The 55961-nt window shown below is 62.5% G+C and carries 54 protein-coding genes and 1 tRNA gene (1 of these 55 only partly in view); 22 read left to right on the top strand and 33 right to left on the bottom strand.

The window, feature by feature from the left end:
- The 10 genes from alr to V6765_RS12140 all read right to left on the bottom strand — a co-directional run.
- Nucleotides 1-775 carry the 5' portion of an alanine racemase gene (gene alr / locus V6765_RS12185; protein ID WP_448429105.1) on the bottom strand. The gene continues 392 nt to the left of window position 1, outside the view, so the window shows 775 of its 1167 coding nt (coding positions 1-775); its start codon is at nt 773-775; its stop codon lies beyond the left edge, outside the window.
- 62 nt (nt 776-837) lie between these two features.
- Nucleotides 838-2319 carry a replicative DNA helicase gene (locus tag V6765_RS12180; RefSeq protein WP_448429103.1) on the bottom strand — a complete coding sequence of 494 codons (1482 nt, stop codon included), beginning with the start codon at nt 2317-2319 and terminating at the stop codon, nt 838-840.
- A gap of 483 nt (nt 2320-2802) precedes the next feature.
- Nucleotides 2803-3429, bottom strand: a complete 627-nt coding sequence (rplI, locus tag V6765_RS12175; protein ID WP_448429101.1) for a 50S ribosomal protein L9 — start codon at nt 3427-3429, stop codon at nt 2803-2805.
- Nucleotides 3420-4412, bottom strand: a complete 993-nt coding sequence (locus V6765_RS12170) for a DUF2232 domain-containing protein (RefSeq protein ID WP_448429099.1) — start codon at nt 4410-4412, stop codon at nt 3420-3422. The genes rplI and V6765_RS12170 overlap by 10 nt, the downstream gene beginning before the upstream one ends.
- Before the next feature lie 355 nt (nt 4413-4767).
- The gene (rpsR, locus tag V6765_RS12165; RefSeq protein ID WP_018062978.1) at nt 4768-5016 is read right to left on the bottom strand and encodes a 30S ribosomal protein S18; all 249 of its coding nucleotides are present in this window, start codon (nt 5014-5016) and stop codon (nt 4768-4770) included.
- Nucleotides 5017-5039: 23 nt separating this feature from the next.
- On the bottom strand, nt 5040-5453 hold the full coding sequence (rpsF, locus tag V6765_RS12160; RefSeq protein WP_230721273.1) for a 30S ribosomal protein S6: 414 nt from the start codon (nt 5451-5453) through the stop codon (nt 5040-5042).
- A 330-nt stretch (nt 5454-5783) separates the two neighbouring features.
- A complete protein-coding gene (locus V6765_RS12155; RefSeq protein WP_448429097.1) occupies nt 5784-6842 on the bottom strand; it encodes a hypothetical protein in 1059 nt (352 codons plus the stop codon).
- Nucleotides 6843-7749: 907 nt separating this feature from the next.
- Complete coding sequence (locus tag V6765_RS12150; protein ID WP_448429095.1) at nt 7750-8505, bottom strand: siderophore-interacting protein; 756 nt, start codon at nt 8503-8505, stop codon at nt 7750-7752.
- A 69-nt stretch (nt 8506-8574) separates the two neighbouring features.
- Complete coding sequence (locus V6765_RS12145; protein WP_448429093.1) at nt 8575-9495, bottom strand: calcium/sodium antiporter; 921 nt, start codon at nt 9493-9495, stop codon at nt 8575-8577.
- Between the two features lie 317 nt (nt 9496-9812).
- Nucleotides 9813-10859 (bottom strand): aldo/keto reductase, encoded by a 1047-nt coding sequence (locus V6765_RS12140; protein ID WP_448429091.1) that lies wholly within the window; start codon nt 10857-10859, stop codon nt 9813-9815.
- Nucleotides 10860-11079: 220 nt separating this feature from the next.
- On the opposite strand from V6765_RS12140, the gene fabD reads away from it, so the two are divergent.
- The 4 genes from fabD to fabF all read left to right on the top strand — a co-directional run bounded on the left by fabD (nt 11080) and on the right by fabF (nt 14816).
- Nucleotides 11080-12024 (top strand): ACP S-malonyltransferase, encoded by a 945-nt coding sequence (gene fabD / locus V6765_RS12135; RefSeq protein ID WP_448429089.1) that lies wholly within the window; start codon nt 11080-11082, stop codon nt 12022-12024.
- 49 nt (nt 12025-12073) lie between these two features.
- Nucleotides 12074-12811, top strand: coding sequence for a 3-oxoacyl-[acyl-carrier-protein] reductase (gene fabG / locus V6765_RS12130; protein WP_448429087.1), 738 nt, complete (start codon nt 12074-12076; stop codon nt 12809-12811).
- 278 nt (nt 12812-13089) lie between these two features.
- Nucleotides 13090-13326 (top strand): acyl carrier protein, encoded by a 237-nt coding sequence (locus V6765_RS12125; RefSeq protein WP_018062986.1) that lies wholly within the window; start codon nt 13090-13092, stop codon nt 13324-13326.
- A gap of 227 nt (nt 13327-13553) precedes the next feature.
- A complete protein-coding gene (gene fabF / locus V6765_RS12120) occupies nt 13554-14816 on the top strand; it encodes a beta-ketoacyl-ACP synthase II (protein WP_448429084.1) in 1263 nt (420 codons plus the stop codon).
- Nucleotides 14817-14872: 56 nt separating this feature from the next.
- Here fabF and V6765_RS12115 read toward each other — a convergent pair whose 3' ends face one another.
- A complete protein-coding gene (locus tag V6765_RS12115; protein ID WP_448429082.1) occupies nt 14873-15037 on the bottom strand; it encodes a hypothetical protein in 165 nt (54 codons plus the stop codon).
- On the opposite strand from V6765_RS12115, the gene mltG reads away from it, so the two are divergent.
- From mltG to gmk, 3 genes are all read left to right on the top strand, one after another.
- Entirely contained in the window at nt 15036-16187 is a 1152-nt protein-coding gene (mltG, locus tag V6765_RS12110; RefSeq protein ID WP_448429080.1) for an endolytic transglycosylase MltG, read from the top strand. The two genes, V6765_RS12115 and mltG, sit on opposite strands and share 2 nt — an antisense overlap.
- Before the next feature lie 84 nt (nt 16188-16271).
- Nucleotides 16272-17159, top strand: a complete 888-nt coding sequence (locus V6765_RS12105; RefSeq protein WP_448429078.1) for a YicC/YloC family endoribonuclease — start codon at nt 16272-16274, stop codon at nt 17157-17159.
- A gap of 2 nt (nt 17160-17161) precedes the next feature.
- A complete protein-coding gene (gmk, locus tag V6765_RS12100; RefSeq protein WP_448429076.1) occupies nt 17162-17800 on the top strand; it encodes a guanylate kinase in 639 nt (212 codons plus the stop codon).
- Nucleotides 17801-17847: 47 nt separating this feature from the next.
- Here the strand turns inward: gmk and V6765_RS12095 are convergent, their stop codons facing one another.
- On the bottom strand, nt 17848-18453 hold the full coding sequence (locus tag V6765_RS12095; RefSeq protein WP_448429074.1) for an alpha/beta hydrolase: 606 nt from the start codon (nt 18451-18453) through the stop codon (nt 17848-17850).
- Between the two features lie 144 nt (nt 18454-18597).
- On the bottom strand, nt 18598-19530 hold the full coding sequence (locus V6765_RS12090; RefSeq protein WP_448429072.1) for a ring-cleaving dioxygenase: 933 nt from the start codon (nt 19528-19530) through the stop codon (nt 18598-18600).
- A gap of 130 nt (nt 19531-19660) precedes the next feature.
- Between V6765_RS12090 and V6765_RS12085 the strand changes: the two genes are divergently transcribed.
- The 3 genes from V6765_RS12085 (at nt 19661) to V6765_RS12075 (ending at nt 23853) form a co-directional block, all read left to right on the top strand.
- Entirely contained in the window at nt 19661-20560 is a 900-nt protein-coding gene (locus V6765_RS12085) for a LysR family transcriptional regulator (RefSeq protein WP_448429070.1), read from the top strand.
- Nucleotides 20561-20680: 120 nt separating this feature from the next.
- A complete protein-coding gene (locus V6765_RS12080; protein WP_448429068.1) occupies nt 20681-21562 on the top strand; it encodes a DMT family transporter in 882 nt (293 codons plus the stop codon).
- 95 nt (nt 21563-21657) lie between these two features.
- Nucleotides 21658-23853 carry an esterase-like activity of phytase family protein gene (locus V6765_RS12075; RefSeq protein ID WP_448429066.1) on the top strand — a complete coding sequence of 732 codons (2196 nt, stop codon included), beginning with the start codon at nt 21658-21660 and terminating at the stop codon, nt 23851-23853.
- Nucleotides 23854-24011: 158 nt separating this feature from the next.
- On the opposite strand, the gene fghA is transcribed toward V6765_RS12075, so the two are convergent.
- From fghA to V6765_RS12055, 4 genes are read right to left on the bottom strand one after another with little or no spacing between them, the layout of a single operon-like run.
- Complete coding sequence (gene fghA / locus V6765_RS12070; protein ID WP_448429064.1) at nt 24012-24842, bottom strand: S-formylglutathione hydrolase; 831 nt, start codon at nt 24840-24842, stop codon at nt 24012-24014.
- Nucleotides 24843-24855: 13 nt separating this feature from the next.
- Nucleotides 24856-25305, bottom strand: coding sequence for a YaiI/YqxD family protein (locus tag V6765_RS12065; protein WP_448429062.1), 450 nt, complete (start codon nt 25303-25305; stop codon nt 24856-24858).
- Nucleotides 25302-25766, bottom strand: a complete 465-nt coding sequence (locus tag V6765_RS12060) for a GNAT family N-acetyltransferase (protein ID WP_448429060.1) — start codon at nt 25764-25766, stop codon at nt 25302-25304. Before V6765_RS12060 ends, V6765_RS12065 begins: the two co-directional genes overlap by 4 nt.
- Nucleotides 25766-26893: an S-(hydroxymethyl)glutathione dehydrogenase/class III alcohol dehydrogenase gene (locus tag V6765_RS12055; protein ID WP_448429058.1), complete on the bottom strand. Its 1128-nt coding sequence runs from the start codon at nt 26891-26893 to the stop codon at nt 25766-25768. The genes V6765_RS12060 and V6765_RS12055 overlap by 1 nt, the downstream gene beginning before the upstream one ends.
- Nucleotides 26894-27085: 192 nt before the next feature.
- Here V6765_RS12055 and V6765_RS12050 point away from each other — a divergent pair, with 192 nt between their 5' ends.
- Nucleotides 27086-27463 (top strand): helix-turn-helix domain-containing protein, encoded by a 378-nt coding sequence (locus V6765_RS12050; RefSeq protein WP_448429056.1) that lies wholly within the window; start codon nt 27086-27088, stop codon nt 27461-27463.
- A 5-nt stretch (nt 27464-27468) separates the two neighbouring features.
- Here the strand turns inward: V6765_RS12050 and lipB are convergent, their stop codons facing one another.
- The gene (gene lipB, locus V6765_RS12045) at nt 27469-28185 is read right to left on the bottom strand and encodes a lipoyl(octanoyl) transferase LipB (RefSeq protein ID WP_448429054.1); all 717 of its coding nucleotides are present in this window, start codon (nt 28183-28185) and stop codon (nt 27469-27471) included.
- Between the two features lie 194 nt (nt 28186-28379).
- Here lipB and V6765_RS12040 point away from each other — a divergent pair.
- Nucleotides 28380-28464, top strand: a tRNA-Leu gene (locus V6765_RS12040).
- 217 nt (nt 28465-28681) lie between these two features.
- On the opposite strand, the gene V6765_RS12035 is transcribed toward V6765_RS12040, so the two are convergent.
- The 10 genes from V6765_RS12035 to V6765_RS11990 form a co-directional block, all read right to left on the bottom strand.
- Complete coding sequence (locus V6765_RS12035) at nt 28682-31411, bottom strand: DUF2339 domain-containing protein (RefSeq protein ID WP_448429052.1); 2730 nt, start codon at nt 31409-31411, stop codon at nt 28682-28684.
- A 252-nt stretch (nt 31412-31663) separates the two neighbouring features.
- Nucleotides 31664-32575 (bottom strand): ABC transporter permease, encoded by a 912-nt coding sequence (locus tag V6765_RS12030; RefSeq protein ID WP_448429050.1) that lies wholly within the window; start codon nt 32573-32575, stop codon nt 31664-31666.
- Nucleotides 32572-33666, bottom strand: coding sequence for an ABC transporter permease (locus V6765_RS12025; protein WP_448429048.1), 1095 nt, complete (start codon nt 33664-33666; stop codon nt 32572-32574). Before V6765_RS12025 ends, V6765_RS12030 begins: the two co-directional genes overlap by 4 nt.
- Entirely contained in the window at nt 33663-35174 is a 1512-nt protein-coding gene (locus V6765_RS12020) for an ABC transporter ATP-binding protein (RefSeq protein WP_448429046.1), read from the bottom strand. Before V6765_RS12020 ends, V6765_RS12025 begins: the two co-directional genes overlap by 4 nt.
- Nucleotides 35175-35187: 13 nt before the next feature.
- On the bottom strand, nt 35188-36285 hold the full coding sequence (locus tag V6765_RS12015; protein ID WP_448429044.1) for a BMP family ABC transporter substrate-binding protein: 1098 nt from the start codon (nt 36283-36285) through the stop codon (nt 35188-35190).
- 26 nt (nt 36286-36311) lie between these two features.
- A complete protein-coding gene (locus V6765_RS12010) occupies nt 36312-37691 on the bottom strand; it encodes an amidohydrolase (RefSeq protein WP_448429042.1) in 1380 nt (459 codons plus the stop codon).
- The gene (locus tag V6765_RS12005; protein ID WP_448429040.1) at nt 37692-38354 is read right to left on the bottom strand and encodes a glutathione S-transferase family protein; all 663 of its coding nucleotides are present in this window, start codon (nt 38352-38354) and stop codon (nt 37692-37694) included.
- The gene (locus V6765_RS12000) at nt 38351-39184 is read right to left on the bottom strand and encodes an aromatic ring-hydroxylating dioxygenase subunit alpha (protein ID WP_448429038.1); all 834 of its coding nucleotides are present in this window, start codon (nt 39182-39184) and stop codon (nt 38351-38353) included. Before V6765_RS12000 ends, V6765_RS12005 begins: the two co-directional genes overlap by 4 nt.
- Nucleotides 39181-39828 carry a Rieske 2Fe-2S domain-containing protein gene (locus V6765_RS11995; RefSeq protein WP_448429036.1) on the bottom strand — a complete coding sequence of 216 codons (648 nt, stop codon included), beginning with the start codon at nt 39826-39828 and terminating at the stop codon, nt 39181-39183. Before V6765_RS11995 ends, V6765_RS12000 begins: the two co-directional genes overlap by 4 nt.
- A gap of 166 nt (nt 39829-39994) precedes the next feature.
- Entirely contained in the window at nt 39995-40276 is a 282-nt protein-coding gene (locus V6765_RS11990) for an acylphosphatase (protein ID WP_448429034.1), read from the bottom strand.
- 165 nt (nt 40277-40441) lie between these two features.
- Between V6765_RS11990 and V6765_RS11985 the strand changes: the two genes are divergently transcribed.
- The 5 genes from V6765_RS11985 to V6765_RS11965 all read left to right on the top strand — a co-directional run bounded on the left by V6765_RS11985 (nt 40442) and on the right by V6765_RS11965 (nt 44977).
- Nucleotides 40442-40957 (top strand): dihydrofolate reductase, encoded by a 516-nt coding sequence (locus tag V6765_RS11985; RefSeq protein WP_448429032.1) that lies wholly within the window; start codon nt 40442-40444, stop codon nt 40955-40957.
- A gap of 144 nt (nt 40958-41101) precedes the next feature.
- Nucleotides 41102-42247, top strand: a complete 1146-nt coding sequence (gene hflK, locus V6765_RS11980) for an FtsH protease activity modulator HflK (protein WP_448429030.1) — start codon at nt 41102-41104, stop codon at nt 42245-42247.
- On the top strand, nt 42247-43194 hold the full coding sequence (hflC, locus tag V6765_RS11975; protein WP_448429028.1) for a protease modulator HflC: 948 nt from the start codon (nt 42247-42249) through the stop codon (nt 43192-43194). Before hflK ends, hflC begins: the two co-directional genes overlap by 1 nt.
- A gap of 9 nt (nt 43195-43203) precedes the next feature.
- Entirely contained in the window at nt 43204-43389 is a 186-nt protein-coding gene (locus V6765_RS11970) for a DUF2065 domain-containing protein (protein ID WP_448429853.1), read from the top strand.
- Nucleotides 43390-43477: 88 nt separating this feature from the next.
- Nucleotides 43478-44977 carry a Do family serine endopeptidase gene (locus V6765_RS11965; RefSeq protein WP_448429026.1) on the top strand — a complete coding sequence of 500 codons (1500 nt, stop codon included), beginning with the start codon at nt 43478-43480 and terminating at the stop codon, nt 44975-44977.
- 3 nt (nt 44978-44980) lie between these two features.
- Here V6765_RS11965 and V6765_RS11960 read toward each other — a convergent pair whose 3' ends face one another.
- Nucleotides 44981-45535, bottom strand: coding sequence for a GNAT family N-acetyltransferase (locus V6765_RS11960; protein ID WP_448429024.1), 555 nt, complete (start codon nt 45533-45535; stop codon nt 44981-44983).
- Nucleotides 45522-46418 (bottom strand): phosphoserine phosphatase SerB, encoded by an 897-nt coding sequence (serB, locus tag V6765_RS11955; protein ID WP_448429022.1) that lies wholly within the window; start codon nt 46416-46418, stop codon nt 45522-45524. The genes V6765_RS11960 and serB overlap by 14 nt, the downstream gene beginning before the upstream one ends.
- Here serB and miaA point away from each other — a divergent pair.
- The 4 genes from miaA (at nt 46417) to V6765_RS11935 (ending at nt 51253) form a co-directional block, all read left to right on the top strand.
- Nucleotides 46417-47322 (top strand): tRNA (adenosine(37)-N6)-dimethylallyltransferase MiaA, encoded by a 906-nt coding sequence (gene miaA, locus V6765_RS11950; RefSeq protein ID WP_448429020.1) that lies wholly within the window; start codon nt 46417-46419, stop codon nt 47320-47322. The genes serB and miaA overlap by 2 nt on opposite strands.
- Nucleotides 47323-47590: 268 nt before the next feature.
- On the top strand, nt 47591-49363 hold the full coding sequence (locus V6765_RS11945) for an acetolactate synthase 3 large subunit (RefSeq protein WP_448429018.1): 1773 nt from the start codon (nt 47591-47593) through the stop codon (nt 49361-49363).
- A gap of 17 nt (nt 49364-49380) precedes the next feature.
- On the top strand, nt 49381-49953 hold the full coding sequence (gene ilvN / locus V6765_RS11940; RefSeq protein WP_448429016.1) for an acetolactate synthase small subunit: 573 nt from the start codon (nt 49381-49383) through the stop codon (nt 49951-49953).
- A 349-nt stretch (nt 49954-50302) separates the two neighbouring features.
- On the top strand, nt 50303-51253 hold the full coding sequence (locus tag V6765_RS11935; protein WP_448429014.1) for a mitochondrial fission ELM1 family protein: 951 nt from the start codon (nt 50303-50305) through the stop codon (nt 51251-51253).
- A 248-nt stretch (nt 51254-51501) separates the two neighbouring features.
- Here the strand turns inward: V6765_RS11935 and V6765_RS11930 are convergent, their stop codons facing one another.
- Complete coding sequence (locus V6765_RS11930; RefSeq protein WP_448429012.1) at nt 51502-52164, bottom strand: 2OG-Fe(II) oxygenase; 663 nt, start codon at nt 52162-52164, stop codon at nt 51502-51504.
- Nucleotides 52165-52242: 78 nt separating this feature from the next.
- On the bottom strand, nt 52243-54999 hold the full coding sequence (gene uvrB, locus V6765_RS11925; protein ID WP_448429010.1) for an excinuclease ABC subunit UvrB: 2757 nt from the start codon (nt 54997-54999) through the stop codon (nt 52243-52245).
- A 175-nt stretch (nt 55000-55174) separates the two neighbouring features.
- On the opposite strand from uvrB, the gene V6765_RS11920 reads away from it, so the two are divergent.
- Nucleotides 55175-55528 carry a DMT family protein gene (locus V6765_RS11920; RefSeq protein WP_448429008.1) on the top strand — a complete coding sequence of 118 codons (354 nt, stop codon included), beginning with the start codon at nt 55175-55177 and terminating at the stop codon, nt 55526-55528.
- A 3-nt stretch (nt 55529-55531) separates the two neighbouring features.
- Here the strand turns inward: V6765_RS11920 and V6765_RS11915 are convergent, their stop codons facing one another.
- A complete protein-coding gene (locus V6765_RS11915; RefSeq protein ID WP_448429006.1) occupies nt 55532-55921 on the bottom strand; it encodes an acyl-CoA thioesterase in 390 nt (129 codons plus the stop codon).
- Nucleotides 55922-55961: the final 40 nt, after the last annotated feature.

Here is a 55961-nt window from a genome sequence, read left to right as displayed (position 1 = left end):
GCGTCTGAATGATTCGGGCTTCCGCCGTGGCCGCCGGTTGCAGCCGCTTTGAAGCGCCCGGCGCCGAATCACCGCCATAAAGCGCGATGCCCGGCCGGGTCAGGTCGAAATGATAATCTTCGCCCAGCAGGATGCCGGCGGAGGCGGAGAGGCTCGCCTCGATCCCCTCGAAGGCGTTTGCGACATCGCGGAATCGCGCCAGTTGCTCGCGGTTCATCGGGGAAGCCGCATCATCGCCGCAGGCAAGGTGAGAAAGCACGAGAACCGGCGAAAAACTTGCCGGCCGCGCGCCGTCGGCGGCAAGCCGCAGCGCCTCGTCATGGGAGAGGCCGAGCCGGTTGAAGCCGGTGTCGACCTGCAGCGCGCAGGGGTAATCGCCATAATCCGCGATCGCGGCGAAGAAGAAGGCAAGCTGCTCCTCGCTCGCCACCACCGGCACGAGGCCGTTTTCGAAGAACACCGCCTCCGTGCCGGGCCACATGCCGGAGAGCACGAAGATGCGGGCATCCGGCGCAAAACGTCGCAGCGTCGCGCCTTCTTCCGGAACGGCCACGAAGAAATCGGCCGCGCCCGCCTCGTAAAGCGCCTCGCCGACATCCTCGATGCCGAGCCCGTAGCCATCCGCCTTGACGACCGCGCCGGTGCGGGCCTTGCCCGAGAGCGCGCGCATGGTCCGCCAGTTGCTGACGATCGCCGAGAGATCGACCGTCAACCGGGCAGGGGCGGCATCGAAACCGATTTCGGTCTCCATGAATTCATTCGAATATTCAGTCATGAAACTGCCGTTCGTTGCGTTGTTACGGCATGTATAGCGCGATTTCCGCGTTCGAGACAGAATTATTCGTCAAAACTTGAATAGGACGGGTCCGCCAGATCGGCAAAGCGCGTATAGGCCGCCTGGAAGGCGAGGTTGGCCGTGCCGGTGGGGCCGTGACGCTGCTTGGCGATGATCACGTCGGCGGTGCCCTTGACCTTGTCGTATTTCATCTTCCACTCGTCATAGGCGGGATCATCCGGGTCGCGCGGCTCGAGATTCTGGACGTAATATTCCTCGCGGTACACGAACAGCACCACGTCGGCGTCCTGCTCGATCGAGCCCGATTCGCGAAGGTCGGAGAGCTGCGGGCGCTTGTCCTCGCGGTTTTCCACCTGACGGGAAAGCTGGGAGAGCGCGATGATCGGCACGTTGAGTTCCTTGCCCAGGGCCTTCAGGCCGGTGGTGATTTCCGTCACCTCCTGCACGCGGTTCTCGCCGGATTTCTTGGAGCCGGTCATGAGCTGCACATAGTCGACCACCAGAAGGTCGAGCCCGCGCTGGCGCTTCAGCCGCCTTGCGCGCGCGGAAAGCTGGGCGATCGAGATGCCGCCGGTCTGGTCGATATAGAGCGGCACCTTCTGCATCGTCTGCGAGCAGGCGACCAGCTTGTCGAAATCGGCCTCGGTGATATCGCCGCGGCGGATTTTCGACGAGGAAACCTCGGTCTGCTCGGAAATGATACGGGTGGCGAGCTGCTCGCCGGACATTTCCAGTGAATAGAACGCGACGACGCCGCCCTGTTTCGCCTCGATGGTGCCGTCGGGCAGCACTTCGGGCTCATAGGACGAGGCGACGTTCCAGGCGATGTTGGTGGCAAGCGAGGTCTTGCCCATACCGGGACGGCCGGCAAGGATGATCAGGTCGGAGCGCTGCAGCCCGCCCATCTTGGCATCCAGCGTGGCAAGGCCAGTGGAGATGCCGGAAAGATGCCCGTCGCTTTCAAAAGCCTTGCCTGCCATGTCGATGGCAATCGACACCGCGTTCTCGAAGGTCTGGAACCCGCCCTCGTAGCGGCCGGTTTCGGCGAGCGCGAACAGCTTGCGCTCGGTCTCCTCGATCTGTTCCGACGGCGGCATGTCGATCGGCGCTTCATAGGCGGTGTTGACCACGTCCTCGCCGATCTCGATCAACTGGCGGCGGATCGCGAGATCATAGATCGTGCGGCCATAATCCTCGGCATTGATGATGGTTACGGCTTCCGCCGCAAGCCGCGCCAGATACTGCGCCACCGTCAGGTCGCCGACTTTCACATTGGCGGGCAGGTGGGTCTTGAGCGTGATCGTGTTGGCGATCTTGTCCATGCGGATCGTGTCGCCGGCAAGCTCGTAGATCTTGCGGTGGAGCGGCTCGTAGAAATGCTCGGGCTTCAGAAAGTCCGAAACCCGGTAGAAGGCCGAGTTGTTGACCAGGATCGCGCCCAGAAGCGCCTGTTCGACTTCCAGATTGTTCGGCGCTTCGCGTTGCGGTGCGGCGGCTTGGAAGGATGGCGCAAGATCGTTCATGGTGGCTTTCCGGAGGTTCCCGACTGGTTTGGCGAAGCATAGATGATCGTCACTGAGTCGCGTAGACATTCCCGCGATCGCATCGAACGCTCCCCAGTCTACTCGCTTTCCACAGGTCGAAAAAATAACGTGCCCGGTGGCAGGTACTGAGTCGCATTAACGCCTTGACATGATGACGCCGATTATACATCGCGCGCGTCTGAAGCCAAATGCAGTGCATGGGTGCAGTCCACGGCGCTCATGTGGTCACGAGGAAGTGCCGCGCGGTCAATCTCCCCCTTGAGGGGGAGATGCCCGGCAGGGCAGAGAGGGGTGAACCCTTTCCGCACGCACAGTGTATGCGGCTTATGCCCTATACCCCTCTCTGTCGCGTTCGCGACATCTCCCCCTCAAGGGGGGAGATTGGAGCCGTGGGGCTATGCCGAAAGAAAATGCCCGGCCTCGCGAGAGGCCGGGCACTTGAATACGGCAAGGCAAAAAGCCTTACTTGTCTTCGTCTTCGCCGGCTTCCTCGGAGGCTTCCGGGGCTTCTTCGGCTTCGTCGTCCAGATCGTAATCGGCATCCGGGTTGAAGAAGTCTTCCGGGCGCAGCGCGTCCTCGTCGACGCCGTAGATCGCGTCGGCGGAGGTGAGGTCTTCACCCTTGGCCTGGCGCTCGGCTTCTTCCTTGGTGCGGGCGACGTTCAGCTCGATGGTGATCTCGACTTCGGCGTGCAGGTGCAGCGCGACATTGTGCAGGCCGACGGTCTTGATCGGGGCATGCAGCTCAACCTGGTTGCGGCCGACATTGAAGCCCTCTTCGGCGAGGATTTCGACGACGTCACGAGCGGCGACCGAACCGTAGAGCTGGCCGGTTTCGCCGGCGGCGCGCACGGCGATGAAGGACTTGCCTTCCAGCACGTCGGCAACCTTCTGGGCTTCGTTCTTGCGCTCGAGGTTGCGGGCTTCGAGCACCGCGCGCTCGGCCTCGAAACGGGCCTTGTTGGCGGCGTTGGCGCGCAGCGCACGGCCGGTCGGCAGCAGGTAGTTACGCGCATAGCCATCGCGAACCTTTACGGTTTCGCCCATCTGGCCAAGCTTGGCGATGCGTTCAAGCAGGATTACGTCCATGGTTCATTCCTTTCATCATCATCATTGTTGTTGGTGGGCGCGCCCGGTGAAAGAGCGATCGCCCGACGCGTGTCGAGAAGGCCCATGACGACAAACACCAGGGCCGGGAAGGTAAAGATCAGCGAGAGGTAGGAGAGAATGATCACCGGCACGGCCCAGCTCTTGCCGCGGGCGGCAAGATGCATGCGGGCAAGGCCGGCAAGCAGAAACCCGCCGCCAAAGGCGCCGAGGCAGGCGGCGCCAATCAGACCGATCGGGCCGCCGAAGAAGAACGTCACCACCAGCGCGGCCAGGAAAACGAAGATCGCGTTGGTGTTCATGCGCAGCGCCACGGCCACATCCTCGCGCGGGCGGTTGGACAGGCCCGATGCGATGGCGATGCGGCTGGCGAAATGGAAGGCGACGAACAGCAGGATCACCGAGGTCGCGCCCTGCACCATCGGCAGGAGCACGGCAAACATCGCCTTGTACTGCGCGATCAGCGCCGGTTCGAGGGCAAGTTCGGGGTTCTCGGAGTTCAGCGCGTCGATGACGGCGTCGATCACCTGGCCGGTGGTGTCGGGGCCGTAGCCCGCGACCGTGCCGACCACGATCAGCGCCAGCGTCACGGCGGCGCAGAGATGCATCATGATGTCGGCCAGCGGATACCAGGCCATCTGGCCGTCCGGACCGCCGATCTCGGTGGCCGGGCGCGCCAGATTGCCGAGATGGCTGAGCCAGCCGGCGGGGATCAGCGTGACGGCGAGCGTATAGAGCGCGAAGAAGGGCGAGGCGAGCGCAAGCCCCAGCGCGCCGGCAACCACGATGCCGACGATGGCGGGCAAAAGCCCATAGCCGAGGCCGGCAATCAGGATGGGAAGGGCGGAGGCGGCGGCAAGCAGCGTCGAAAACAGCACGGTAACGCCGGCGGCATAGGCAAGCGCAAAGGCTGCCACGCCGGAAAGCGCACCGATCAGCAATGTTCTTGCGTTAAGCGTCTTCATCTCGCTGTCCTGCCGTTCAAGCAGTTAGGGAAAGCAATGTTTCCCAACCTGGGTTATGTTCTCGGCTGCTGCGCGCCCACCGCGCCGGAGCCGTTTTGGAGGATTTTCGTCCTCCAGTAGCGCCGCTCTCCAACAATCTCTCCCCCTGAGGGAGAGATGTCGCGAAAGCGACAGAGAGGGGTGAACCCTCTCCGCATATTCAGAATTTCGGTTCTCGCGCTGCACCCCTCTCTGCCCTGCCGGGCATCTCCCCCTCAAGGGGGGAGATCGACCTTACGGCAGCGCCGCCCGCGAAAGGGCATGAAGGCGCGTTACGCGAGACAGAGCAGGCGGGTCGCCCCGCCCACCAAAAACCTTACGAAACGACGTAGGGCAGAAGGCCGAGGAAGCGGGCGCGCTTGATGGCGCGGGCCAGTTCACGCTGCTTCTTCTGGCTGACGGCGGTGATGCGCGAAGGCACGATCTTGCCGCGCTCGGAAATGTAGCGCTGCAGCAGACGCACGTCCTTGTAGTCGATCTTCGGCGCGTTGGCGCCTGAGAACGGGCAGGTCTTGCGACGGCGGTTGAACGGGCGACGCGTCGGGATAGAAGCGATGGCTACCATTGTGATTATCCTTTATCTCAAGATCAGAAGCGCGGGCGGCGTTCGCCGCGGTCGCCGCCACGGTTGTCACGGCCGCCGTCGCGTCCGCCATCACGGCGGGGACGGTCGTCGCGGTCGCGCTTCTGCATCATGGCCGACGGACCTTCCTCATGCGCTTCGACCTTGATGGTCATGTAGCGCAGGATGTCTTCATTGATGCGCATCTGGCGTTCCATCTCGTGGATCGCGGCAGCAGGGGCATCGATGTCCATCAGCGCGTAATGCGCCTTGCGGTTCTTCTTGATGCGGTAGGTGAGGGACTTCAGGCCCCAGTTCTCGATACGGCCGACCTTGCCGCCGTTTTCCTCGATCAGTCCCTTGTACTGCTCGACGATGGCGTCAACCTGCTGGGCCGTGATGTCCTGGCGGGCCAGGAACACGTGTTCGTAAAGTGCCATTGATATTTGCCTTTCTTGCGTTTCCAGGACCCGGACTTCGGCGGCTAAGCCTCAACGACTGCTCCTGAGGGGAAACCCCGGCAAGAAAAGCGTTAGACGAGACGGTCGAGAGCGGCGACACGGGAGGCAGGCGCTTTTACCGCGCCAGGCATTTCCGCCACAGCGAAAACAGCCCTCCGTTCAGCCACCAGCCTGAAGACCGGACCTTTGGATGAGCGGCTTATACGGATTTTCGGGCGGAATGCAAGGGGTGGGGGATGATTGGACAACCGCTGGACATCCAAAGACAGTCGGTTTTACGGTGTAATTGAAAAATGGCGTTGCTTCGGATCAGCCCGAAATATCGACTTCCATTTTCGAGAGCAGCCACCCGAAAGGAAAGTGGTGATCTACTCCGCAGTTGCGGCAAGTCATCCTCTCGGAGATAAAAAAACGAGCTGCATTTCGCTTCTGCACACGTAATTGCTCGCCACAATGTGGGCAATTCATGAATTGCCCAAAATTAGAGTTAACGAAATTTACCATATTCGGGCGCCCAGGCAAAAAGATAGCCTCAAATGCGCCTATTGAGGTAACGATCATCCATTGGGTATATTTTTCGCTCACTGATGCCATGCGTTCATATAGCGTTATCTGCATCGTGTGAATAAATAAGAGTATTGTCGATATTTGTTGATATGTTTCGCCAGTGAATACGTCGTTGTCGAGTGGGTTTTTAAAAATAAAATTGATGTTATAGTTCTCAGTTTGATTTCTTTTATATTCTGTAACAAAATGTGTCGCCTTGTCGAAAATCTGCGACATTCCAGAATCGTTTTTAAAATTGAAAAGTGTGTCGTATATATAATCTGGAGTTGTGAAGCTTGAGACCCTAATTTTTTCTAAAGCTTGCGAAATAAGTCGTCTCTTTCCAGATTCATCTAAATCTTTCCTATTTAGCAATGATTTTGAGTCATTTTTCAACGTCTGGAAAAATAATTTTTCGTCTGCGCACATGAAAGATAAAAGAAGTAATCCCTCTTTTAGAGGTTTTCGCAGAAGGGAGTATGCAACTGTGAATTTCCTTTTTTCGAATGACTTTAGAGATTCGTAAATGAAGTGAAGCATATCTGCAAAAAGAGAATTGCAGATATGGTTTATTACGACTCTTCTTTCGATTTCCTCTCTTCCTGAATCAGAAAGATAATCGAGAATATTTTCATATTCTAAAATTTTTTCCTTCTCTTCTGGGCTAATATTAAAGGATACGTCGGCAGCTTTCTCCGTTTCCATTCTAATGAGTAGCCCGGCCATCAAGTCGTGCAGGTGGAAACAAAACTCATGCTGCGCGCGATACCTTTGAGGTATATTTTTCAGACGGTCCTCACCGATAATTCCGATCTCGTCCAATCCTCACCTACCCCATCGTTTCCAGATTCATAAAGATAGTAGTTTACTAGAGTTTTTAGTTTATGGCAGTATCACGATAAATTTTCTGTGTGCATAATTTTGGGCAGATTACGCCCTTACATAAAAGCCATATATATCCTACACTTTTGATCAGTTGGAGACCTTCTTCGGCGGTGTAGTTATCGATTGCGACCTGGAGAATTACTAGCCCAGTATCTAGCGACTCTCCATCCTGCGGAAACTGTCAGTGCCACCGGCAGCGCTAGGTAGCTGAAGAGAATTATGGCGAGCGGTCCTATGGCGGTCGCAGGGTAGTCGCCTCCGCAGGGAGTGCCGGACAACACGGCGTTGAGCCATGCTTCCCGTGTCAGCGCCAGTAGCGCCAACGATGTCGCGGTCGCGATCGAGCAGGAGAGCCGGGACGCGCGGCCTGTGTAAAAACCCCATGCCATGAGGCCGATTGCGCCAAGCAGAAGCGGCGCGGAAAGGATGGCTCCTGTCATGAAGGGGTCAACCGAGCCTTGCGTACATGTGCCGGTGAAACCAAGGAGCTGCAAGGGAAAGGCAGGCGTCATCGCGACGGTGGCGGCCATGACCCATGCCTTGCCGTAGGCGAGCAGGAGCGATACGACAAGCGGCAAGATTACGAGGACGGCAAGGATTGTCTTTATCGTAACCACAACCGCCCCTCAATACCGGCAAACGTCCCGTTCCGTGCCTCCGTTGGCTACGCCCTGGCTCGTAGGACCACAATGCAAATGCATTTACCACTTATGGGGCCCCGTTCCAAAGAAATGCGTGGCGTCGACTTCGCCGCACGTCGAAAGTACCGAATGCAGGCGAGTATCGACGCTACGACCGCGATGACGGCGGCGGGGTCATGCCACCAGCCCCGCGAACGCCCCTCTCACCCCGCCGCCGTCTCTGCATCAGCCCGTTTCACCACCCGGTGCTGATCCTCACCAAGCCCCTGTTTCCAGTAGCTGGAAATATAGAGCTGATCCGGACCAAGACCGCGTTCCTGCCTGAGATACGCCCGCACACGCCGCATGGTTTCGAATTCGGCGGCGCACCAGGCGTAGACGCGGCCGTTGCGCCAGGGGAGGGCGCGGACGAAGGTTTCGAATTTTTGCGGGTGATGGCCGGGTTCGGGGTTGATGAGCCAGTGCAGGGTGACGCCTTCGGGGTGGGGGAGGTCCTGGCGGTCCGCTTCGCTCTGGATCTCGATCACCGCGTCGCCCACGGCATCATCGGGCAGGGCCTCCAGATTGACGGCGATGGCGGGGAGCGCGGTCATGTCGCCGGCGATGAGATACCAGTCGGCGCCGGGCGCAAGCGGCTTGGCCGGGCCCGGTCCGCCGACGGTGATCGTCTCGCCGGGCTGAACGGACTGCGCCCATGACACCGCCGGTCCGCCGCTGCCGTGATCGCCGTGGAGCGCGAAATCGATGTCGAGGGCATCCGCCGTCTGGCAGCGGATCGTGTAGGTGCGCACCATCGGCTTTTCATCGGGGCCGGGCAGCATCAGCTTCACATAGCCGCCGTCCTGGCGAGGGGGAAACTGCGCCATGGCGGGGCCGCCAATGGTTACGCGTCGCATATTCGGGGTGATTTGCGCCGTGGAGAGGACCTCGAAGCGCTTCGGTTCCGGTCGTTTGTTCATCGCTTTAATATGACTATTATTATCATGTTTAGCAAGGCGCGACATGAAGGCTGGGCGCGCTACACAAGGCTACACAAGCGCCCAGATATACCCCGCATAGGCCGCCAGCATCGCAGCGCCCGTCGCCCGGTGGAATTTCGGGGCGAAGAACAGCATCAGCGCGAAGAACACGGTCGCGGCCAGCATCACCGGCACGTCGAAGGTGGCGAAGCCTTCCGGGACGGGGAGCGGCGCGATCACGGCGGTGGCGCCGATGATGCAGAGTATGTTGAAGATGCAGGAGCCGGTGACATTGCCGATCGCGACATCGGAATGGCGCTTGAGGGCGGCCACGACGGCGGTGGCGAGTTCCGGCAGGCTGGTGCCGAGCGCCACGACCGTGAGCCCCACCACCGCGTCGGAAATGCCGAAATGGGCGGCAAGCTCGGTCGCGCCGCGGATCAGGAGTTCCGCGCCGATGATCAGCAGGATGAGCCCGGCGACGATCAGCACCGCCATCTTCCAGACCGGCATCGCGCCATCGGCCGGCAGCTCGGGCTTGGTCTCGGTCGCGACGGCGAAGCGGTAGGTCCGGTAGAGGAACAGCGCGAGCAGCGCCAGAAGCACGAGGCCGGCCGTCCGCCCGATCACGTCAAACTGCACGAGGAAGAGGAGGAGGATGGAGGCGCTCGTCATGGCGATGGCATCGCGGCGCACATCCCGGTTCCAGCCGGAAATCGGGAAGATCACGGCTGCCGCGCCGACGATCAGCAATATATTGGCGATGTTGGAGCCGACCACATTGCCAAGCGCGATGCCCGGCGCGCCGGTGAGCGCGGCGCGGATGGAAACCAGAAGCTCGGGCAGCGAGGTGCCGAAGCCGACGATGATCAGCGAGGCCACCAGCGGCGATATCCCCATCCGCCGCGCGGTCGCAACCGCGCCTGAAACCAGCCATTCCGCTCCGAAGTAAAGCCCGACAAGTCCGAGCGCGATATAAAGAAAATCCAATGCAAGTCCCCGTGTTAGCCGGCCGTCTCCGGCGTTTGAGGTCGATATGGGGACTTATGCGCAAGAGACAATGAGGCGGGACGGAAATTGGTTTGAGGAAAGCGCCGGGACCGGGGTGAAAGTGCTGCGCACGGCGTCGCAGCCCAAATCTCCCCCCTTGAGGGGGAGATGTCGCGAAAGCGACAGAGAGGGGTAAAGGGCGTAAGCCCTAAAAGCCGCAAGCTCCGAACCTATCGAGAGTGTTCACCCCTCTCTGCCCCTGTCGGGGCATCTCCCCCTCAAGGGGGGAGATTGTTTGGGGGCTCTGCGGCTGGGCCTCAGATCGGCGCCGGGAAAGCCCGGTGCACCCTTGCGATATCGCCGAGAATGTCGTCGGTCATGGCCACGTCTGCTGCGGCGATGTTGGTCTTGAGCTGGTCCATCGAGGTCGCGCCGATGATGGCGGCGGTCACGAAGGGGCGCGACAGCACGAAGCCGATCGCCATCTGCGCCGGGTCCAGCCCGTGGGTTTCGGCAAGCTTGCAATAGGCGTCCACCGCCGGTTCCTGATGCTCCTGCAGGCGGCCGCCGAGATCGGCAGACGAGACCGCCGCGCGCGAGCCTTCGGGCCGCTTTCCGTTGCGGTATTTGCCGGTGAGAAGCCCGGCAGAAAGCGGCGAGAATGCCAGCAGGCCGACATCCTCGTGAAAGGCGAGCTCCGCCATATCGAGATCGTGGTGGCGGTAGAGAAGGTTGTATTCGTTCTGCACGGTGGCGATGCGCACGCGATCCTTCGTCTCGGCGCGTTCGAGATATTTCATCGTGCCCCAGCAGGTCTCGTTGGAAAGGCCGACCGCGCGGGTCTTGCCGGCCTTTACCAGTTGGTCGAGCGTGTCCAGCGTCTCGGCGATATCGACGCGGGCCTGATGCCGGTCCTGCCCGAAGGGGTTGTAGGACCATGAATTGCGGAAGTGGAAGTGGTCGCGGTTCGGCCAGTGCACCTGATAGAGATCGATATAATCGGTCTTCAGCCGCTTCAGGCTGTCGTCGAGCGCGGTGCGGATACCCTGCGGCGTCATCGGGCTGCCGTTCCTCACCCATGGCCTGCCGGGGCCGGCCACCTTGCTGGCCAGCACGATGTCGTCGCGCTTGCCGCGCGCCTTTAGCCATTCGCCGATATACTCTTCCGTCCGGCCATAGGTTTCCGGGCCGATCGGGGTTACCGGATACATCTCTGCCGTGTCGAAGAAGTTGACGCCGTTTTCCACGGCATAGTCCATCTGGGCGGCGGCCTCTTCCAGCGTGTTCTGCGTGCCCCAGGTCATGGTGCCGAGGCATATTTGCGAAACCTCGATGCCGGTGCGGCCCAAACTTTTGATTTTCATGAATTTACCTTGAGAAAAGACTTGCGTGATTGGTGACGCGACTTTAGCGCGAAGCGCCGCGGGCGCAAGCGCATCAAGGCTTTTTTCCGCGCCGGTCCCGCAGCGGCGCATCCGGCGCGCCCTTGACTTGGGCGAGCGAAACGTCAATTGGAGAACGAAAACCGACGCGAACCATAGATGGCGCGCGCGGGGAGGTTTCACGGCAAAGAGGCTGATCGAGATGAGCGTTGCATTCACCTTTCCCGGACAGGGAAGCCAGACCGTCGGCATGGGCAAGGCGCTGGCGGACGAATTCACGGCCGCAAGGCTGGTGTTCGAGGAAGTCGATGACGCGCTCGGCGAAAAGCTCTCCGCCACGATCTGGGAAGGCCCTGAGGATCAGCTCCAGCTCACCGCCAACGCCCAGCCGGCGCTGATGGCGGTCTCGCTTGCAACCGTCAGGGTGCTGGAAGCCGAAGGCCTCGATCTGGCCAAGGACATTTCCTATGTCGCCGGCCATTCGCTCGGCGAATATTCGGCGCTCTGCGCTGCCGGCACTTTCTCGCTGGCCGATACCGCGCGGCTCCTGCGTATTCGCGGCAACGCCATGCAGCGCGCGGTGCCCGTCGGCAAGGGCGCGATGGCGGCGATCATCGGGCTTGAGTTCGAAGATGTCGAGGCGCTCTGCGAAAAGGCGTCCGCCACCGGCGTCTGCCAGATTGCCAACGACAATGGCGGCGGCCAGGTGGTGATTTCCGGCGAAAAGGCGGCTGTCGAAAAGGCCGTCGAGATCGCGACGGAGAAGGGCGCCAAGCGCGCGCTGATGCTTCCGGTCTCTGCACCCTTCCATTGCGCGCTGATGGCGCCCGCCGCCGATGCCATGGAAGAGGCGCTGGCGGAGGTGCGTCGCGGCGAGCCGGTTGTGCCGGTCATCGCAAATGTCCGCGCTGCTCCCGTTTCCGATCCTGACGAGATCACGAAGCTGCTGGTCGAGCAGGTCACGGGCCGGGTGCGCTGGCGCGAAACGGTAAGCTGGTTTGCGGCAAATGAAATCGAAACGCTCTACGAAGTCGGCGCCGGCAAGGTGCTGACCGGTCTTGCGCGTCGCATCGAACGCTCGCTGAACGGTGTAGCCATCGGCGCGCCGGGCGACATCGACGCGGCGCTGAAGGCGATCAAGGGCTGAAACCGAAACAGCCCGGCACTGACGGGCAAACATCTGACGAGGTTATGACATGTTGGATCTGACTGGCCGAAAGGCGCTCGTTACCGGCGCCAGCGGCGGCATTGGCGAGGCGATTGCCCGCATGCTCCACGCTCAGGGCGCAACCGTGGCGCTGCACGGAACGCGCGCGGAAAAGCTCGAGGCGCTCTCCGGCGAGCTTGGCGAACGCACCCATGTGTTCCCCGCCAATCTTTCGGATCGCGAAGCCGTCAAGGCGCTCGGCGAGAAGGCCGAGGCGGAGCTTGAGGGCATCGATATCCTGGTCAACAATGCCGGCATCACCAAGGACGGCCTGTTCGTGCGCATGAGCGACGCGGACTGGGAAAGCGTGCTGGAGGTCAATCTCACCGCAGCCTTCGTGCTGACGCGCACCATCATGCATCCGATGATGCGCCGCCGCTTCGGCCGGGTCATCAACATCACCTCGATCGTCGGCGTCACAGGCAATCCGGGACAGGCCAATTATTGCGCCGCCAAGGCCGGCATGATCGGCTTTTCGAAATCGCTGGCGCAGGAAGTCGCGCCGCGCAACGTCACGGTCAACTGCGTGGCCCCCGGCTTCATCGAAACCGCGATGACCGACAAGCTGAACGACAAGCAGAAAGAGGCGATCCTCGGCGCGGTGCCCATGAAGCGGATGGGCAGCGGGGATGACATTGCCGCAGCCGTTACCTATCTTGCCTCCAACGAGGCTGGCTACGTGACGGGCCAGACCTTGCATATCAATGGCGGCATGGCCATGATCTGACATCGCGGTCCGCTCCACGCGGGCCGTCGAAAATGCTGGAGAGACCGGCAACGCGGTGTTTTTTGGGCTTTGCGCTCAGAACAAAGCATGGTAAGCGGGCCGGGACTGCCAAGAATGGTCCAGCGAACGAAGCCCGGTCGATCGGCCGGGATTTCGGTTTAAGTGGGCTTTGGTTCACATATCCGCCGCGGCATTTTCCATGTTGGAAGGCCGGCGGCTTTCACATAGCGGATGTCAGAGGCATCCGGTAGAACTTGAGACAGGTCGAGGAAACCGACATGAGCGATATCGCAGAACGCGTTAAGAAAATTGTAGTTGACCACCTGGGCGTGGATGCCGACAAGGTTGTCGAAAGCGCCAGCTTCATCGACGATCTCGGCGCCGACTCGCTCGATACCGTCGAGCTGGTCATGGCCTTCGAAGAAGAGTTCGGTGTGGAAATCCCCGACGATGCCGCTGATTCGATCCTCACGGTCGGCGATGCCATCAAGTTCATCGAAAAGGCCCAGGCCTGATCGATTGAAAATTCAGGGCGGCGTTCGGGTCATACCTGCAACCCGCCTCGAACGGCCCGATCAGTCGGGCCATTTTTTTGTCCGGCGTTCCGGGACGGGGGCGCTTCAAGGACGGTTTTGCGCTCGTGACGAGAGCGTTTATAGTCGGACGAATGCCGATTCCGCTCGGCGCCGGCCGAAGCCGGTCACGAAGACAAGAAACTTGAGAGAATGGGGGCGATCCACCAATGAGGCGTGTCGTAATCACCGGTCTGGGCATGGTAACGCCGCTTGGCTGCGGAACCGAGGCAACCTGGTCGCGTCTGCTTGACGGCGTCAGCGGCGCAGGCAAGGTCACCGCGTTCGAGACGGAAGATCTCGCAGCCCGGATCGCATGCTCGATCCCGCTTGGCGACGGCAGCGATGGAACCTTCAATGCCGATCAGTGGCTGGAACCGAAGGAACAGCGCAAGGTCGATCCGTTCATCACCTATGCGATCGCGGCAGCCGACATGGCGCTGGCCGATGCCGACTGGCACCCCGAAAGCGACGACGACCAGATTGCCACCGGCGTGCTGATCGGCTCCGGCATCGGCGGGCTCGAAGGTATCGTTGAAGCCGGCTACACGCTGCGCGATCGCGGTCCCCGCCGCGTTTCCCCGTTCTTCATTCCCGGCCGTCTGATCAATCTCGCTTCCGGCCAGGTCTCGATCCGCCACAAGCTGCGCGGCCCCAATCATTCCGTGGTCACGGCTTGCTCGACGGGCGCGCATGCCATCGGCGACGCCAGCCGCATCATCGGCTTCGGCGATGCCGACGTGATGGTCGCCGGCGGGACGGAATCGCCGATCTGCCGCATCGCGCTCGCCGGTTTTGCCGCCTGCAAGGCGCTCTCCACCAATTTCAACGACGATCCGCAGCGCGCCTCGCGCCCCTATGATGTCGATCGCGACGGGTTCGTGATGGGCGAGGGCTCCGGCATCGTGGTGCTGGAGGAACTTGAACACGCCAAGGCCCGCGGCGCCAAGATCTATGCCGAGGTTGTCGGCTATGGCATGAGCGGCGATGCCTTCCACATCACCGCGCCGAGCGAGGACGGCGAGGGCGCTTTCCGTTGCATGACCTCCGCGCTGAAGCGCGCCGGCATCGCGCCGTCGGAAATCGATTACATCAACGCCCACGGCACGTCGACCATGGCCGATACGATCGAGCTCGGCGCCGTCGAGCGGCTGCTGGGCGATGCCGCCGGCAAGGTGTCGATGTCCTCCACCAAGTCCGCGACCGGCCACCTTCTGGGTGCGGCCGGCGCGATCGAGGCGATCTTCTCGACGCTCGCGATCCGCGACAATGTCGCGCCGCCGACGCTCAACCTCGACAATCCCGAGCGCGAAACGGCGATCGATCTGGTGCCGAAGGCGGCTCGCAAGCGCAATATCGATGTTGCGCTGTCGAACTCCTTCGGCTTCGGCGGCACCAATGCTTCGCTGGTGCTGCGGCGCTACGCGGATTGAGCCGACCGCCATTGTGGACATGGAAAAGAAACGGCTGACATTTTGCAGCCGTTTTTTTATTGAAGAGCAGGCTTTGGCAGCCGTTGATGACGAATCAGCGCCGCCATCCGGCTAAGCTTCGACTGGCCGTTTTCATCCGGTTCGCCGGCAATGTCGGACATTGATAACAACACCGGCAATTCATTTGGGTCAGGCGGCTTTCCGAAGTCGTCGAGGAACATGCGAAAAGGGGGTCCGGTGAGCGGCTCGGATCAGGACAGTGAGCGCGGTTCGGCGCCGGAACGCAGACCGGCGGCGGTTAAATCGGCCAAGCAGGCGCTGAGGCCTGAGCGTGTACCCCAACCAAGCGCGCGTTCGAAGAAGGCCAAGAGCCCGGTCGTCATCCTGCTTAATTTCATGATGACGCTGCTGGTGCTGTGCTGCCTCGGCGCAATCGCGATCTATTACTACGCCATGTCGAGCTATCGCGATCCCGGTCCGCTGGCCGCCGACACGGAATTCACGGTGAAGAGCGGCGCGGGTCTGGCGATGATCGCGCGTGACCTGGAGCGCGCGGGCGTGATCTCGGATTCCCGGATTTTCCGCTATGTGACCGCGGCGCGCATGCGTGACGGCGAGACCCTGAAGGCCGGCGATTACGAGATCGAGGCGGGCGCTTCGATGCAGGAGGTCGCCGATCTTTTCGAATCCGGCAAGTCGATCCTGTTCAGCATCTCCTTTCCCGAGGGGCTGACGGTGCGCGAAGTCTTCGACAAGCTTGCCGCCGACCCGAACCTTTCCGGCGACCTGCCGGAAGAATTGCCGCCGGAAGGCAGTCTGATGCCGCAAACCTTCTCCTTTGCGCGCGGAACGCCGCGCATCGAGATCGTCGAAAAGATGCGGGCGGGTCAGGAGGCGCTGGTCGATGAAATCTGGCTGCAGCGCGCCAGGGACCTGCCGATCGAGAACAAGGAGGAATTCCTCACCCTGGCCTCGATCGTGGAAAAGGAAACCGGCGTGGCGGAAGAGCGGCCGCTGGTGGCGGCGGTGTTCCTCAATCGTCTCAAGCGCGGCATGCGCCTCCAGTCCGATCCGACCGTGATCTACGGCATCTTCGGCGGCGAGGGAAAGCCTTCCGATCGCCCGATCTACCGCTCCGATCTCGACAAGGAAACGCCGTACAATACCTATCGCATCAACGGTCTGCCGCCGGGGCCGATCGCCAATCCGGGACGCGATGCGCTGGAGGCTGTGGCCAACCCCGCCGAGACCGATGCGCTGTATTTCGTTGCCGATGGCAGCGGCGGTCACGCCTTCGCCGAGACGCTGGATGAGCACAACGCCAATGTGCGGGCATGGCGCAAGGTCGAGGCCGAGCGTTCCGCCAACTAAAAACCGTGCGTTTGCCTGTCTATTGCGTTCCGACGTTGCGTCAAATCCTGTAGTGTGCCGCCACGCGAGCGTTAGCGAGGGACCATGACACACCAATCGATGACAGGTTTTGCCCGCAGTCAGGGGCAGTTTGACCGCTATCGCTGGACCTGGGAGCTGCGTTCGGTCAACGGCAAGGGCCTCGATCTGCGTCTCAGGCTGCCGCAGGGTTTTGACCATCTCGAAAGCGCTGTCAGAAAACTTGCCGCCGCAAGGATGACGCGCGGCAATGTGCAGGTCGCGCTCAACCTCAGCGTATCGGACAGCAAGCTCGAACTGGCCGTCAATGACAGCGCGCTCGAGGCCGTGCTCGATCTCAAGACCCGGCTTGCTTCCAGACTGGATGATTCGCGCCTGTCGCTCGAAGGATTGCTGGCGATTCGCGGCATCGCCGAACTGCGCGAGGCGGAGGAGGGCGGCGAGACCCTTCAAAAACGCGAAGCCTTGATCCTGCGCGATCTGGAACTCGCGATCGATCGGCTCGCTTCGATGCGGGCGGAGGAGGGCGAGAAGATCGTCGCCGTGCTGCAAGGGCAGGTCGACGCGATCGAGGCGCTGACGGACGATATCGAGGCGGACCCCTCGCGCCAGCCCGCCATGATCGCGGCGAAACTCTCCGAACAAGTGCAGCGGCTTCTTGAGGCGGCTCCCTCGCTTGAAAGCGACCGGCTCTATGCCGAGGCGGTGCTGCTTGCCACCAAATCCGATATCCGCGAGGAAATCGACCGGCTGCGCGCCCATGTGACGGCCGCCCGCGCGCTGCTGGCCGAGCCCGGGCCGTGCGGGCGACGGCTCGACTTCCTCGCGCAGGAATTCAACCGCGAGACCAATACGATCTGTTCGAAGTCCAATTCGGTGGGGGTGACGGCCGCCGGGCTTGAATTGAAAACGGTCGTCGATCAATTTCGCGAGCAATTGCAAAATCTGGAGTGAGCATGGACGTGAGCGAAACGGTGAGACGACGGGGCGTGATGCTGGTGCTGGCGGCGCCCTCCGGCGCCGGCAAATCGACGATTGCACGGCGGCTTCTGGCCGAGGACCCGATGATCGATCTGTCGATCAGCGCCACCACGCGGCAGATCCGCCCGAGCGAGCGCGAGGGCGTGCATTATTTCTTCATGGACCCGGACGGCTTCATGAAGAAGCGCGACGAGGGCGCGTTTCTGGAGTGGGCGGAAGTGCACGGCAATTACTACGCCACGCCGAAGGCCGCCGTCGAACAATCGCTTGCCGCCGGTCGCGACGTGCTGTTCGATATCGACGTGCAGGGCGCCGAGCAGTTGAAGCAGGCCATGCCCGGCGATGTCGTCGGCATCTTCGTGCTGCCGCCGTCGATGGAGGCGCTGAGGGCGCGGCTTCTGGCGCGCGCAGAAGACAGCAAGGCCGCCATGGAAGTGCGCCTCAAGAACGCCACCGGCGAAATCTCGCACTGGCGGGACTACGAATATGTCGTCATCAACGACGATCTCGACGATGCCTACGACCTCGTCCGCTCGATCCTGCGCGCCGAACGCGCCAAACGCGAACGCGAAACGGCAATCCCGCGTCACGTCGAAAGCCTGCTGGGCCAATAGGGCCTGCCGCATCCGGCGCGTTGCCGGATGCGACCAGATCGCCTTCGTCAGGTCTTGAGGAAGGCGGCGACGTCGTCGATCTCCTCCGGGCGGATTTCGTGGCCGCCGGGATGGAAGAGTGAGCCAACTGCAGCTTTCTGCGCTTCGAAATAGCCGATCAGGGCCTGGGTCAGCGATGGCGGGCAGATCGGGTCGCGCTCGCCCGCCGTCACCAGGATTTGCTTGCCGGCGAGGTCGGTATTGTCCCTGGGTGTCCAAGGGATCAGCGGGTGGAGCAGCGCTGCGCGGTCGAAGAGCTCCGGTCTTCCGAGAAGCACCGCGGCGAGAATATTGGCGCCGTTGGAATAGCCGATGCCATAGACAGGCCGGCCGGGATTGGCCGCCCTGTGCATCTCGATGAAGCGGGTCATCTTCTCCGTGCGGCGGGCGAGATCGTCCATGTCGTAGACGCCTTCACCGGTGCGCCGGAAAAAGCGCAGGGCGCCATGCTCCGATACATCGCCACGCGGTGACACGATGGCCGCGTTTGGCAGAATCTGGTCCAGCAGCGGCACGAACTGGTTTTCGTTGCCGCCCGTCCCATGAAAGCTGAATACGAGCGGTTTTCCGGCCGCGCCCTCACGCGTGAAGGCCTGATACGTGTCGTTTGTCATGATCTGTTGCTCCAGCCGGCAGCTATCCGCCGGCGTCAGTCGGACCCGGCTTTGCCGGGGTCCAGGGAAATGGGGACAATACCAAGGACTGAGAATCAGAACCCGCCCGTCCGGAGGCAATGCTCCGGACGGGCAGGGGCTGGATCAATCCTTGATCGGCGTCAGGATTTCCTCGATCTTGGCGCGATGCTGCTCATACTGTGGCGGCAGTTTCAGCGCCTCGCCGAGATGGGCCGTGTCCTCGTCGGCGTCGAAGCCCGGTTCGTTGGTGGCGATTTCGAACAGTACGCCGCCGGGCGTGCGGAAATAGATCGCCCAGAAATAGTTCCGGTCGATCACCGGGGTGACCTGATAGCCGGTGTCCATCAACGCCTTGCGGACGTCGAGCTGGGCGGCGCGATCTTCAACCGCGAACGCGATGTGATGAACGGAGCCTGCGCCCTGACGGGCGGCGTTGGCCGAAGGCAGGGTCTGGATGTCGATGACATCGGCGCCATTGCCGTTGCCGATCGCAAAACGAGTCCAGTCATCCTTGCTGTCGACCTTTTCATAGCCCATGAAGCCGAGCAGTTCCGCCGTCGCGCCGCTGTCCGCCAGCCGCAGGCTTGCGCCATGGAAGCCACGGATCGCCTCTGCCTCGGCGATATCGCCCTTGAGCCACCCGGCGCGGTCGTCATTGTCGACTTCAACCAGCGCAAAGGCATCCCGGTCGGGACCCGAGAAATGCAGCCGCTTTTCGCCGAAGACTTCGCTTTCCGCGATATCCTTGATGCCGAGTGTCTGCAGGCGTTCCTTCCAGAAAGCGATCGAGCCCTTCGGAACGGCAAACAGTGTTTCGCCGACTTCGCCCGCGCCCGGCCTGCCGGCTGCAATGTGCGGGAAGGGAAAATAGGTCATCACCGAACCGGGCGTGCCGACTTCATCGCCGTAATAGAGATGATAGACATCCGGGGCGTCGAAGTTCACGGTCTTCTTGACGCGGCGAAGACCGAGCGTGCCGGTGAAGAAGTCGTTATTGGCCTGTGCATCCGCCGCCATCGAGGTGATGTGATGCAAGCCCTTGATCTGCTGTAACATCAAACTGTTCCTTGCCTTACCGGGCGACTGTGTCGCGCCTCGTTTCTGGACACAAGATGGGTCCTGAAACGCGAAACGATAAGTGGAATAAAATTTACAATATTATTGCAAAATACGTAATAATTGTCTCATGAAGGATCTGAACGACATCCGCGTTTTCCTGAGCGTCGCAGAGCTCGGGAGCTTTGCCGCAGCGGCGCGCACACTTGCGATGACCGCGCCGAGCGTGACGCGGGCCGTTGGCGCGCTGGAGGAACGGCTCGGCGTACAGCTTTTCGTGCGCACCACCCGCCAGGTTTCGCTCACCTCGGCGGGAGCGATCTATGCGGCGCGGATGCGGCCGTTGCTGAATGCCTTCGACGATGCCAGCGAGGAGGTGCGCGCGCGGGAAAGCGCCGTCAGCGGCCACATCCGGCTGAATGCGCCGCTCTCGCTTGGCCAGCAGATATTGCCGGACGTGCTGTCCGGCTTCCGTTCGGAGCATCCCGCGATCAGCCTTTCGGTGACGCTGGAGGACAGCTTCGTCGATATCGTCGGCGCACCCTACGATCTGGCGATCCGCATTTCCGGCCCGCCGGACGACAAGTCGACGATCTGGCGCAAGCTGTGCCCGGTCCGGCGGGTGCTGGTGGCCTCGCCCGGCTTTCTCGCCGCCAACGGAACGCCGCAAACGCCCGACGATCTTGCCGCCGCAGCCTGCCTCGCCTTCGACGCCGAGGCGACGGGTGAAACCTGGGAGCTGACGAGCGCCGGCAAAAGTCGGCGGGTGAGGGCGGGGACGAAACTCGCCGGCAATAACGGCGAACTGCTGGCAAGGCTCGCCGAAAATGGCGAGGGGGTCGCGTTGCTTCCGCACTTCATCGTCGAGGAGGCGCTGGGGCAGGGGCGGCTGACGCAGGTGCTTTCCGACTGGACGCCGCCGGAACTGTGGCTGACGCTCTACTATCCGCCCTATGAACGCCTGCCGATCCGGGTGGCCCGGTTTTCCGATTTCTTCGAAGCCTATGTCACCCGCGTGCGACCGCTGTGAATGCAGCGGAGCCTCTTCCTCAACCCGTTTGTCGTGTTACGCGAAGCAGCTTGCCGAGGGGCGACAAGTTCTTTACCTGTGACGTGAGTTACTGCATGTGCTGAAGGGGCTACCGCGCGTATGGCTAAGGCAATCTATCGCTCTCCGGCTCTGACCGGGGCCTTCTGGATGGTGATGGCCGGCGTGGTCTACGCGGCCGGCAATGTGGCGCTTCAGCAGGTGACGATGAATATGGGGTTTGCGCCATCGTCGGTCGCCTTCTGGCAATATGGCATCGCGCTGGTCTTTGCCGTGCCCTATCTCTGGCGCACCGGGCTTTCGGTGATGAAGACCAGCCATCCGTGGCAGCATATCTTTCGCGTCGCGCTCTCCGCGCTTGGCGTGCAGGCCTGGGCGATCGGCCTTGCCTCGGTTCCGATCAGCCAGGCGATCGCGCTGGTCATGACCTCGCCCTTCTTCATCATCGTCGGCGCGAAGCTGTTCCTCGGCGAGACGGTCGGCCCGTCGCGCTGGATTGCGACGGCGGTCGGTTTCACCGGCGCGCTGCTGATCCTGCAGCCCTGGTCGGAAAGCTTCACCTGGGCGGCGCTGTTGCCGGTCGCCTCCGCGCTTCTGTGGGGCGGAACCTCGCTGATCACCAAGCGGCTGACCGCCCATGAACGGCCCGAATCGATCACCGTCTGGCTCCTGATGCTGCTGACGCCGATCAATGCGCTGGTCGCCATCGGTGGCGGCTTTGCCGTGCCGACCGGCGATATCATCTGGATCATGCTGGCGCTCGGCCTGCTGACGGCGCTGGCGCAATATTTCCTGACGCTTGCCTATTCGAGCGCCGATGCGGCCTATGTCCAGCCATTTGACGATCTGAAACTGCCGCTCAACGTGCTCGGCGGCTGGCTGGTGTTCGGCTATGCGCCCGATACGCTATTCTGGATCGGCGGCGTGATGATCCTCTGCGCCTCGCTTTCGATCATGCTGATCGAGCGGCGAAGGGAGAAGTAGGCGGGGTTGTCACCGTCCTGTCATCGCCGCGTAATCCTGCTGTCACACCGCGCGCGCAGAACCCTCCGGACATCATCACCTTGGAGGGTATATTCATGCGATTCCGTCTCACCGGCGCGGCCTTGAGCGCAGCACTTCTGGCTTCCGCCGCTTTCCCCGCCGCCGCCGAGCCCGTCTTCAACCGCATTGCGGTCTTCTCCGTCGCCGAAAACCTGCCCGCCGACATGGACCCCGCGACCGAGACCTCGGCCGAAATCATCGCGGCCAGCGAAGATGGCAACACGCTGATCTATTCCGACAGCCCGCTGGGTGCCATCGGCTTCGTCGACATCACCGACATGAAGGCCCCGGCAGCGCTCGGCATCACCAAGCTTGAGGGCGAGCCGACCTCGGTTGCCGTTTCCGGCCCCAAGGCGCTGGTCGGCGTCAATACGTCGGAAAGCTATACCGATCCGTCCGGCTTCCTCGGCGTTGTCGATATCGCCTCGCGTACGCTGGAAAGCCAGTGCGATCTCGGCGGCCAGCCTGATTCTGTCGCCGTTTCGCCGGATGGCTCGATCGTTGCCATCGCGATCGAAAACGAGCGCGACGAAGAGCTGAACGACGGCGAAATCCCGCAGATGCCGGCCGGCGATCTGGTGATAATTTCGCTCAATGACGGCGTTGCCGATTGCGCCACGGTCAAGCACGTTGCCCTGACCGGTTTCTCCGAGATGGTCGCGCCTACCGATCCGGAGCCGGAATTCGTCGATATCAACGGCGACAATGAAATCGTGGTGACGCTGCAGGAAAACAACGGCATCGCCATCATCGACGGCAATACCGGCGAAGTGAAGAACCACTTTTCCGCAGGCTCCGTCGATATCAGCGGCGTTGATATCGAAAAGGACGGCAAGCTCGATTTCACCGGTTCGCTTTCCGGCATCGCGCGCGAGCCCGACACCGTCAAATGGCTCGACAATGACCGCTTCGCCATCGCCAATGAGGGCGATTACAAGGGCGGCTCGCGCGGCTTCTCAATCTTCTCCGATGCCGGCGAACTGCTCTATGATTCCGGTAATTCGTTCGAGCGCGCCGTGGCCTCGATTGGCCATTTCCCGGACAAGCGCGCGGGCAAGAAGGGCGTCGAGCCCGAGGGCATGATCAAGGGCACCTTCGGCGACACCAATTATCTGTTCGTGCTCTCCGAGCGCGCCTCCGTCGTCGGCGTCTATGACGACAGCGCCGCCGATGCACCCGAACTCGTGCAGCTCCTGCCGTCCGGTCTTTCACCGGAAAGCGGCGTTGCCATTCCGGCCCGCAACCTGCTGGTCACCGCCAACGAGACCGACCTCGGCCCCGATGGCGGCGTGCGCGCCCACGTCATGCTCTACGCTTACGAAGACGCCGAGCCGAACTATCCGCAGATCCTCTCCGATGTCTCGCGCGATGAACTGATCGGCTTCGGCGCGCTTTCGGGCCTCGCCGCCGATCCGAGCGATGCTTCGAAGCTCTACGCCGTCAATGACAGTTTCTATTCCGCCCAGCCGTCGATCTTCATCATCGACGCCGCGCAGAAGCCGGCGATGATCACCGATGTCATCCGCGTCACCCGCGATGGCGCGCCGGCTGAAAAGCTCGACCTTGAGGGCGTTGCGACCGATGGCCAGGGCGGCTTCTGGCTCGCCTCGGAAGGCAATCCCGACAAGGAAGTGCCGCATGCCGTCTACCATGTAGATGGCACCGGCGCGATCACCGAGACGATCGAGCTTCCCGAGGAATTGCTCGCCAACCAGACCCGCTTCGGCATGGAAGGCATCACCACGGTCGGCGAGGGCGATGACCTGACGCTGTGGATGGCGGTGCAGCGCGAATGGGAAGATGACGAGAAGGGCTTCGTCAAGCTGCTCGCCTACAAACCTGCCACTAAGGAGTGGGGCGCGGTCGCCTATCCGCTGGAAACGCCGGAACAAGGCTGGATCGGTCTTTCCGAGATCACGGCGAACGGCGACAGCGTCTACATCATCGAGCGCGACAACCAGATCGGCGAGGCCGCAAAGCTGAAGAAGCTCTACAAGGTCGCCCTTTCCGACATGCAGCCGGCCCCGATCGGCTCGGATCTGCCGGTCGTCAACAAGGAAGAGGCCGCCGATCTTCTGCCGCTGATGAAGTCCGCCGCCAACGGTTTCGTCGTCGACAAGATCGAAGGCTTCACCATCGCCGCCGACGGCACGGCCTACGCGGTCACCGACAATGACGGGGTGGACGACTCCTCCGGCGAGACGCTGTTCTTCACGGTATCGCTGAACTGATCGTTACCGTATTCGAAAACAAGGAGGCCGGGCGTTACTGCCCGGCCTCTTTGCGCTGATAACGTTCAACGATCGCATGCGAAGACGTCGCATTCCCCTGAGGCTCGCGAAGCTTTCCGGACGAGCCGACCATGGTCAGCTTGCTGCCGGCAGGTCTCTTACACCCGTTCGGCGTGCCAGCGCAGGTGATCGTCCATGAAGGTCGAGATGAAGTAGTAGGAGTGGTCGTAGCGCTCGTGCATGCGCAGCGTGAGTTCGATATCCGTGCCCTTGACGGCCTCCTCGAACATCCACGGCTTCAGCCCGTCCTCCAGGAAATTGTCGGCCGTGCCCTGGTCGATCAGGAAGGCGGGAAAGCGTGCGCCATCCTCCACCAGCGCGCAGGCATCGTGCTTGCGCCAGACGGACTGGTCGGTCCCGAGATACTTCGTGAACGCGCCTTGCGCCCAGGCTGACGTCGAGGGCGAGACGATCGGCGCGAAGGCGGAGCAGCTCTTGTAGCGGCCGGGATTTTTCAGCGCCAGCGTCATCGCGCCGTGGCCGCCCATGGAGTGGCCGAAAATGCCCTGACGGTCCATGTCGACGCGGAAGCTCTTGGCGATCAGCGCCGGCAGTTCCTCGGTGATGTAGCTTTCCATCCTGTAGTGTTTCGACCACGGCTCCTCGGTGGCATCGATATAAAAGCCAGCGCCCTTGCCGATCTGCCAGTCCGTCAGCGCGTCGGCGACATCCGTGCCGCGCGGGCTGGTGTCCGGGCAGACGATGATCAGGCCAAGCTCGGCGGCCATGCGCCGGTACTCGCCCTTTTCCATGACATTGGCATGGGTGCAGGTGAGGCCGGAGAGATACCACAGCACGGGGCATGGCCGCTCGACGGCCTGCGGCGGAAGGAAGACCGCGAAGGTCATCTCGCATCCGCAGGCTTCCGATTCGTGCGAGAAGACGCCCTGCATGCCGCCGAAGGCGGTGTTTTCGGAAATAATGTTCATCGTGATTCCTTCGTCATTCACCGGAGGACTTCGCCTTGCGGCAAAGCTGTTCCATGGTTTGCAGAAAGGCCGAGCGGTCGCGGGGCGAGAACGGCGCATTGTAGCCCTTGCTCTCGCCGGTCTCGCGCAGGTGCTGGCCGAGATCGCGCATGGCGCGGGCCATGCCGATATTCTTTTCGTCGAAGACCCGGCCCGTGGGCCCCGTGACCAGCGCGCCGGCGGCCACGCAGCGCTCGGCAAGCGGCACGTCGGCGGTCACCACGATATCGCCGGGGCCGGCGCGCTCCGCAATCCAGTCATCGGCGGCATCGAACGCGCCGGAGACGATGACGTTTTTTATCATCGGATCGCGCGACGGGCGAAGGCCGGTATTGGCGACAAAGGTCACGGGCAGGCCGTGCCGCTCCGCCACCTTGACCACCTCCGGCTTCACCGGACAGGCATCGGCGTCGACATAGATCATGAGGCGCGCCTTGCGGCAGCGCGAACCATGTCCACATGCGGAATGCCGTCTTCGAGGTATTCCGCCGAGGTGACGCTGAAGCCGAGAGCGCCATAGAAACGCTGCAGATGGGCCTGCGCGGAAATCGCGATCGCCGCGCCCGGCGCGCGTTTTTCGCAGGCGGCAATTGCCTCCCGCATCACGCGCTCGCCAAGACGCTGGCCGCGATAATCGGGCGCGACGACGACGCGGCCGATTCGCGCTTTACTCGTCGTCGCGTCGGCTGCGAAGATGCGGGCATAGGCGGCCAGCCGGCCGTCTTCCAGAAGGCGCAGATGCAGCGCCTCAGGGTCCTTGCCGTCGATTTCGGGGTAGGGGCAGTTTTGCTCGACCACGAAGACGTCAATCCTCAGCCGGAACAGTTCATGCAACTCGCCCGGCGTGAGCGCATCCAGCCGGGCGATGTCGACGGTCAATGCCATCAGTAGAGGACGACCGAGCGGATGCTCTCACCGCTGTGCATCATGTCGAAGCCCTTGTTGATGTCTTCAAGCTTCAGTAGATGGGTGATCATCGGGTCGATCTCGATCTTGCCGTCCATGTACCAGTCGACGATCTTCGGCACGTCGGTGCGCCCGCGCGCGCCGCCGAATGCCGTGCCCATCCACGAGCGGCCGGTCACGAGCTGGAACGGACGGGTGGAGATTTCCTGACCCGCGCCGGCGACGCCGATGACGACCGACTTGCCCCAGCCGCGATGGGAGCTTTCCAGCGCCTGACGCATGACGGTGGTATTGCCGGTGCAATCAAACGTGTAATCCGCGCCGCCGATCGTGTCCGCGCCGCGCTTCGTCAGGTTGATAAGGTAGGGAACGAGGTCCTCGCCGATCTCCTTGGGATTGACGAAATGGGTCATGCCGAAGCGCTCGCCCCATTCCTTCTTGTCATTGTTGAGGTCGACGCCGATGATCATGTCCGCGCCGGCGAGCCTGAGACCCTGGATGACGTTGAGGCCGATGCCGCCGAGACCGAAGACGATCGCGGTCGCGCCGATTTCCACCTTGGCCGTGTTGATCACCGCGCCGACGCCGGTGGTCACGCCGCAGCCGATGTAGCAGACCTTGTCGAACGGCGCGTCCGGGTTGATCTTGGCGACCGCGATTTCCGGCAGCACCGTGAAATTGGCGAAGGTCGAGCAGCCCATATAGTGGTAGAGCGGCTTGCCATCGAGCGAGAAACGCGAGGTGCCGTCAGGCATCAACCCTTGACCCTGGGTCGAGCGGATGGCGGTGCACAGGTTCGTCTTGCGCGACAGGCAGGAGGGGCATTCGCGGCACTCGGGCGTGTAGAGCGGGATCACGTGATCGCCCTTCTTCACCGAGGTCACGCCCGGGCCGACATCGACCACCACGCCCGCGCCTTCATGGCCGAGGATCGCCGGGAAAATGCCTTCCGGGTCCGCGCCCGACAGCGTGAAATCGTCGGTATGGCAAATGCCCGTGGCCTTGACCTCGATCAGCACTTCGCCCGCTTTCGGGCCCTCGAGCTGAACATTCATGATTTCCAGCGGCTTTCCCGCTTCAACAGCCACTGCGGCGCGTACATCCATCGGCGTTACTCCCGGATTCTCTTGTTTTCGTGAACCGAGTTTCGCATGCGCGCTCTATCATCGGCAAGTATGCAAGCGACCAATTTCAGTTGATTTGCGGAAAGCGGCGGGTGTGGGTGGCGGTTTTGCCCGCGATTGGCTATGAAGGGTCAAGACCGGGCAAACCGGCGCGGTTTTCGGGAAGGAAGCGCAATGGACGAGAAATTCTACGCCGACGACACCCTCGGCGGCAGGCTGCTTGCCGCGCGCGAAAGCGCAGGATTGAGCCTCGATACCGCTGCCGCGCGGCTTGGCGTTGCGCCACTGACGCTCAGGAACTGGGAATGCGACCGCGCCGAGCCGACCGTCGAGCGCCTGGTGAAGATCGCCGCGATCCTCGGCGTGCGCCCCTTCTGGCTGATTTCCGGCGACTGGGAAGACGATTGCGGCGAGGCCGGGATGAAACACACCGACATGGTGATGGGAATCAACCGCGTGGGAAAGACCGGCCGCCGCGACGGCGATGCCAAAGGCACCGCATCGCGCGCGCGTCTTTCAGGCTTTGCGACCGGCAACAGGACGCTGCAATAACGCGGTCAGTCCTCGATTTCCGTTTCTCCGAATACATCCTCGAAGGCTTTGCGCAGAGCGATGTCGACATCGCCCATGGTCACCGGCAGGCCGAGATCGACGAGACTGGTGACGCCATAGCCTGAAATGCCGCAGGGCACGATGCCGCCGAAATGATCGAGCTCCGGCTCGACATTGATCGACAGGCCGTGAAAGCTGACCCAGCGCCGGAGCCTGATGCCGATCGCGGCTATCTTGTCCTCGGCCATGGAACCGTCCGGCAGCGGCGCACGCTCGGGCCGTCGGACCCAGACGCCGACCCGATCCTCGCGCCGCTCGCCGCGCACGTTCATGGAATCGAGCGTCTTGATGATGGTCTCCTCGATCGCGGCGACGAAGGCGCGCACATCCCGGCGGCGACGCTTCAGGTCCAGCATCAGATAGGCAACCCGCTGACCGGGGCCGTGATAGGTATATTCCCCGCCGCGGCCGGTGTCGTAGACCGGGAATCGGTCGGCGATCAGCAGGTCGGAAGCATTGGCGCTGGTGCCGGCGGTGTAGAGCGGCGGATGCTCGACCAGCCAGACGAGCTCGTCCGCCTCGCCGGACGCGATCAGGTCGACCTCGCGCTCCATTTCGGCCAGCGCCGCAGGGTATTCCGTCAGCCCCTCGCTTACCCGCCAGCGCACCGGCGGGCTGCCGGGCTCGGGGTGCATCAGGGTTTCGATGTCGCTTCTTTGCATATGCGGATCCTTCGGCCTTCTCCTTGCAGATTTGGGGCGGGACGGCAAGCGCCGCAAGGCCTGTCGCGGCGGGCGGAGAGCGCGGTTTCACACTTCGCGTGCAGAAATGAAAAAAAACGATCAATGGCGCTTGTGTGGCGAGTTTGCTTTTGCTACATGCTGCGGCGCCGGCACAAACCGGCATCTACCACGATGCGGTCGTGGCGGAATTGGTAGACGCGCAGCGTTGAGGTCGCTGTGGGGCAACCCGTGGAAGTTCGAGTCTTCTCGACCGCACCATTTTCAGAATTTATCCAGTAAATCCAATGGCTTTTGCCGCGTTGCGCCCCACGTTGGCTCCATGTGTGGAGCACGTTGCGGCGGCGCATGGCGTCTGGCGCGATTTTCCAGCGCTCGATTCGTCGGGTGTGAACCTCGCTGGTCTTCGTGAGATTGGTTGAAAGTGTTCTAAAACACCCTCAACCAACCCAGCACGACTCTATGGGATTGCGTCCTCTTACTCTCGGTTTTCATCCGCGGTATCAGGCGGACCCGATGCTTTGTTCCAGCGCAGGTTCATGGTGCGGTCGAGCCAGCCGAGGCCGGCGAGCGCCAGACCGAGGCCGATGAAGGAGACGACGCGCAGAAGGCCTTCCAGGCCGGATATATCCACAAGGAAGACCTTCGCGATGGTAAGCCCGGTTGCCGCCATGGCGACCTTGCGCAGCGCATTGGAGCGCCTTGCAAAGCTCACCAGCAGCAAGGCGGCGCAGATGATCACCAGCGCGATCGTGTAGCTGTAGAGCTCTGGCTGGGTAACGCCCGGAACCGAAAGGTCGTTGCCGCGCCAGAATCGCCGAATCTCGCACACCACATAATAGCTGGCGAGCAGGCCCGCGACGCCGATGAAGCCGATTCGCAACCATCGCCCGAGATTGCCGATCTTCCAGGCGCCGATCGCGAGGACGACCGAAAGCGGCAGATAGGCGAGCGCCAGACTGTCGAATAGCGGCGGGCCGGTTACCAGGTTGGATCGGAAGAGGAGCGGGTTGGTGAGTGTCAGTGGCACAGCAATCAGCGTCAGGGTGATCAGGCCGAAGACGAGTGCCAGAGCGACCCGCAGAAGCCGCAGCCATCTGCTCGAAGTCGACAGACGGTTGATCTGACCCAGCATGGCGATGGCCGTCACGGCGGCAAGCAGGCCCGGCTCCTCCGGGACCAGCCGCTGCAGCAGCGCGCAGACGAATACGGCGGCGACCGTCCAGGTAGTGGTTTCGATGGCCGCCTGCACCGACGCACGCGCGCGTTCCACGGTCAGGCGCCATCCGGGATAAAGCAGCGCCAGCGTGCCGACATAGGCCTCGAAAAACATAAGCCAGGATGTGTTGCTGCGCACGGCCCAGAAAAAGCCGGGGCTGATCACCAGCCGGTAGGCGATGATCGCCAGCGCAACCTTGGTGAATATGCCAACCAGCGCGAGATCGAACCGACGATCGAGCCAGATCGTGAGAATGACCACGACGCCCAGCGCCAATGTGAGCGCCGTTTGGGTGAGTACAATAAACAGCGCCAGCGCCAGCATCGAGAGTGCGGAAATGGCGAATAGCGCCGCCCGCAGTTGCTTCCTTTCGTGATTTTCTCCACGCAGCGCCCGGTCCGTCATAAACGCCATGACCGCGGCGATGGCGAGAATGTGAAGGCTCCAGAGGTAATCCCCGAAGGCTGCCGCCGGCGACCACAGAAACTGGAAGATGAAGGCGCAGGCCGGTGCGAACACTGCGGCGCCCAGGGCAAATCCCAGCGCCGTCTTGTCTTCTCCCACGCAACGCGTCATCCGCCAGAAGCTCATAACAGACGCGACGACGGACAGGATCAGGGCAAGGGTGATGAAGGATGACGCCGAGGCTTCATCGGCCTCAGACTGAAGCGCAGCAACGAAATGGCTGAACAGCGGTCCATATTCGACGGCCTGAAGCACAGGCACCGCTAGAAACGCGGCGGCGGGCAGGAGCGGCATGTCTTCTAGCGCATCCGCCCGATGCATCCAAATCAGCGTTGCGCCTAGAATAAGGGCGATGAGCACAAAGGCAATCTTGGCCTCTGCGATTGACTGCGCCTCAAGGGAAAGCACGATGCCTGCGCCACAGACAAAGGCCGTCATCGCCCCGACGATCCGGGTGGGGAAGTCGGCGCGCGGTTTCCTGCCCGCGAATGTCGCCACTATCGTCTGGCCTGCATGGTTCGGAACGAGGCTCTGCACGGGAATTATAACGGCTGCCAGCCAGGAAAGAGCGAGGAAGGCCGTATAGTGGATCATGCCGCCCGTCGCCGCGTAAAGCATTGTTGCGGCGGCGGTGGTGGCGATCAGCACGAGCGCGGAGACCCATGCCCATCGCTTCACGCTGTCGACAGCAAGGCCGGCTATCGCGATCAGTGCAAAATAGTAGAAGAACAGCCAGCCGCTATCCGATTCGCCGCCGACGAGAAACGGCGCGGCTGTGGCGCCGATAATCCCGACGGCGCTGAGTACCGAGCCATAAACCCAGCCGAGCGCCACAGCCAGAACGCTGACCAGAACAAGCCCGGCCAGCGTCGTCTCCGCGGAAACAAGTCCATAAAGCAGGCGGGCGGCAAGCACAGCGGCAAAAAGCGTTATCAGACCCGCGCCGGCGAAGACGGACGGCAAAGAGCGGGTGGCCGGCGTCTCCTCATCGCCATAGCGGCGGCGAAGCTTCTCGCCGACGCCCACCAGCAGCGCGCCCAGGATCAGCGCTCCGATAACCCGCCATATCGGCGTCAGAAGCCCGTTTTCGACGCCGTATTGCACCATGAAGATGCCGCCAAGCGCCAGCGATAGTGCCGCAAGGGCGATCGTCCAGTTGCCGCGAAGCCATTCGCCGAACTGCCGCAGCAGCGTTCCGGTAAAGACGAAGGCGCGCGGGGGGCCGCTTGGCGCGGCCGGCGGCCGAGGGGTTTCGGTCGTTTCTTTTTTTTGCGGCGCGGCGCTTGCGGGCCTCTCCGTGGTGGCGGCGAGTGGTGCGACAGGCGTCTTTCTCGGCTCCTCGACGGTGGAGGCGGCGGCAGTTTCCGCGCTGCCATTGGTGAGACGCTCCAATTCGTCCACCCGTCCGCGAATGGTCTGATGCTCATCCTCCAGCCTGTTCAGCCGGCGCTTCAGCTCCTTGTTCGAAACCGCCAGCGCGGCCAGGATCAGAAGCAAAAACAGAAGTCCAAAGAACGAAGTCATTTCAACACATTCCACTTTCAGACGCAGTGCGACAGGTCTAGCCGAGATGTTTGCCGACGTTAAGGGCAAAGCTGGGTTTCGGCGCAAGCGACGTTATCGCCCTGGCAGCAGAACCACGACGTGTTTCGAAATCACGGCTGCGTGAGAGAGGGCAAGCAGCAACCGGAGCGAGGAAACGCCGCTACGATGAGTTCCGGGATTGGCCTTTCCCTCAAGGCCGACGCTCATCAACGCCTGTCCAGCGGCGGGGCTCTACCGTTCATACGGCTCGCCGAGCGAGGCGATGCCGTTGAGCTTCAGCAGGCGACGGTCGGCGGAGATGATGCCGAGCACGATGATGGTGACGATGTAGGGCAGGGCGGAGAGCAGTTGCGAAGGAAGGCCGACGCCGGCGGCCTGCGCGGCGAGGCTCAGGAGCGAAACCAGCCCGAACATGCATGCGCCGAGAAAGACCCGCCCCGTCAGCCACGTGCCGAAGACAACGAGGGCGATGGCGATCCAGCCGCGTCCGGCGATCATGCCGTCGGCCCAGAGCGGGGTGTAGACCGTTGCCGCATAGGCGCCGGCAAAGCCCGCCATGGCGCCGCCGAAGACGATGGCTGCGAGACGCACGACGATGACGGGGAAGCCGATCGCATGCGCGGCCTTCGGGTTTTCGCCCACCGCCCGCACGATAAGGCCGGTCTTGGTGCGGTTGAGCATGAACCACACGCCGAAGGTCGCTGCCAGCGACAGCCAGACCAGGATATCCTGGCTGAACAGCCCGCCGATGACGGGAATATCGGAAAGGCCGGGGATGGAAAGCTTCGGCAGCCCCTTGATCGTCAGGCTCTCATAGGTCTTGCCGAACAGCGCGGAAAGCCCCTGGCCGAGAATGCCGATCGCAAGGCCGGCCGCGACCTGGTTGGCGCGGAACCCGAGCACGACGAAGGCAAAGACCAGCGCAAGAAGCGCGCTGACGATGCCTGCGGCGACAAATCCTAGGACATGGCTTCCGCTGTGGTAGACGACGATGAAGGCGATTGCCGCGCCGAGCGCCATCAGACCTTCAAGGCCGAGATTGATGACGCCGGAGCGCTCGACCACGAGCTCGCCAAGGGCGGCCAGCAGAAACGGCGTTGCGGCGGCCAGCATGCCGGCGATGATGAATTCGATGGCGTTCATGCCGTCCTCCGACGAGGGGTGGCCGGCCATTCCAGCCGGTAGCGCGTGAAGGCGATGGCGACGAGATAGGCGAGCAACAGGCTACCCTGGAAGACCCGCACGGCGGCGACCGGCAAGTTGGCGGAAACCATGGCGTTGTCGCCGCCGATATAAAGCGTGGCCATGAATAGCGAGGAGAAGATGATGCCGATCGGATGCAGGCCGCCGAGATAGGCGACGATGATCGCCGCATAGCCGTAGCCGGTCGCAATCGAGCGCTGGAGCTGGCCGACGGGGCCGGCCACTTCGGCGGCGCCCGCAAGACCCGCCGCAAAACCGCCGATCAGCAGCGAAAGCCAGATCGCGCTCTTGTCACTGAAGCCTGCATAGCCCGCCGCCTTCGGCGCAAGACCGCCGACCTGCAGTCTGTAGCCCATGAAGCTCTTCTGCATGAATACGAATGCGGCAGCGGATAAGACGAGGGCAATCAGCAACGAGACATTGACCCTGGTGCCGGGGATCAGCGTTGGCACCATCGCGTCATACTGAAACATCACCGATTGCGGGAAATTGAAGCCGTTCGGGTCCTTCCAGGGGCCGAGCAGCAGATAGTAGAGCAATTGCAGGGCGACGAGGCTCAGCATCAGCGAGACCAGGATTTCGCTGGCGTTGAGCCTTGTGCGCCAGAACGCCGTGATCGCGGCCCAGAGCGCGCCGCCGACCGCGCCGAGCAGAAGCATCAGCGGCCAGATCCAGAACCCCGTCGCCATCGGAAACCAGACCGGGATCGCCGAGGCGAAGATTGCGCCGAGAATGAACTGTCCCTCCGCACCGATATTGAAAACCTTGGCCCTGAAACCGATGGCGAGACCCTGCGCGATCAACAGCAGCGGCCCTGTCTTCAGCAGCACTTCCGAAAACGAGGTCCAGGAGATGAACGGTTCGAGCAGCATGGCGTAGACGACCGCCGTTGGGCTGCGGCCCATCAGCACGTAAAGCCCGACATTGAGGATCACGGCCGCCAGCAGCGCCAGCGGCGGCGCGAGCAGGGTCGCCTTCAGCGAGGCTTGTTCGCGCTTTACCAGGTTGGGCAGGAATGACAGGGCGGTCATGAGGCGCGTTTTCCTGTTTCGGAGCCGATCATGTAGCGGCCGATCTCCTCGGGTCTGGTGTCGCGGGTGACGAGCGGCGGGCTCAGTCGGCCGTGATGGAGCACCTGGATGTGGTCGGAAAGCTCGAATAATTCCTCAAGCTCCTCGGAAATCACAAGGATCGCCATGCCGGCATTGCGCAGCGCGATCAGCCGCTGCCGGATCGCGGTCGCCGCCCCGATGTCGACGCCCCAGGTCGGCTGGGCGACGAATAGCAGTTTTGGCGCCAGCATGATCTCGCGCCCGACGATGAATTTCTGCAGATTGCCGCCGGAAAGCGCGCCGGCTTCGGCCTGCGGTCCCGGCGTGCGCACGTCATATTCGCTGATGCACTCAAGCGCGAAGGCCTCCGCCGCTTTCCTGTCGATCACGCCGTTGCGGACCACGTTGCGGCCATGGGCCGTCAGAATGCCGTTCATCGCCAGAGACATTTCCGGGACCGCGCCCCGGCCAAGCCGCTCCTCGGGAACGAAGGCGAAGCCGAGCTTGCGCCGGGCGGCAGCGCCCAGGGGTCCGACATCCTTGCCCATCATGAAGATGCGGTCAGCGGCGGGAAGGCGGGTCTCGCCGGAGATCAGCGCCGTCAGCTCGCTCTGGCCATTGCCGGAAATGCCGGCGATGCCGAGAATTTCGCCGCCGCGAACGGTGAGGGTGATGCCCTTGAGAGAGACGCCGAACGGGTCTTCGGGCTTGTAGTCGAGGCCGATGATCTCGAGCTGCTTGTCGCCCTGCTCGACCGGCTCGGCGGGCACCGGTTCGGGGATATCGCGGCCGATCATCATCTTCGCGAGCGTGTGCTCGTCATGCGCGCGCGGGTCGAGATGGCCTGTCACGCGGCCGGCGCGCAGGATCGTCGCCCGGTCGCAGATCGCCTGGATTTCCTCCAGTTTGTGCGAGATCAGCAGGATCGATACGCCGCCATCGCGCAGGCGCTGCAAGGTCTCGAACAGAAGGGTGACCGCCTGCGGCGGCAGCACCGATGTCGGCTCGTCCAGGATCAGAAGCTTGGGGTCCGTCATCAGGCAGCGGATAATCTCGACCCGCTGGCGCTCGCCGACTGAAAGCGCGTGGACATGGGCGAAGGGATCGACCTCCAGCCCGAAATCGCGGCCAAGAGCGCGCATGCGCTGGGCGAGCGCGCCCTTGGTGCCGGACATGACCAGTTGAATGTTCTCGACGACGGTGAGCGTCTCGAACAGGGAGAAATGCTGGAACACCATTCCGATGCCCTGCCGGCGGGCGGCGGCGGGCGAGGCGAGCGCGATCGGCGCGCCGTTCCACGCCATGCTGCCGGCATCGGGCTGCTCCACGCCATAGATCAGCTTCATCAGCGTGGATTTGCCCGCGCCGTTTTCGCCGAGGATCGCGTGGATCGATCGCGGAGCGACGGCGAGGTCGATGTCCTGATTGGCCTGGACCTGTCCGTAACTCTTCGAAATGCCCGTGAGCGAAAGGAGCGGTGTCTCCATCCCCATCGGGGCCCTATTGCGGCAGCGGCGTGGTGACGCCTTGGACGTGCCAGTCCATGGCGACGATCTGCTCGTCGGTCATGGTCTCGCCATCGGCGACGCCCTCGCTGCCGTCGGCCTTGGCGATCGGTCCGGTGAACGGCGAGAAGCTGCCGTCGGCAATCTCGGCTTCGGTCGACTTGATCTTCTCCATGATGTCGGCCGGAATGTCGCTGTTGAGGTCGACGACTTCCACCACATTGTCAGCCATGCCGAGGAAGGCATTGGCGCCCTTGAACGTGCCGGCCATGTGGGCGTCGACCTGCGCCTTGAAATAGGGCGACCAGTCGGTGGCGACGCAGCCGAGATATTTCTCCGGCGCGTATTTCTGCATCGAGGAGTTGAGGTTGAAGGCATAGACGCCGGCTTCTTCGCAGGCAGAGATGACCGAAGGCGTGTCCTGCGCGTTGGAGAAAATCACGTCGCAGCCCTGCGCGATCAGCGCCTTGGCGGCATCCTGTTCCTGGGCCGGATCGAACCAGGAATTGACCCAGACCACCGAGACCTCGACATCGGGGTTCACAGCCTGCGCGCCGAGCGTGAAGGCGTTGATCGAGGTGATCAGTTCGGGAATGGCGAAGGCGGAGACGGAGCCAAGCTTGCCGGACTTGGAAACCGCGGCGGCGGCCATGCCGAGCAGATAGGTGCCCTGGAAATATTTGGCGGCAAACGGCGAGAAATTCGGCGCGACCATGTAGCCCGAGGCATGTAGCACGCTGACCTTGGGGTTGCGCCGGGCGATCTGGAAAGCGCCGTTCTGGTAGCCGAACGAGCCGGCGATCAGGAAGTTATTCCCATCGGCCACGGTCTTGTTCATGATCCGGTCGGCGTCCGGTCCTTCCATGATATTTTCAAGCACGGTGACCTTGACCTTGTCGCCATAGGCTTCCTTGATCGGCTCGAGGCCGGCGGCCAGCGCATGGCCCCAGCCGACATCGCCGATCGGCGACGGCACGACGAGCGTGATGCCGAGCGGTTCGTCGGCGGCAAAGGCGTGTCTTGCGCCCATCGCGCCGGCAAGGCCGGTGGCGGCTGCGGCCTGGATCAAGGTTCTGCGGGTAATCTTGGTCATGTTCTCGGTTCCCTGGAGGTTGGTTTTTACATTGCGATGCCGGCGAGCGCCTGTTCGGCGTCCGCGAAGAGTTTCTGTTCGTCGAGGCCGGTGAATTCGCCGTCCTGCCAGACGATCCGTCCGTTGATCATGGTCATGTCGGTTGCGCTGCCGATGCCGACGCGCGGGATCAGGCTCAGCGGATCGTGACGCGTGCCGACATAGTCCATGCGCCGGGTGTCGATTGCGAACAGGTCGGCGGCCATGCCGGGTGCGAGCCGGCCGATATCGCTGCGCCCGAGCAGGCTTGCGCCGCCCGTGGTGGCATAGGCGAGGAAATCGGCGGGTGGGGGCACGGGATGCTTGCGGGTCGATGAGACGAGGCACTGCAGCATGTAACCGGAATGCAGGCAGTGCATCAGGTTGGAATTGTCGTTGGAGGCAGCGCCGTCGCAGCCGAGACCGATACGCATGTCGAAGGCGGCCATCGCCGGGATATCGGTCACCTCGGCGCCAACAAGATAGACCGGCTCCGGGCAGTGGGAAACGCCGGTGTCGCTTGCCGCCATCCGGCGCAGCTCGTCATGGGTCAGTTCCCAACAATGAGCGTAAAAGGTATCGGGGCCGGCAAAGCCCATTTCCTCCAGATAGTCGACGGTGCGCAGCCCATGGCGGGCCTCCATCACCGGGCTCTCGCCCTCGCCGACATGGGTGTGCAGCAACACGCCGCGATCGCGCGCCAGACGCACCGATTCCACGAAGGTCTCGCGATAGCTGTTGACCGGCTGGCAGGGCGAGACGACGACCTGACGCATGCTGAATGGCCCGGCATCGTGATAGGCGTCGATCAGCCGCGCGCAGTCGCCGATGAACTCGTCGGTCGTCTCCAGCATCTCGTCGGGTATGGTCGAGCCCTCGGACTTCGGCAGGCTGTTGCCACCGCGCCCGGCGTGGAAACGCATGCCGAACAGATCGGCGGCCTCGAACTGGCGGTCGATCAGCCGTTTGCCGGCATGGCGGGGGAAATTGTACTGATGATCGAAGGCGGTGGTGCAGCCATGCTTGATCAGTTCAGCCATGGCCGTGACCGAGGAATGGTAGAAACTGTCCTCGTCAAGGCGCGAAAATACCGGATAGATCCGGTCGAGCCATTCGATCACCGACAGTTTGGTCCAGTCCAGATCGGCCCGGTTGCGGACGAAGCACTGGAAGAAGTGGTGGTGCGTGTTGATGAGGCCGGGATAGACGAACCATCCATCCGCATTGATCTCCGTCGCGCCCTCGGGCATCTCCCCCTCCGCAAGACCCGGGCCGATGGCCTTGATCGCCGGGCCTTCGGTGAGGAGATCGACATTGCGCAGAACGGTGGGGCCGTTGCCGTCATCGACCACAACGGCCGCGCAGTTCTTGAGCAGATAAGCGGCCACTCAGCTTTCCTCCGCCGCGTGTTCCGGTTCCGGCTTCAGTTCATGCAGCCGGTGGATGCCCGGCATCTCGATGAAGCCATCAAGCGAGCGCATGGCCCGCAGCCAGAGGCGGATCGTCGGGTAGGAATCGAGCAGGATATTGCCGTCTGGAGCGAGCGCCACATAGGGGAAGCAGGCGATATCGGCAATCGTTGGCCGGTCGGCGGCAAGATAGCGCATGCCGCGCTCGCGCTGCTCGAAGAGGCCCATTTCCAGTTCCCTGAGCGCCGCAACGCCTGCGGCGGACAAGGCATCGATATCGCCCGGCATGTTGAGCATCTGATGCAGCCTCGCGCCGCCAAGGCTCGCCGTCAGCCTGGGCGAGAAGGCAAGCCATTGCTGCACGAGGGCGATCTCGACGGGGTCGTCGGTCCGGCCCAGCCATGAGGGCGCCGAACCGGCCGCGATATAGGCGAGCATGGCCGAGGATTCGGTCAGAACCAGATCGCCATCCGTCAGGATCGGAAGCGTTCCGGCCGGGTTGAGCTGCAGCATTTCCGGGCCGCGATGTTCCCTGCCGGGGTGAAAGTCGACCGCGCGGGTTTCGAGCGTGACGCCGGCAAGGGCGGCCATCAGGCGAACCTTGTAACAGCTTGGAGAAAGTATGTAGTCGTAGAGTTTCATTGGGCCACCAATTGCGCGCCATAGGTATAGTTGTGGCGCTTCAGCCAGCGTCTGTAGGCGATGGATGTCATATCGGCTCGCGTCGGGATTTCCTTGCCGGGGTCAAGCGGCAGGCGCGCGGGGATCTGGTTTTCGAGGATCGAGCGGTCCTGCAGGAAGATCATCTGCTGGAACTGGATCAGGTCGGTCATCGACGACGTATCGTCGAACAGCGCCATCCACGGCCACACCTCGCAGGTTTCCTCCGTCAGCGGCTGCACGAACAGCGCGATCACATCCCATTCGCCGGGGCGCGGCGGGCAGGATTTGTAGAGCACCGAGCAGGTGGGGGCGGGGACGCGGTACATATAGTCCGTGTCGATGCCGCCGCTTGCCGATTTGGCCGCTTGCGGCTGGTAGAACTTCACCTGGGTCGCCCAGACCTCGTCCTCCTCCTCGCGGATTTCGACCTTGTAGTTGAAGACTTCGGTGTGAGGTTCGGCGCCCAGAATATCGGTATGGACGAAGGGGAAATGGGCGATGTCGAGAAAATTCTCCACGGCACGCAGCGGCGAGCACTGAACCCGGACGATGCCGACATCGACAAGGCGGCGTTCGGGATCGTTGGCTTCCGGAATGTCGAACAGCTCGTGGTCGGGGGACCCGAGCGAGGTCCAGACATGGCCGTAGCGCAGGCGGACGGGCAGCGCACGCCCGTCCGCGCCGATCGCCGTCGCCTCGTCGTCGCCAACGCGCGTCACGATGATGTTTTCGCCCATCAGCATGGTGTCGCGGCGATCGAGTTGGCTGAACAGCGCGACCGGATACCATTCGTCTCGCATGGCGTTCATGATCTGGCTCCCTGGTTGCTGGCGGTCTCAGCCTTGCGGCGCAGCGTTTCCGCCTGTCGCGAGGCGGCGAGCCGTTGCGATGGCGTCGCGGCGGCGGGAACCAGCACATGTATTAACGTTGCGGCTTCGCCCTGCGGGGCAAGCAGAAGACAAAAGGCGTCATCGGATGGTTTCAGCACGCCGTCCGCATCGGCCTGTGCATCGGCGGCCAGTTCGATTGCGGCAATGCCGGCGCTGACATTCAGAGAGCGAAGCGGCGTCAGCCCATCCAGAGCCGGCGGCGGGCCGGCATCCTCGCCATTCGCGATCCAGATAATGCCGTTCTGTTCGACCACCGGGTAGGTTTCCACGCGGATGGTCTTCGGCGGCGTGAGGTCGGGGTGGGCGGGGATGCGCAGACACTGGCCATCCTGGCCATAGCGCCAGCCATGATAGATGCAGGACAGCGCCTCGCCGCGCACGAAACCGTGGGAAAGGCGCATGCCCCTGTGGGGACAGCGGTCGTCGGAGGCGGTCAGGCGGCCGGAGGCGCTGCGCCACAGGGCGATGGCCTTGTCCGCGAGACGGGCCGGCATCGCCGTGCGCGCGGCCAGGTCGGTCGAGAGCGCCGCCGGCGTCCATCTGCCCGTTGTCTGGGGGTGCATTTCGGGGCTTTCCAAAACTTGATTTGTCATCAGCCGGCGCGTTCTTTCAACAAGCGGTCGCGTCGACGGCGTCTAAATTTGCACAGCAAATATGCATTGGCAAGAATGAACAATTTTGATGCAAAGGTAATTCATGGACGGGCGTCTTGAGGCATATCCCGTCCCGTCAATGGCTGACCGGCTCATCGGATTTCGGCATGGCATTGAGCGGCAGGCATTCGATGTCCTCGACCCAGATATCGATCGGCCCAAGCGAACAGGCCATTTCCATCGCGTCGATCAGGGCGGGCGGGCCTTTGACCGCCATTTCGATGCGTTCGGGCGAGGCGGCGATGATTCGCTTCTCCAGTCCGAGCTTGCGGGCATGGCGGTCCATCCAAGGGAGAAAGCTGTCGGCGCCGAAACGGCCGCGCATGATGAATTTCTGTGTCTGGTCGATCTGGGTCAAAGGCGGTTCTCTGAAAGGGTCGTCGCACGCCTGCCGGAGGCTTTCGGCCAAATTATGCAGTCGCGCAATATCCGTCCAGCCCTCTGGTGGACAATCCGGTCTGGCGTTGGACCTTGCGGGAAGGTTATGGCATGAAGCGGCGAGCCGCTTTTGAGGAGCCCAATCATGGAAAAAATCGACATCGTGCTGGTCGCGGCCGTGGCCGAAAACGGGGTGATCGGCCGGGCCGGCGACATGCCCTGGCACCTGGGCTCCGATTTCAAACGCTTTCGCGCGATCACCAAAGGCAAGCCGCAGATCATGGGCCGCAAGACGTTTGAATCAATCGGCAAGCCGCTTCCCGGCCGCACCAATATCGTCGTGTCGCGCGATCCCGGTCTCGTGATCGAGGGATGCCTGATGGCGACCTCGCTGGAGGAGGCGCTGGCGCTTGCCGGGAAGGATGCCGCGGAAAAGGGCGTGGATGAAATCTGCGTTCAGGGCGGCGGCGAGATTTACCGGCAGGCGATAGCACTGGCCGACCGCCTGCGCATCACCCATGTCGAGACCACGCTTGCAGGCGATACGGTGTTTCCCGAAATCGATCCCGCGACTTGGGAGATTGGCGAGGAGGAAAGGCTTCCCGCCGGCGAGAAGGATGACTATCCGACCTGCTACAGGGTCTATGAACGCCGTCGTTGAACAGGAATTTACCGAGAAAACCTTTTCGTTATCACGGATCGCGTTGAAAGCGGTCGTCCGCATCCTTATAACGGGGCAAACGCCTTGCGCGTCAACGGGGCCGCGCGTGGCGGTCCAGAGGAAACAAACAGGTAAGAGGTGTGGATGCCCTGGAGCAATCAGAATGGCGGCGGTCCCTGGGGAGGCGGCGGCGATAATCAGGGACCCTGGGGGCAGGGGCCGAAACGCCCCTCCGGCGGCGGCAATGGCGGCAACGGAAACGGCGGCCCGCCCGATATCGAGGATTTCTTCCGCAAGGGCCAGGATCAGTTCAAGGGCATGTTCCCCGGCGGTTTCAGCGCCGGCCTGATCGCCATCATCATTCTGGTGGTTGCGGTGTTCTGGGTCATGCAGTCGGTCTACACCATCCAGCCCGACCAGCGCGGCGTGGAGCTGCGCTTCGGCAAGCCCAAGACGGACGTCGCCCAGCCGGGTCTACACTTCATGTTCTGGCCGTTCGAGACCGTCGAGAAGGTCGACATCACCGAACGCCGCCTCAGCATTGGCGGCGGCCGCGGCGATCCGGAAGGCATCATGCTGACCGGTGACCAGAACATCGTCGATCTCAGCTTCTCGGTGATCTATAACGTCACCGATCCGAAGAGCTTCCTGTTTGACGTGGAATCGCCCATCGAGACGCTCGACCAGGTGTCGGAAAGCGCCATGCGCGAGGTTGTCGGTCGCAGGCCCGCCAACGACGTCTACCGCGAGCAGCGCGAGGCGATCGCCGTCAACGTGAAATCGATCATTCAGGAAACGATGAACGAATACGGCGCCGGCATTACCGTCAACGCCGTGTCCTTCCAGGACGCGTCGCCGCCGCAGCAGGTGGCCGATGCCTTCGACGAGGTGCAGCGCGCCGGTCAGGATGCTGACCGCTTCCAGCAGGAAGCCAACCAGTATGCCAACAAGGAACTGGGTGCAGCCCGCGGTAACGCGGCCGTGGTCCGCGAGGCGGCGGCCGCCTACAAGGACCGCGTCGTCAAGGAAGCCGAAGGTGAGGCCGAGCGCTTCATCTCGATCTACGATTCCTATCGCACCGCGCCGGAAGTGACCCGCAAGCGTCTCTATCTGGAGACCATGCAGGGCGCGCTGTCGCAGTCCAAGAACGTCATTGTCGATGATGAAGGGCAGGGGGTCGTTCCCTATCTGCCGCTCGATCAGATCGACCGTGATGCGGCCCAGCGGACGCAGCGGACGCTTCCCGCATCGTCCTCGACGCAGAACCAGACCCAGGGAGCGAGCCAGTAATGTCATCCAATCGTCTTCTCGCTACCCTTGTCGCCATCGGCGTCATTCTCGTCGTGCTTTATGGGTCGTTCTTCGTGGTCAATCCGCGCCAGCAGGCGATCGTCATCCGCTTCGGTGAGATCCAGCGCGTGGAGTCGGAGCCGGGAATCTATTTCAAGCTTCCCTTCTCCTTCATCGATGCCGACCGGGTTCAGTACGTCTCGAAGCAGGATCTGCGCTTTGACCTCAGCGATCTGCGCATCCAGGTCGCCGACGGCAAGTTCTACATCGTTGACGCATTCGCGGTGTACAACATCGATGATCCGGAACGCTTCCGTGAGGCCGTTTCGGGCGACCGGACGGAGGCCGAGGGGCAGCTGCGCTCGCTGCTCGATTCGGCCCTGCGCCGGGTCTATGGTCTGCGCGGCTTCCAGGCGGCGCTCTCCTTCGAACGCGCTTCGATGATGGAGGAAGTCCAGGAACTGCTGCGCAACGATGCCGAGAAGCTCGGGATCAAGATCGTCGACGTCCGCGTGCTGCGCACCGACCTGACGCCTGAGGTCTCGGAAGATACCTATTCGCGGATGAAGTCGGAGCGTCTCGCGGAAGCCGAGGCGATCCGCGCCAGCGGCCGCGAACAGGCCGAAACCCGGCGAGCCGTGGCCGATCGCCAGGTCGTCGAGATCACCTCGCAGGCGGAAAAGGAAGCCGAAATACTGCGCGGTGAAGGCGATGGCGAACGCAACCGCATCCTTGGCGATGCCTATGGCCGCGATCCTGCCTTCTTCGCCTTCTATCGTTCGATGAACGCCTACAGGGACGTCATCAACGACAATGCGACGATGGTGCTGTCGCCGAATTCGGAGTTCTTCGAATTTTTCGACAACAGTGGCAGTGGCGATGCGCCGGCGCCGTTCGCGGCGGAAGTGGAAGAGGATGCGACGGAAGTTCCCGCCGGGAGCAACTGATCCATGCTGATGCAGGATATCCTGATCGGATTCGCATTCTTTCTGATCATCGAGGGGCTGGTCTATGCACTGGCCCCTTCGTTTCTTGTCTCCATGGCAAGACTGCTGCCGACCATTTCGGAAGGCGCATTGAGATTGACGGGCGTTGTCGCCGTAGCGCTGGGCGTGCTGCTGGTGTTTCTGGTGCACGGCTAAGGAGGCGATAGGCCGGCGTTTTCGAAGGCTTCGGTCTCGATCTTCGCCGGGAATGCCCTATGATCTGATCATCAATGACGGAGGCTTCATGTCGAAGACAGTCGATACCCTCTTTGTCCGCCGCGCCGCCGGTCTCGGGCTTGCTGTCGCTCTAGCCGTTTCGACGCAGCTTGCGGGGCCGATCGACCGGGCGGAGGCGGAAACACTCTCCGACGTCTCGATCGCGGACATGGCCGAAAGATTGTTGCCCTCCGTGGTCAATATCTCGATCTCGCAAGAAGGCGATGGCGACGCCAGCGATCGTCCGGTGCCAAAGGTGCCCGAGGGCCAGCCTTTCGAGGAATTCTTCGAGGACTTCTTCGATGGCGAAGGCGGGCCCGGCAGCCGGCCGGTGTCCTCGCTTGGGTCCGGATTCATCATCGATCCGGACGGCATCGTGGTCACAAACAACCACGTGATCGAGAATGCCGACACGATTTCCGTGACGCTCGCCGATGGCGAAACGCTGGACGCGACGCTGCTCGGCGTCGACGACAAGACCGATCTCGCCGTCCTCAAGGTTGAGCCCGATGAACCGCTTCCGGCGGTAAAATTCGGCGATTCGCGCACCGTCCGGATCGGCGAATGGGTGGTGGCGATCGGCAATCCCTTCGGTCTCGGCGGCTCGGTGACGCTCGGCATCGTCTCGGCGCGCGGGCGCGAGCTCGACGGGCCCTATGACAATTTCATCCAGACCGATGCGGCGATAAACAAGGGCAATTCCGGCGGCCCGCTGTTCAACATGGATGGCGAGGTGATCGGCATCAATACCGCGATCCTGTCACCTTCGGGTGGCTCGATCGGCATCGGCTTCGCCGTGCCAAGCGAGCTTGCGGAAAACATCGTCGACCAACTCGTCGAATTCGGCCAGACGCGCCGCGGCTGGATCGGCATTCGCGTGCTGGAGGTCAGCGATGACCTTGCGGCTTCGCTGGGTTCGGACGATCCATCGGGCGTCGCGGTCGGCTCGATCATCGAGGACGGCCCGAGCGCCGGCGGCCCGCTCGAGGAAGGCGATATCATCCTCAGTTTCGACGGCCATCCGATCGAAAGCCCTCGCGACCTGCCGCGTTTCGTGGCTGAGTCCCGAATCGGTGAACCGGCCGATGTCGAAATCATGCGCGACGGCGAACGGATGACGGTTCAGGTCACGCCGCAATTGCTGGAAGAGCCCGAACTGGCGGAAAGCGAGCCGGCATTGGCCGATGAAGCCCTGCCGGAGGATGGCGTGCCCGACCAGCCCGGCCTCCCCGTGTCGCTTTACGGCCTCACGCTCGGCGATCTCGACGACAATGGCCGCGCGCTCTACCAGATCGACGGCGATGTCGAGGGCGTGCTGATCACTGAGGTCGAGCCGGACAGTGCTGGCGCAGACGAGGGGCTTGAGCCCGGCATGGTGATTGTCGAGGTCGAGCAGGATGCGGTTTCGACGCCGCAGGAGGTGCGCTCCAGCATCGTCAAGCTGATTTCCGAGGGCCGCCGCAGCGTGTCGCTTATGGTCGCGGCCCCCGACGGCGCGCTCAGAATCGTCAGCCTGGTGCTGGAATAGGCCTCAGCCCCGCCAGTCCGCCCTATGGAGGCGGTAGAGCACGTGGCGTTTCAGGTGCGGATGGCTGTCGGGGATTGAAGGATGGTCGAAATCGCCATCGCGGTCCCGCTTCATGCCAAGCCGCTCCATCACCGCCGTTGAACGGTGATTGTCGGCGACCGCGAACGAGACGAGCTGGTCGTGGCCGCGTTCGTCGAAGGCCAGTTCGATCATGGCGCGGGCGGCCTCCGTGGCATAGCCCTTGCCCCAGTGGCGCGTCGTCATCCGCCAGCCGAGCTCGGGCGTGCCGTCCGGCTTGATGTCGGCGCTGTAGACCTTGTTCAGGCCAGTGAAGCCGATCACCTCGCCGTTTTCCTTCAGTTCGACGGCCGGAAAGCCGTAGCCGGTCTCGGCGATCATCGCGCGGATCATGTCGAAGAGTTCGTCGCTCTCCGCCCTGCTGCGGCGCATCGGGAAGAATGCCATTACGGTGTCGTCGGAATTGATCTTGTGGAACAGGTCGCGGTCGCGGTCTTCCCAGTTGCGGATGATCAGGCGTTCGGTTTCAGCGAGCTTCATGCGCGAAATCCTCTTGTCGGTAGCCCTGAATATAAAGCAAGGCCGTCAGATCGCCATGGTCGATGCGGATCGAGGCCTCGGCTGCGACCTTCGGCTTGGCATGGAGCGCGACACCGCTGCCGGCGAGCTTGATCATGCCGAGATCGTTGGCGCCGTCGCCGACGGCCATGACATCGGCAACGGAAATGCCGCGCTTGGCCGCGACATCATGCAGCGCCTCAACCTTGGCTTCGCGACCGAGGATGGGATCGGCAACGTGGCCGGTGAGCTTGCCGCCGTCTTCCAGCAGGATATTGGCGCGGTTTTCATCAAAGCCCAGCATAGCGGCGATCCGGCTGGTGAACACGGTGAAGCCGCCAGAGACCAGCGCCGCATAGCCGCCATGGGCCTTCATCGTCGCGATCAGCGCCTTGCCGCCCGGCGTCAGCGTGATGCGCTTTTCGATGATCTCGTCGACGATACCGATCGAAAGCCCTTTCAGCAGCGCCACCCGTTCGCGCACCGCCGGCTCGAATTCGATTTCGCCATTCATGGCGCGGGCGGTGATGGCGGCGACCTTGTCCTTGAGGCCGACTTCGGCGGCAAGCTCGTCGATGCATTCCTGGCCGATCATGGTGGAATCCATATCCGCCAGCAGCGCCTTCTTGCGGCGCGTCGCGGCGTCCTGCACCACCACATCGACCGGCAGCGCGCCGATCGCGGTTCTGAGGGTGTTCTCCGCCGCCACTCCATCCGCGCCTTCGGAGAGCAATAGGTCGGCGGCGATTCCGCTTGCCAGCCAGTCGGCTTTTTCCATCCGCACGGCGTCGGAAAGCCGGGAAACGAGGTCCTCGGTGACGACAGGGTTTGACGGATTGGCGACAAGCGTGGCAACGAGAGCCATGGCGAATTCCTCAGGTGAACATTGGCGTGCCGTTCTGATAACGGGGCCGACGGCGAGCGGCAAGTCCGCTTATGCTATCGCGCGGGCTGAAGCGGCCGGCGGTGTGGTGATCAACGCCGACAGCATGCAGGTCTATGATACGCTGCGCGTGCTGACGGCGCGGCCTTCCGTCGAGGATATGCAGGGCATACCGCATTATCTTTACGGCCATGTCGCGGCCGGCGGCGATTACTCGACCGGCGCATGGTTGCGCGACATGGATGGGCTGCTCAAGCGGCTCGAAGGCGAGGGGCGGGTGCCGGTGATCGTCGGCGGCACGGGGCTTTATTTCAAGGCGCTGACGGAAGGCCTGGCCGTCATGCCGCCGGTGCCCGCCGATATCCGCGCGCGATGGAGGCAGGCGCTGGACGAGCAGGGGGCTTCCGCCCTCCATGCCCAACTCACAGAACGCGATCCCGCAATGGCGGCGAGGCTGCAGCCTTCCGATGGCCAGCGGATCGTCCGCGCGCTTGAGGTGTTTACGGCCAGCGGCCGGTCGATTGCCGATTTTCAGGCCGAGAACCCGCCGCCGCTGGTCGACACGGCGAGCGCCGACAAGATCGTAGTGCTGCCGGAAAGGCCTGTTCTCCATGACCGCATCAACCGCCGATTCGAGACGATGCTGGAGGCCGGCGCGGTTGAGGAGGTCGAGGCGCTGCTGGCGCTCGGTCTCGAACCCGCCGCGCCAGTGATGCGCGCCATCGGCGTGAAGGAGATCGCGGCCATGCTTTCCGGCGACATGAACCGGGCTGAGGTGATCGAAAAGGCGAGCGCGGCCACGCGGCAATATGCCAAGCGGCAGATGACCTGGTTTCGCAACCAGATGGGGCCTGAATGGAAAAGGCTTGACCCAGCAAAGGGTTAGGGCGAGGGATGCCCATCCAGGCCGGCTAATTTTATTGCGCGCGCCCGGGTTTCACGGCATTTTTCTTGCAGTTGCGCGTTGACTGATCCGGAAAGTCGGGCTATCAGGCCAAGCATGGCTAAGAAAGAACTTCTTATTGTGGTGGGATCGCGCATGGGCAGGATGGTGTAACCATCCGGCAGCAGCCACCCATGCGCGACAACAGGCTCCTCGAAGGGGCCTTTTTTTATGCCCGAGGAAACCCAGGACCATCAAACGGAAAAATGAGATGACCGCAGCGGACAACATGATGACAGGCGCCGAAATCGTTTTGCAGGCGTTGAAGGAAAACGGGGTCGAACACATTTTCGGATACCCCGGCGGCGCGGTGCTGCCGATCTATGATGAAATTTTTCAGCAGGACGAAATCGAGCATGTGCTTGTCCGCCACGAACAGGGTGCCGGCCATGCCGCCGAAGGCTATGCCCGCTCCACCGGCAAGGTCGGCGTCCTGCTCGTCACTTCCGGTCCAGGCGCCACCAATGCGGTAACGCCCCTGCAGGATGCGCTGATGGATTCCATTCCGCTGGTCTGCATTTCCGGCCAGGTTCCGACCGCGCTGATCGGCTCCGATGCGTTCCAGGAATGCGATACCGTCGGCATCACCCGCCCCTGCACCAAATATAACTGGCTGGTCAAGGACGTAAACGAGCTGGCAGATGTCATACATGAGGCATTTCGCATCGCCCAGACCGGCCGGCCGGGCCCGGTCGTCGTCGATGTCCCGAAGGATATCCAGTTCGCCACCGGCCGCTACACGCCGCTTGCCGAGCACATGATCCGCGAGAGCTATCAGCCGAAGGTCCAGGGCAATGCCGAAGCTATCCAGGCGGCGATCGAGCTGATGGCCCATGCCAAGCGCCCGGTTCTCTACACCGGCGGCGGCGTCATCAATTCCGGCGACGAGGCATCGCGCCTGCTGCGCGAACTGGTCGAGCTGACCGACTTCCCGATCACCTCGACGTTGATGGGGCTCGGCGCCTATCCGGCGTCGGGCAAGAACTGGCTGGGCATGCTCGGCATGCATGGCTCCTACGAGGCCAATATGGCGATGCATGACTGTGACGTCATGGTCTGTATCGGCGCGCGCTTCGATGACCGAATTACCGGCCGGGTTGATGCCTTCTCGCCGAATTCGAAGAAGATCCACATCGATATCGACCCGTCCTCGATCAACAAGAACATCCGCGTCGATATCCCGATCCTTGGCGATGTCGCCCATGTTCTGGAAGACATGGTCCGGCTGTGGCGGGCGTTGCCGGCCGAAAAGCCGTCGCTCGACGACTGGTGGCGCAATATCGACCGCTGGCGCGGCCGCGATTGCTTTGCCTATACGCCGAACAAGGACGTGATCATGCCGCAATACGCCCTGGAGCGGCTGAACGCGGCGATCAAGGATCGCGATGCCTATATCACCACCGAGGTCGGCCAGCACCAGATGTGGGCCGCGCAGTTCATCCACTTCGAGGAGCCGAAGCGGTGGATGACATCGGGCGGGCTCGGCACGATGGGTTACGGCCTGCCGGCGGCGCTGGGCGTTCAGATCGCCCATCCGGAAGCGCTGGTCATCGATGTCGCGGGCGATGCCTCGATCCAGATGTGCATTCAGGAAATGTCGGCGGCGATCCAGCACAATGCGCCGATCAAGATCTTCATCCTGAACAACCAGTATATGGGCATGGTGCGCCAGTGGCAGCAGTTGCTCCACGGCAACCGCCTGTCGCACTCCTATACCGAGGCGATGCCCGATTTCGTCAAGCTGGCGGAAGCCTATGGCGCCGAGGGCATCTACTGCGACAATCCGGATGATCTCGACGAGGCCATCCAGCGGATGATCGACAGCCCCAAGCCGGTGATCTTCGATTGCCGCGTCGCCAATCTCGCCAACTGCTTCCCGATGATCCCGTCGGGCAGGGCGCATAATGACATGCTGTTGCCGGACGAGGCCAATGATGAGGCCGTCGCCACCGCCATCGACGCCAAGGGCCGTCAGCTCGTTTAAGTGAAAGAGGTCAGACAATGAACGCGAAACTACAGCCCACCGGCTCGGCCTATTTCATTTCGAGCCAGACCGCAGCGCCTGAACGCCACACGCTTTCTGTCGTTGTCGCCAACGAGCCGGGCGTTCTCGCCCGGGTCATCGGCCTTTTTTCTGGCCGCGGCTACAACATCGAAAGCCTCACCGTTTCGGAGACCGAGCACGAGGCGCATCTGTCGCGCATCACCATCGTCACCAAGGGCACGCCCGACGTGTTGGAGCAGATCAAGGCGCAGCTTGACCGCATGGTGCCGGTTCACAAGGTCGTCGACCTTTCGGTGCGCGCCCGCGAACTGGGCCAGGCCCCGCCGGTCGAACGCGAGGTCGCGCTGGTCAAGGTCGTCGGCGATGGCGATCAGCGCCAGGAAGCGCTTCGGCTTGCCGATGCCTTTGAGGCCAAGGTGGTTGACGCGACGGTCGAGCATTTCCTGTTCGAGATCACCGGCAAGGTATCGAAGGTCGACCAGTTCATCGCCATCATGAAGCCGCTCGGCCTCGTCGAGATCTGCCGCACGGGACCTGCCTCGATGCACCGCGGCCCGGAGGGGATGTAGGCAGCCCGAATGCAGGGAATCGCTGGCGTTCCACCGGCGATTCCCGATGACCTCGTCGGTTACTCCCGATACTCTCTCCCGCTGGCGGGAGAGATGCCCCGAAAGGGGCAGTGAGGGTGGCGCGGCATTTCAAATCGTCAGGGTTTTCGCGGTGACACTCTCCCCCCTCACTGTCGCTTTCGCGACATCTCTCCCCTCCGGGGCGAGAAGATTTGGGGGCTGTGCGGCAAAGTAAAGCTGGCTCCGTTCCCCCGTTTTCGGAACTCTGTCCGGGACCTCCCGCTGTTGACGCCCATGGCGCAACGCGGCACAAGCGGTGTATCGCTGTTCACGGGAAAGGCCTTCTCCATTGCATATCTGGATACTCACGGACGGCAAGATCGGGGATCGGGTGCAGTGCCTGGGCGTGGTGTCGCGGCTCGGCGAGGAGGCCGACGAGAAGGTGATCGCGCCGGGAAAGCCGTGGGAATGGCTGATGCCGCGCGGGCCCGTGCCGCCGAAACATCGGCCCGGCAGGCCGGGAAGCCCGATCGCGCCGCCGTTCCCCGACGTGGCGATCGCAAGCGGCCGGCGCATGGTGCCTTATCTGAAGGCGGTGAAGGCCGCTTCGGGTGGCAGGACGTTCACCGTTTTTTTGAAGGACCCGAGAATTGGCAAATCGGCCGCAGATCTGATCTGGATGCCGCGCCATGACCGGTTTCGCGCTGACAATGTTCTGGTCACCGATACCGGGCCGCACCCGCTGACGGCGGAGGCGATCGCCGCGGCGGTCAAAGCGCGGCCGGTCGAATGGGAGCGGCTGCCGTCGCCGCGGCTTGGCATACTGATCGGCAATCCGGTTTCCGGCACGCGCGATCAGGCGGCGGCGCTGGATCATTTCATGCAGCAGATCGATCATGCGAAGGCTGAGGTCGGCAGCATCATCGTCACCCAGTCGCGCCGCACGCCGGAGCCGGTGATGGCGGCGCTGCGCCAGCGGCTCGACGGCTTCCCGCACTGGATCTGGTCGCCCAAAACCGACAATCCCTACAGGGTGATGCTTGGTTCTGTCGACATGCTGGCGGTGACGGCGGATTCGCACAACATGATGAGCGAGGCGCTTTCCACCGGCAAACCGGTCTTCCCGATGCGCCCCTACCGGCTCAACCCCAAGCTCGCCGGCTTTATCGACAGGCTGGATGCGGCGGGCCAGACGCGACCGTTCGAGGGGGCGTTGCAGCCCTATGACTATGTCCCGGTGGATGCGACGGAAGAGATTGCGGAAGCGATACGCCAGGGGCTTTCCAAGCGCGGGCGGTGAGGTTTTTCCGTACGGTGCCAGATTGCTGTTTTCGCCGTCATGGCCAGCGGTTTCCGGGTTTCTCCGGGATTGGCTGCAAACAATCTCTCCCCTTGAGGGAGAGATGCCCCGACAGGGGCAGAGAGGGGTGAACCCTCTCCGAGAGTTCGGAGCTTGCGGTTTTTAGGGCTTACGCCCTTTACCCCTCTCTGTCGCTTTCGCGACATCTCCCCCTCAAGGGGGGAGATTTTGGCTGAAACGCCTCGCCCTTACGCGACCTTGATCGGCTGGTCGGGATAGGCGAGCTGTTCGCGCGCGCGCCATTCCGGCGTTACGTAGTTGATGATCAGCGATTTGCGCACGCCCTCGATCGGGCGCTTCTCGAAGCCGTGCCAGGTGTTGGTGGAGGGCACGAAGATCATCGCGTAGTTCGGCGCGAACGGCGAGCGGCCGACATGCTCTTCCTTCGAGGCGTAGATGTCGGTTCCGAGTTTTTCGTGGCCGGGGCCATCGGAGAGGTAGATCAGTAGGGTGAACAACTTCACGCCGATATCGGTGTGCGGCTCCAGCCAGAAACCGTCCATGTCCTGCGCGAATTCGATGCGCAGGCTCGATCCCTCGATATTGGTGCCGAACGTATCCTGGATCGTCGAAGCGACGTCGGGGTCCTGAAATGCCGCGGCAACGGCGGCGCAGCAATCATATTTGGCGATATTGGGCTGGTCGAAATAATGCCGGCTCTTGTTGTGCACCTCGCGCGTGCCCGAAACGCCGCCAAGGTCAGGCTTGGGGTAAGCAAGTGCCTGGATATCCTTCAGCAGGTCCGTCGGAAACATGTCCGAAAGCAGCCAGTGGCGATAGGGCTCGGCATTGGAGTGGGCATTCTTGAACGCCGACTTCACATGCTCCTGAACGTTTCCGTAATCTGTCATTTCTGAACCATATGCTTGTTTGATCAACGCTATCGTATCGCCATCGGCGGGCGGGCACAACCATTGTCGCCGCCCGCCTTATTTCCCCGGCTTGCCGGTCTTGCCGGTGCGGCGGCCGCGCCGTTTCTGCTCGCCGGGGTCTTCGTAGGAGCCGGTCCCGATCTTGCCGCGCTTGACCGGCTTGACGTCGCTGCCAAGCGGCTTTTCGGTGCGGCCGACGGTCATCTCGTCGAGATCGTTCTTGCGGAACAGCGGTTTGGCCATATCCGTGCCGGGCCCCATCGAGTCGAGGTCGGGCTTGGCGAAATAGCCTTCCGATTTCGGCGCGCCCTCCGCCTGTTGCGATTCCTGCCGCTCCAACTTGTCGTCCATGCCCTGAAGTTCGGCGGCCTTGAGGCGCTTGATCTCGTCGCGCACGCGGGCTGCGGTCTCGAAGTCGAGATCGGCGGCGGCATCGCGCATCTGCTTTTCGAGCGCGTCGAGATGGGCCTGAAGGTTGTTGCCGACCAGATGGCCATCTGCCGCAAAGCCCTTGCCGCCCTTGGTGCCGATATCGGCGCGGACATGGTCGCGCTCGTAAACCGAGTCGAGAATGTCGGAAATCTTGGCCTTGACCGATTCCGGCGTGATGCCGTGCTCCTCGTTATAGGCAAGCTGCTTCTCGCGGCGGCGGCTGGTCTCGTCCATGGCGCGCTGCATCGATCCGGTGATCTGGTCGGCATAGAGAATGACCTGGCCATCGACATTACGCGCCGCGCGGCCGATGGTCTGGATCAGCGAAGTTTCCGAGCGCAGGAAGCCTTCCTTGTCGGCGTCGAGGATCGCGACGAAGCCGCATTCGGGAATGTCCAGCCCCTCCCGCAGCAGGTTGATGCCCACCAGCACGTCGAACGCGCCGAGACGCAGGTCGCGGATGATCTCGATGCGCTCCAGCGTGTCGATATCGGAGTGCATGTAGCGCACCCTTATGCCCTGTTCGTGCAGGTATTCGGTCAGGTCCTCGGCCATGCGCTTTGTCAGCACCGTGACCAGCGTGCGATAGCCCTTCGCCGAAACCTCGCGGATTTCGGAGAGCACATCGTCGACCTGGGTCTTGGCGGAGCGGATCTCCACCGGCGGGTCGATCAGCCCGGTCGGGCGGATCACCTGTTCGGCGAAGACGCCGCCGGCTTCCTCCATCTCCCAATTGCCGGGCGTGGCCGATACCGCGATCGTGTCAGGCCGCATCGCGTCCCATTCCTCGAAGCGCAGCGGCCGGTTGTCCATGCAGGAGGGCAGGCGGAAGCCGTATTCGGCCAGCGTCGCCTTGCGCCGGAAGTCGCCGCGATACATGCCGCCGATCTGCGGCACGGTGACGTGGCTTTCGTCGATGAAGATCAGAGCATCGTCAGGAATATATTCGAACAGCGTCGGGGGCGGCTCGCCGGGGCGGCGGCCGGTGAGATAGCGCGAATAGTTCTCGATGCCGGGGCAGGAGCCGGTGGCCTCCATCATCTCGATATCGAATTTGGTGCGCTGCTCGAGGCGCTGCGCTTCGAGAAGACGCCCAGCCTTTTCAAGCTCTTGCAGGCGCGCCTTCAATTCTTCCTTGATCGATTTGATCGCCGCGTTCAGCGTCGGGCGCGGGGTAACATAGTGCGAGTTGGCGTAGATCTTCACCGATTTCAGGTCGCCGGTCTTCTGGCCGGTGAGCGGATCGAATTCGGTGATCGCGTCGATCTCGTCGCCGAACATCGAGATACGCCAGGCCGCGTCCTCAAGGTGGGCGGGGAAGATTTCGATCGTGTCGCCGCGCACCCGGAACGAGCCACGCTGGAAATCCATGTCGCGGCGTTTGTATTGCTGGGCCACGAGGTCGGCAAGAAGCTGCCGCTGGTCGAGTTGATCGCCGACCGACATCTGGAAGGTCATCGCCGTGTAGGTCTCGACCGAGCCGATACCGTATATGCAGGATACCGAGGCGACGATGATGCAGTCGTCGCGCTCAAGGATCGCGCGGGTGGCGGCGTGGCGCATCCGGTCGATCTGCTCGTTGATCGAGGATTCCTTCTCGATATAGGTGTCGGAGCGCGGCACGTAGGCTTCCGGCTGGTAGTAGTCGTAATAGGAGACGAAATACTCGACCGCGTTGTCCGGGAAGAAATTCTTGAACTCGGAATAGAGCTGGGCGGCGAGCGTTTTGTTGGGCGCGAGGATCACGGCTGGGCGCTGGGTCTCCTCAATCACCTTGGCCATGGTGAAGGTCTTGCCCGAGCCGGTGACGCCGAGCAGCACCTGGCTGCGGTCGCCGGACTTCAGCCCTTCGACGAGATCGGCGATTGCGGTCGGCTGGTCGCCGGAGGGCTTGTATTCCGTGACCATGCGGATCGGTATGCCGCCCTCGGATTTCTCCGGGCGTTCCGGCCGGTGCGGCGTCCAGATCTTGCCGTCCTTGAACAGCGGGTTGCCGCTTTCGATCAGGCTCGACAGCGCGTCCACGGTCGCGGTGACGCCGCCCCTGGCAAGGTTCTGGGCTTCCTCCAGCGAAACATCGACACCGGCGACCGGGTTCAGGCCGGCGGCGGCGCGGGTCTTGGGGTCGGACGATCCGCCGATCGAAACGCCGCGGGCTGTGCGACTGGCCGTCGCGCCGCCGCTTTCGGCGGCCTTGCGGCGGTGCTTGCCGGCTTTCGAGGCAAGCTTGCGCTGCGAATCGACGGTTTCCGCCTCGGCCTCCTTCTCCAGTCCGGCAAGCCAGTCCGACATCGAGCCTTCATAGCTCTCGCCGTCGAACGGCGCCTGGGGCACTTCTTCGAAACCTTGTTTGTCGGAGGATTTTTTGGGTGATCTGGCCATGAGGCGAATATGGGGAACGAGCCTGAAAAAGAAAAGGGCGGAACGACAGAACAAAAATAGAACTTGTGCCGCGATTCGGTCAAGTTTCGCGGCTCAAATTCCTGATGCCGTCCGCAGCGGTTTGCGCTAAGAACGCGCGAAGCTGCCGGGCTGGCAGCGTTTCCGGAGAAAATTCATGCCATTTTCGCTTTCGCCCGCGGCCCTGTGGCCGGTTCTGATGCTGGTCTGCTCGAATGTTTTCATGACCTTTGCCTGGTACGGCCATCTGAAGTTCAAAAGCGCGCCGCTGCTGCTGGTGATCATCACCGCATGGGGGATCGCATTTTTCGAATACTGCCTCGCGGTTCCGGCCAACCGGATCGGCGCGTCGGTCTATTCGACCGCGCAGTTGAAGACGATCCAGGAAGTGATCACGCTGCTGGTGTTTTCGGGCTTTTCGGTGCTTTGGCTGAAGGAGGCGATGACCATCAATCACGTGATTGGCTTCGCGCTGATCGCGGTCGGCGCGGCGTTCATTTTCCGCGCCTGAAGGTCACGCCTCCTGCGGAACCACGGCGGGCTTGCCGGTTTCGTCCATCGCAACCATCACGAACTGAGCCTCGGTCACCTGTTCGCGGTGCGGCATGCGGTGTCGATGCACCCAGGCCTCGACATGGATCGTCATCGAGGTGCGGCCGATCCGCTCGAACGAAGTGTAGACGCAAAGCGTGTCGCCAACCTTGACCGGCTGGGCAAAGGCCATCGAATTCACCGCCGCGGTGACGGTCCTGTTCTTGGCGCGCTCGGAGGAGGCGACATAGGCGGCGAGGTCCATCTGCGACATCACCCATCCGCCGAAAATATCGCCCGAGGGATTGGCATTGGCCGGCATGGCGACCGTGCGCATGGTCAGGTTGCCGGTGGGCGATTTGTCGTCGTTCATCAAGCTCTCCTGTGGCTTACGGGCGCTGCACCCTGGTCAG

Source organism: Martelella sp. FOR1707 (assembly GCF_053484265.1).
This window is presented reverse-complemented; position numbering and strand designations above follow the sequence as displayed.

What these genes read in the sequence shown, in the direction of transcription:
- V6765_RS12020 (WP_448429046.1), bottom strand. Translation starts at nt 35,174, where the DNA reads ATGGAGACACCGCTCCTTTCGCTCACGGGCATTTCGAAGAGTTACGGA.
- V6765_RS12080 (WP_448429068.1), top strand. Translation starts at nt 20,681, where the DNA reads ATGGCTAAGGCAATCTATCGCTCTCCGGCTCTGACCGGGGCCTTCTGG.
- V6765_RS11960 (WP_448429024.1), bottom strand. Translation starts at nt 45,535, where the DNA reads ATGAAGCTCGCTGAAACCGAACGCCTGATCATCCGCAACTGGGAAGAC.
- V6765_RS12030 (WP_448429050.1), bottom strand. Translation starts at nt 32,575, where the DNA reads ATGAACGCCATCGAATTCATCATCGCCGGCATGCTGGCCGCCGCAACG.
- V6765_RS12170 (WP_448429099.1), bottom strand. Translation starts at nt 4,412, where the DNA reads ATGAAGACGCTTAACGCAAGAACATTGCTGATCGGTGCGCTTTCCGGC.
- hflC (WP_448429028.1), top strand. Translation starts at nt 42,247, where the DNA reads ATGTCATCCAATCGTCTTCTCGCTACCCTTGTCGCCATCGGCGTCATT.
- rpsF (WP_230721273.1), bottom strand. Translation starts at nt 5,453, where the DNA reads ATGGCACTTTACGAACACGTGTTCCTGGCCCGCCAGGACATCACGGCC.
- V6765_RS12025 (WP_448429048.1), bottom strand. Translation starts at nt 33,666, where the DNA reads ATGACCGCCCTGTCATTCCTGCCCAACCTGGTAAAGCGCGAACAAGCC.
- uvrB (WP_448429010.1), bottom strand. Translation starts at nt 54,999, where the DNA reads ATGGCCAGATCACCCAAAAAATCCTCCGACAAACAAGGTTTCGAAGAA.
- V6765_RS12065 (WP_448429062.1), bottom strand. Translation starts at nt 25,305, where the DNA reads ATGATCTATGTCGACGCCGATGCCTGTCCGGTGAAGCCGGAGGTGGTC.
- rplI (WP_448429101.1), bottom strand. Translation starts at nt 3,429, where the DNA reads ATGGACGTAATCCTGCTTGAACGCATCGCCAAGCTTGGCCAGATGGGC.
- serB (WP_448429022.1), bottom strand. Translation starts at nt 46,418, where the DNA reads ATGGCTCTCGTTGCCACGCTTGTCGCCAATCCGTCAAACCCTGTCGTC.
- fabF (WP_448429084.1), top strand. Translation starts at nt 13,554, where the DNA reads ATGAGGCGTGTCGTAATCACCGGTCTGGGCATGGTAACGCCGCTTGGC.
- V6765_RS12000 (WP_448429038.1), bottom strand. Translation starts at nt 39,184, where the DNA reads ATGAACGCCATGCGAGACGAATGGTATCCGGTCGCGCTGTTCAGCCAA.
- V6765_RS11965 (WP_448429026.1), top strand. Translation starts at nt 43,478, where the DNA reads ATGTCGAAGACAGTCGATACCCTCTTTGTCCGCCGCGCCGCCGGTCTC.
- miaA (WP_448429020.1), top strand. Translation starts at nt 46,417, where the DNA reads ATGGCGAATTCCTCAGGTGAACATTGGCGTGCCGTTCTGATAACGGGG.
- V6765_RS11945 (WP_448429018.1), top strand. Translation starts at nt 47,591, where the DNA reads ATGACCGCAGCGGACAACATGATGACAGGCGCCGAAATCGTTTTGCAG.
- V6765_RS12150 (WP_448429095.1), bottom strand. Translation starts at nt 8,505, where the DNA reads ATGAACAAACGACCGGAACCGAAGCGCTTCGAGGTCCTCTCCACGGCG.
- V6765_RS12075 (WP_448429066.1), top strand. Translation starts at nt 21,658, where the DNA reads ATGCGATTCCGTCTCACCGGCGCGGCCTTGAGCGCAGCACTTCTGGCT.
- V6765_RS12105 (WP_448429078.1), top strand. Translation starts at nt 16,272, where the DNA reads ATGACACACCAATCGATGACAGGTTTTGCCCGCAGTCAGGGGCAGTTT.
- V6765_RS11970 (WP_448429853.1), top strand. Translation starts at nt 43,204, where the DNA reads ATGCAGGATATCCTGATCGGATTCGCATTCTTTCTGATCATCGAGGGG.
- V6765_RS11930 (WP_448429012.1), bottom strand. Translation starts at nt 52,164, where the DNA reads ATGACAGATTACGGAAACGTTCAGGAGCATGTGAAGTCGGCGTTCAAG.
- V6765_RS12115 (WP_448429082.1), bottom strand. Translation starts at nt 15,037, where the DNA reads ATGTTCCTCGACGACTTCGGAAAGCCGCCTGACCCAAATGAATTGCCG.
- hflK (WP_448429030.1), top strand. Translation starts at nt 41,102, where the DNA reads ATGCCCTGGAGCAATCAGAATGGCGGCGGTCCCTGGGGAGGCGGCGGC.
- V6765_RS12050 (WP_448429056.1), top strand. Translation starts at nt 27,086, where the DNA reads ATGGACGAGAAATTCTACGCCGACGACACCCTCGGCGGCAGGCTGCTT.
- gmk (WP_448429076.1), top strand. Translation starts at nt 17,162, where the DNA reads ATGGACGTGAGCGAAACGGTGAGACGACGGGGCGTGATGCTGGTGCTG.
- V6765_RS12180 (WP_448429103.1), bottom strand. Translation starts at nt 2,319, where the DNA reads ATGAACGATCTTGCGCCATCCTTCCAAGCCGCCGCACCGCAACGCGAA.
- fabD (WP_448429089.1), top strand. Translation starts at nt 11,080, where the DNA reads ATGAGCGTTGCATTCACCTTTCCCGGACAGGGAAGCCAGACCGTCGGC.
- V6765_RS11920 (WP_448429008.1), top strand. Translation starts at nt 55,175, where the DNA reads ATGCCATTTTCGCTTTCGCCCGCGGCCCTGTGGCCGGTTCTGATGCTG.
- V6765_RS12125 (WP_018062986.1), top strand. Translation starts at nt 13,090, where the DNA reads ATGAGCGATATCGCAGAACGCGTTAAGAAAATTGTAGTTGACCACCTG.
- V6765_RS11915 (WP_448429006.1), bottom strand. Translation starts at nt 55,921, where the DNA reads ATGAACGACGACAAATCGCCCACCGGCAACCTGACCATGCGCACGGTC.
- mltG (WP_448429080.1), top strand. Translation starts at nt 15,036, where the DNA reads ATGCGAAAAGGGGGTCCGGTGAGCGGCTCGGATCAGGACAGTGAGCGC.
- V6765_RS12005 (WP_448429040.1), bottom strand. Translation starts at nt 38,354, where the DNA reads ATGAAACTCTACGACTACATACTTTCTCCAAGCTGTTACAAGGTTCGC.
- V6765_RS12060 (WP_448429060.1), bottom strand. Translation starts at nt 25,766, where the DNA reads ATGGCATTGACCGTCGACATCGCCCGGCTGGATGCGCTCACGCCGGGC.
- V6765_RS11985 (WP_448429032.1), top strand. Translation starts at nt 40,442, where the DNA reads ATGGAAAAAATCGACATCGTGCTGGTCGCGGCCGTGGCCGAAAACGGG.
- V6765_RS12090 (WP_448429072.1), bottom strand. Translation starts at nt 19,530, where the DNA reads ATGTTACAGCAGATCAAGGGCTTGCATCACATCACCTCGATGGCGGCG.
- fghA (WP_448429064.1), bottom strand. Translation starts at nt 24,842, where the DNA reads ATGAACATTATTTCCGAAAACACCGCCTTCGGCGGCATGCAGGGCGTC.
- V6765_RS12035 (WP_448429052.1), bottom strand. Translation starts at nt 31,411, where the DNA reads ATGACTTCGTTCTTTGGACTTCTGTTTTTGCTTCTGATCCTGGCCGCG.
- lipB (WP_448429054.1), bottom strand. Translation starts at nt 28,185, where the DNA reads ATGCAAAGAAGCGACATCGAAACCCTGATGCACCCCGAGCCCGGCAGC.
- fabG (WP_448429087.1), top strand. Translation starts at nt 12,074, where the DNA reads ATGTTGGATCTGACTGGCCGAAAGGCGCTCGTTACCGGCGCCAGCGGC.
- V6765_RS11995 (WP_448429036.1), bottom strand. Translation starts at nt 39,828, where the DNA reads ATGCACCCCCAGACAACGGGCAGATGGACGCCGGCGGCGCTCTCGACC.
- V6765_RS12055 (WP_448429058.1), bottom strand. Translation starts at nt 26,893, where the DNA reads ATGGATGTACGCGCCGCAGTGGCTGTTGAAGCGGGAAAGCCGCTGGAA.
- V6765_RS12015 (WP_448429044.1), bottom strand. Translation starts at nt 36,285, where the DNA reads ATGACCAAGATTACCCGCAGAACCTTGATCCAGGCCGCAGCCGCCACC.
- V6765_RS12085 (WP_448429070.1), top strand. Translation starts at nt 19,661, where the DNA reads ATGAAGGATCTGAACGACATCCGCGTTTTCCTGAGCGTCGCAGAGCTC.
- V6765_RS12140 (WP_448429091.1), bottom strand. Translation starts at nt 10,859, where the DNA reads ATGAAAATCAAAAGTTTGGGCCGCACCGGCATCGAGGTTTCGCAAATA.
- ilvN (WP_448429016.1), top strand. Translation starts at nt 49,381, where the DNA reads ATGAACGCGAAACTACAGCCCACCGGCTCGGCCTATTTCATTTCGAGC.
- V6765_RS12095 (WP_448429074.1), bottom strand. Translation starts at nt 18,453, where the DNA reads ATGACAAACGACACGTATCAGGCCTTCACGCGTGAGGGCGCGGCCGGA.
- rpsR (WP_018062978.1), bottom strand. Translation starts at nt 5,016, where the DNA reads ATGGTAGCCATCGCTTCTATCCCGACGCGTCGCCCGTTCAACCGCCGT.